Raw genomic sequence first — 56,540 nt, forward strand, 5'->3', positions numbered from 1 at the left:
CAAGCCCGAATTCAAGAAGGAGTGGGACATCCAGCAGAAGAAGCTCGCCCAGCGCATCGAGGAAGGCCAGCCCGCCGGCGACAACTACGTTCATTGCATTCCCGACGGCATGCCCGCGATGATGATGGGCATGTTTCCGATGGAAATCATGCAGCGGCCCGAGAAAATCAACATCACGCAGGAAGCGTTCAACCAGACCCGGCGGATCTACATGAACGAGAAACTGCCGAAGTGGGACGAAGTCGATCCCAGCTTCTTCGGCCGCTCGGTCGGGCACTGGGAAGGCAATACGCTGGTGGTCGAGACCACGGGCGTGAAGGACTACGTCACCTTCCGGTGGACCCCGCATTCCGAATCGATGAAGATTACCGAACGCATCAGTCTGCTGTCGCCGGATTTCCTGAAGGACGAGGTGACGGTCGAGGACGATCATCTCGAGAAGCCGTGGACCTGGGCCTGGACCTACCAGAAAATGCCCGACTACAAGATGCAGGAATACGTCTGCGAGGATAATCGCGAGTACATCGACGAGGATGGCAACCAGCGGCTGCGGGTCGAGGAGCAGTGAGCGTCGAAACGATTGCCTACCAAGACGGGGTTACCGCGCTTACTGGCCTCGTCTACCGACCGGTCGGGACGCCGCGCGCCGCGGTGGCGGTCTATCCGACCATCATGAACCAGGTCGGTGTGGTGCTCGACAAGGCGCAGGCACTGGCCGACGCGGGCTATCTCGCCATGGTCGCCGACTTTTACGGCAAACAGCCGGCCAGCTTCGAGCAATCGCGCGAGTTCGTCGGCGAAATCCGCGCCACGCCTGAGGACCTGCGCCGCCGCATCCGCATGGGCCTGAAAGCGCTGGTCTCCGTTCCCGGCGCAGAGGGCCTGCCGCTACTGGCGATTGGTTTCTGCCTTGGCGGGCGCGCGGTGCTCGAGCTGGCGCGCGAGGGCGCTCCGCTCGAGGCTGTGGCCAGCTTTCACGGCCTGCTCGACACCGAACTGCCGGCCGAACCAAGCAAGGTGACGGCACGCATCCTCGTTTGTCACGGAGACGACGATCCGATGGTGCCGCGCAGCCAGGTCATGGCCTTCTGGGAGGAAATGGATGCCGCCGGAGCGAATTGGCATTTCCATTCCTACAGCGGAGTCAAACACGGCTTTACCAACCCGGCCTCGCCGCCGGGCAACGACGCCGTGGGCTACGATGCCAGCGCCGATCGGCAGAGTTGGTCGGCTATGCTGGAACTGTTTGACGAGGTTCTGGGTAAGGGCTGAATGCCCGACCAAGATTTCTGCGTCCCGATTCGCGCCCTCGGACCCGCTGTCGCAGTACGCGGCGACCCCGACTACGACGCCATCCTGCCCCACCTGAGTTGGAACCAGCGGCTGGCGACGGCGCGTCGCCCCGCTGCCGTTGTGCCGGTCTCGACCGCGGAGGAGGTCTCCGCGGCCGTGCGGGCGGCGCGGCATTCCGGACGGCGGATTTCCCCCCGCGGTGGCGGCCACAACTATCAGGCTGCGGCGGTGCGCGACGATGTCGTTCTGCTCGACCTCACCGGGCTCGACCGGGTGGAGATCGACCGCAGCACGCGCCGGGCCCAGGTCGGCGCTGGTGTGCGCGGCGGGGACCTGCTCGAACGTCTCTCCGCGGAGGGTTTCGCCTTCCCGGTCGGACATTGCGCGGACGTGCCGCTCAGTGGCTACATCCTCAGCGGCGGGTTCGGGTGGAATTCGGGACGGTGGGGCCCGGCAAGCGCCAGCGTCGAGGCGGTCGATCTGGTATTGGCCGATGGCAGCATTGTCCGGGCGTCGCCGGGCGAACACCCCGACCTGTTCTGGGCGGCACGCGGCGCCGGCGCGGGCTTCTTCGCCGTCGTGACCGGATACGAGCTCCGGCTGCACGACCTTCCCCAAGCGACCCATTCGATCAACGCCGCCTGGAACGCGGACAGCGTGCCCGTGCTGGCCGATTGGTTGACCGAAGCGGTGCGTGCCGCGGCCGACGGTTCGGAGATCACGATCCTCGTCGGGCCGCACCATGCAACCGGCGAACCCGCCATCTCGCTTCACGCCGCGGCGACGGCCGACAGCGCGCGGCGTGCGCGAGAAATGATCGACCCTCTGGCCCATCCGCCCGCCACGGCGCTTCAGATCGACGCTGTCGCACGCGAGGATATCGCGTTCGCCGCCCTCACCAAGCTCTCCGCCATGCCCGGCGGCAAGCGTGTCGCAGCCGATCACGCGTGGTGCGACGGCGCCGTCGGCGACCTGCTGGTGGCGCTGCAACCGCTTGCCGGAGTTCCGACCAAGATGTCTTCCATCAACATCTTCGCGCTTGGCGGCAACGGCGCTTACGCCCTACCGCCCGACGCACACGGCAGCGCCCTCTCGCGCGGCGGCGCAACGGGGGTCGGTATCTACGCCCTGTGGGACGATCCTGACGACGACGCGCGTCTCCAGCAATGGGTCCGCGACGTCGATGTCGCACTCGCCGGCTTTCGCACCGGCCGGTACGTGGGGGAGGCTGATCTCACAGCTGCGCCGGGGCGGCGCGCCGAATGCTTCACCCCCGACGCCCTCGCCCGGCTCGACGAAGTGCGCGAGGCCTACGATCCGGAAGGGGTATTCGCGCGTTGGCCTTAAGGGCCTCTCCCACAAGCATGGGTGCGACGCTCGAATAGCTCGGTCAGCTACGGAGGAACTGCTCCGGTGTCAGCGCCATAAGCACTTCTGCACCCGCCTCGACCTTGCGCCTCAGCGCCCCGCACTGCGGCAACGCGCTTCCGGCGTAGTGCCGTGCGGTCGCCAGCTTGGCGGCCATGAAGGGATCGTCCGACCGATCGGCGGCGATCGCCGCCATGCGCAGCCACATCCAGCCTATCGCGACGATTCCTATGATCTGCAGGAAAGGGTAGGACCCGGCGCCCAGGGCATCGGGATCGCTTTGCGCCTCGTGCAGCAGGAAGTGCGCAACATCGCGCGCCTCGTGAACGCCCTCGCGCAGCGGACCCGAAATCCACCGCAGCTCCTCGTCGGCGTCCTCGCAGGCTCCCTCGACGAGTGCGAGAAAGGATTCGCAGACTTGCCCCCCGTCCCTGGCCAGCTTGCGCCCGACCAGGTCGAGCGCCTGCACGCCGTTGGCGCCTTCGTATATCGAACAGATCCGGGCATCGCGGACGATCTGCTCCATGCCCCATTCCTTGACGTAGCCGTGTCCTCCGAAGACTTGTTGCATCGTCACCGCGGTCTCGAACCCGCGGTCGCTGCCGAAGGCCTTGATCACCGGCGTGAGGAACGAGGCGAACGCGTCGGCCGCCTTGCGCGCGGCCTTATCCTCGAGCCCATGCGACAGGTCGATCTGCAGCGCGGTGAACGCCGCCAGAGCGCGGAAACCCTCGGTAAACGCGCGTGCATCCATCAGCATGCGCCGCACGTCGGGATGGACGATCAGCGGGTCGGCCGCCGCATCGGGATCGGTCCGCTCGCCCGCTGCCCGCCCCTGACGGCGGTCGAGCGCATAAGCCGCGGCCTTCTGGTACGCATTCTCGGCATGGGCGAGACCCTGGATGCCGACTCCGAGCCGCGCGGCGTTCATCATGATGAACATGCCGGCCAGCCCGAGGTTTTCCTCGCCGAGCAACCAGCCGGTCGCCTCGTCGAAGTCCATCACGCAGGTGGCACTGCCGCTCAGCCCCATCTTATGCTCGATCGCGCCGCACGAGAGCGTGTTGCGCTCCCCGTCGGGCAGGATCTTGGGTACGAGGAACAGCGAAATCCCGCGCGAGCCTGCCGGCGCATCGGGAACCCGGGCGAGCACGAGGTGGATGATGTTGTCCGTGAGGTCGTGCTCGCCGCCGGAAATGAAAATCTTCTGTCCGCTCAGAGCATAAGTGCCATTGCCTCGCGGGACCGCTTTGGTCCGCATGAGGCCCAAGTCGGTTCCGGCATGCGCCTCGGTCAGTGCCATGGTCGCCAACCATTCGCCGCTGACCATCTTCGGCAGGTACGCATCCTTGAGGTGGTCGGTTCCGGTCGCCTGCACCGTGCTGACCGCGCCGGGCAGGATGCCGGGGTACATCATGAATCCGGCACAGGCCGAATTGAGGTATTCTTCCAGCACCGCGAGCAGTGCGTGGGGCATGCCCTGCCCGCCGTACTCCTCAGGCTGGGCCAGCGTCACCCACCCTGCCGTGACGAGCTGCTCGTAAGCAGCGCGAAAGCCGCTCGGCGTGGTGACGGTGCCATCGTCGTGGCGGGTGCAGCCTTCCCGGTCGGCGACTGGATTGAGCGGGGCGACGACATCGGCGCAGAACCGCCCGGCCTCGGTGACTATGGCCTCGATCATGTCGCGGTCCAGCGCGGCAAGCTGCGGCAGTTGCTCATTGCCCGCCAGATCAAGCAGGTCATTCAGCACGAACAACGTGTCGCGCAGAGGCGGCTCCCACGGGGTCATAAGTCTTCTCCGACCGGCGTCAGCGAGTCGCCGTCGAGCACGCGGTAGAAGCAGCTCCGCGCGCCGGTATGGCAAGTGGGGCCGTCCGGCAGGGCCTTTATTACTAGGGCATCCTGATCGCAGTCGACGAGGATCTTCTTCACGCGCAGCACGTTGCCCGAAGTCTCGCCCTTGAGCCACAGCGTGCCGCGGCTGCGCGAATGAAAGTGCGCTAGGCCCGTCTCGCGGGTCTTCTCGATCGCCTCCGAATCCATGAACGCGAGCATCAGGATCTCGCCGGATTCGGCGTGCTGTACCACGGCGCTCAGCAGCCCTGCTGCGTCGAATTTCGGCATAAACGCCGTGCCGGTCTCAAGCTCGGAGATAAGTTGTCCTTTCACAAGGTTGCGCGCGACGCCGGTGGCAGTGCCCGCTTGTTGCACGATAACCACAGACGATGAGCAAAATCCACGCCCAGAAGCCAAGTGGCTTCCGCTGTCAACCTTTCGATGGAATGAACGGTACAGCGGTTCGGACGAGCCGCAAACCAGACCGGCAGCGCCGGAAACGCGCCAAGGTATGGGAGGGATCGGGACCGAAATCGGACCGATTTTGTGAGGGTTTGGATTGCGGCGTCCGGAATTGGGGGCGATGCCGACTTTCCAGCGATTTTCGTCACGCGAACGCCCGGGGGCAAACCCCGGGCGTTTTGCTATCCGGCGTGATCGAGCGCTTCGTCGAGCACTCGGGCGAAGCAGGCGATCACCACTTTCTCCGCCCCTGCGCGCTTGAGCACCGAGACACAGGCGTTGCTCGTCGCGCCGCTCGTCATGACGTCGTCGACCAGCAGAACCCGGCCGTTGCCGAGTGCGGCCGCGCGTTGTCGGTTGACCGCAATCGCCCCCGACAGCGCCCGGGCACGCGCCTTGCGGCCGAGACCGCCGAGCGTGGGAGTGGGCTTGCGCCGAACGAGCGCGTCTACCAGCAGCGTCGCCCCGGTCCGCTTGGCCAATTCCGCGGCGAGCAGCGCCGACTGATTGTACCCGCGGCGCCATAACCGTCCACGATGGAGCGGCACGGGGACCACGAGCCACTCGCCCTCGAGCGCAGGAAGTCGCGCGGCCATCAGCCCGGCGAGCAATTGTGCCAGGGCGATCCGGCGGCCGTGCTTGAAAGCGAGCACGAGCTTGCGCGAGGCGTCGTTGTAGAGCGTCCCGGCGGCAATCCCGTCGTGCCTGGGCGGATCGCCGAGGCAGGGAAGACAGATCGCGCCGGAGGACAGCCCGGCGCCGAACGGGCGCTGGCAGCTTGCGCAGCACGGTTCGCCCGGGATGACGAGCTCGCCCCAGCACTCGGCGCACAGACCGCCCTGCGCCGCCAGCCCCGCGCCGCACAGGGGACAGCGCGGCGGGTAGACGAGGTCGACGACCGGGGCGAGCGCGGCGCGTAGCATGACGTGCATGCTGCCTCCCTTCCGGGGCGGCGGCAAGCGGGCTTGCACCGGCGGCGCGCACGCGGCAGGGCCGCGCCATGTCGTCTGCCCCGCCGCGCATCTTCGCCCGCAGCCGCCGCCTCGCCGCGCAGCGCCGGCTCGAGGCGCGACAGCGCAACGAGGGCGCGGCGCGGTTCGTGATCGACGACATGATCGCCGACCTGCTCGAGCGCCTCGCCTTCGTCCGCCAGGAACCCGGCGAGGCGCTGGTGATCGGCGACTGGACCGGCGCGCTGACGCCCGAGCTGGTGGCGCAGGGCCACGAGGTCATGTGGTGCGGCATCGACGAGCTCGACGAAGAGCTCCCCTACCCCGGCGGCGGGTTCGACCTCATCGCCGGTCTCGGCACGCTCGGTACGGTCAACGACCTGCCCGGCGCGCTGATCCACCTGCGCAACGCCCTCGCCCCCGGCGGGCGGGTCATCGTCCAGTTCCTCGGCGCCGGGAGCCTGGCCAACCTGCGCGCGGCGATGCTGGCTGCCGACGGCGAGCGGCCGGCGGCGCGGATGCACCCGATGGTCGACGTACGCGCCGCCGCCCAACTCCTCCAGCGCGCCGCGTGGAGCGACCCCGTGGTCGATTCGCGCACTCTCAAGGTCTCCTACCGCTCGCTCGACAAGCTGGTCTCGGACCTGCGCGACCAGGGCCTTGGCTCGGTCCTCGCTTCGCCGGCTCCGCCGTTGACCCGCGCCGGGCTCGAGCGGGCACGCGAAGCCTTCCTCGCCGCTGCCCGGCCCGATGGCCGGGTGGTCGAGAACTTCGGGATCCTGACCCTCAGCGGGCGGCGATCCTTGCAGGGGACGTAACGCGCGCGTGCTTCGACAGGCTCAGCACGAACGGATGTCGTTATGGACGTTTTCCTACCTCCATTCGTCCTGAGCTTGTCGAAGGACAGTCACACCATCAGCCCCTGAGCGCCGCCTGCGCTGCCGCGAGCCGCGCAATCGGCACGCGGTAGGGGCTGGCGCTGACGTAATCGAGGCCGACCTTCTCGCAGAAGGCGATGCTCGCCGGATCGCCGCCGTGCTCGCCGCAGATGCCGAGCTTGAGCTCGGGCCGGGTCGCCCTGCCCCGCTCGGCGGCGATCTCGACCAGCTGCCCGACACCTTCGATATCGAGGCTGACGAACGGGTCGCGGGCGTAGATGCCCTTGTCGACGTAGACGGCGAGGAAATTGGCCGAATCGTCGCGGCTCACGCCGAGCGTGGTCTGGGTCAGGTCGTTGGTGCCGAACGAGAAGAACATCGCCTCTTCGGCAATCGCCCCAGCCATGAGCGCGGCGCGGGGAAGCTCGATCATCGTGCCGACGAGATAGTCGAGCGTGACGCCCTTTTCCTCGAATACCGTCCTGGCGGTCTCGTCGACTACCTGCTTGAGCAGCGCCAGTTCCTTGCGCGTGCCGACCAGCGGGATCATCACCTCGGGCACGACCGCTCCAAGACCTTCGACAGGCTCAGGACGAGCGGAACCCGATTCTTCATCCCCACCCCGCGCACCCTGAGCCTGTCGAAGGGTGACCTCGCAGGCCGCCTCGAAGATCGCCCGGGCCTGCATCTCGTAGATCTCCGGGTAGGTGATGCCGAGGCGGCAACCGCGGTGGCCGAGCATCGGGTTGAATTCGTGCAGCTCGGCCGCCCGGCGCTTGAGGTGGTCGACACCGATCCCGGCGGCGTCGGCGACTTCCTCGAACTCCTCGTCCGAATGCGGCAGGAACTCGTGCAGCGGCGGGTCGAGCAGGCGGATGGTGCACGGCAGGCCGGCCATGGTGGTGAAGATCTCGACGAAATCGCTGCGCTGTTCGGGCAGCAGCCGTTCGAGCGCCTTGCGCCGGCCGGCCTCGTCGTCGGCGAGAATCATCTGCCGCACCGCGCCGATCCGCGCCCCGTCGAAGAACATGTGCTCTGTGCGCGCGAGGCCGATGCCCTCGGCCCCGAAGCGGCGCGCCATGCGGCAGTCGGCCGGAGTCTCGGCGTTGGTGCGCACCTTCATGCGCCGGTACTTGTCGGCCCATTCCATCAGGGTGCCGAAGTCGCCGGCCAGCTCGGGCTGGATCGTCGGGACCTCGCCGGCCATGATCTCGCCGGTCGCGCCGTCGAGGGTAATGACGTCGCCTTCGGCAAATTCGCGGGCGCCGATCTTCAGGGTGCGCGCCTTGATGTCGATCGAGACGCCCGATGCGCCGGAGACGCACGGGCGGCCCATGCCGCGCGCGACGACCGCGGCGTGGCTGGTCATGCCGCCGCGCGCGGTCAGGATGCCCTGGGCGGCGTGCATACCGTGGATGTCCTCGGGGCTCGTCTCGACGCGGACCAGCACGACCTTGTCGCCGCGCCCGGACCAGCTTTCGGCCGTATCGGCATCGAGCACGATCTTGCCGCTCGCCGCACCCGGGCTGGCCGGCAGCCCCTTGCCGAGCACGTCGCGCGGCGCATCGGGATCGAGCGTCGGGTGGAGCAGCTGGTCGAGGGCCATCGGGTCGACCCGCAGGATGGCGGTGGTCTCGTCGATGAGCCCTTCATCCGCCATGTCGACCGCCATCTTGAGCGCCGCCTTGGCGGTGCGCTTGCCGGTGCGGGTCTGCAGCATCCACAGCTTGCCGCGCTCGACCGTGAACTCGATGTCCTGCATGTCCTTGTAGTGCTTTTCGAGCAGGTCGAAGACCGCGGCCAGCTCGGCATAAGCCTCGGGCATGGCCTCTTCCATCGACGGCGCGGAGGCCCCGGCGCGCTCGCGCGCGGCGCGGGTCAGGTACTGCGGGGTGCGAATGCCGGCGACGACGTCCTCGCCCTGGGCGTTGACCAGCCACTCCCCGTAATAGGCCTTCTCGCCGGTCGCCGGGTCGCGGGTGAACGCGACGCCGGTGGCGCTGGTCTCGCCCATGTTGCCGAACACCATGGCCTGGACGTTGACCGCGGTGCCCCAGTCGGCGGGGATGTCGTTGAGCCGGCGGTAGACCTTGGCGCGGTCCGAATCCCAGCTGTCGAACACCGCGCGGATCGCGCCCCAGAGCTGCTCGTGGACGTCCTGCGGGAAGTCGCGGCCGAGCTCGTCGGCAACGATCTGCTTGTACTGCGCGACCAGCGCCTGGAGATTTTCGGCGGTCAGTTCGGTGTCGTTGAAGTAGCCGTTGTCTTCCTTGACGATCTCGAGCGCTTCCTCGAACAGCCCATGGTCGAGGCCGAGGACGACGTCGGAGTACATCTGGATGAAGCGGCGGTAGCTGTCCCAGGCGAAGCGCTCGTCGCCGCTGGTAGCGGCCAGCCCGGCCACGGTCTCGTCGTTGAGGCCGAGGTTGAGCACGGTATCCATCATCCCCGGCATCGAAACCCGCGCGCCCGAGCGGACCGAGACGAGCAGCGGGTCGGAGGCCTCGCCGAACGTCTTGCCGGCGGTTCGTTCGACATGGACCAGGGCCTCGGTCACCGCCTCGCGCAACTCGGGGGAGAAATCGCCGCCATCGCGCAGGTAGCGGACGCACTCTTCGGCGGTGATGGTGAATCCGGGCGGCACCGGCAGGCCGATACCGGCCATCTCGGCGAGGTTGGCGCCCTTGCCCCCGGTGACCGTCTTGTCCCTCGCCCGCGCATCGTCGTGGGTGGCGCCGCCGCCGAAGGTGTAGACCGTCTTCATCGAAATTCCCTCTTGCGGCCCGGTTGACACAAATTACACCCTGTCACCCTGAGCCGGTCCATCCAAATACCTGATTTAGCTCGTTTTCCGCTCAAAATCCGCGGGTGACACATCCGCGGGAACGGGAGCGAAAATCAGCCTTCGATCCGCGCAAAGTCGGCCACGTTGTGCACTGCAGCACGAAAGCGTGCAAGCAGGTCGAGCCGGGCGCAGCGCTTGTTTTCTTCATCGGCATTCACCGTGACTTCCTCGAAGAACCGGTCGATCGGCGCACGCAGCGAAGCCAGTGCGGTCATCGCCGCCGCGAAATCCTCCGCCTCGATGGCAGCCTGTGCCCTGGGCTCGGCCGAATCGAGCGCGTCGATCAGCGACTGTTCCGCAGGTTCGGGCGTGTAGGAAAGTTTTTTCGCATGCCGCTCGCGCATCTTGGCATCGATCACCGCCTTCATGTCGGGATCGTCGACCAGCGCCAGCGGGTCCTCCTCGCCGGTGCGAGCGATCTCGCCCTCGGCGCCGTGCCAGTCCTCTTTCTTGAGGATGTTCGAGGCGCGCTTGTAGGCGGCGAGCAGATTGGCGCCGTCTTCGCTTTCCATGAAGAACTGCAGGGCGTTCACACGAGCAAGAAGCCGCACGAGGTCGTCTTCGTTCCCGAGCGCGAAGACGGCGTCGATCAGGTCGTGGCGGACGCCGGCTTCGCGCTGCTGGACTTTGAGGCGGTCTACAAGGAACGCGAAAACACCAGAGTATATGTTGTTTTTCTCATCAGAGATTCTCTCTGGGGCGATCTGCTCGATGATTTCGTAAAGCCCAGCCCTGATTCCATTTTTCTCAATCAGTCTTAAAATTGCAATGGCTGCTCGCCGGAGCGCGAAGGGATCTTTTGATCCTGTAGGAAACTCACCAATCTCGAAAAAGCTGACAAGCGTATCCAGTTTGTCCGCGAGGCTCACCGCCACCGTCACCGGGGCGGTGGGGACTTCGTCGCCCTGGCCGACCGGCTTGTAGTGATCGCGGATGGCGTCGGCGACTTCGTCGGGCAGGCCCTGGCTCCGCGCGTAGTAGCCGCCCATCAGGCCCTGCAGCTCGGGAAACTCGCCGACCATCTCGGTGACGAGATCGGCCTTGGCGAGGCGGGCGGCCTGTTCGGCCCAATCTGCAAGTCGAACGGGGTCGGCGAGCTTCGCCACATCCTCGTCATCCCCGCGAAGGCGGGGATCCAGCGCGGAGCCACCATTGTCGGAAACTGGATTCCCGCCTTCGCGGGAATGACGAAGGGAGGGCTTCACGATCCCTTCTTCAACCAGCCAGCGGGCCAGCTTGGCGACGCGCTCGACCTTGTCGGCGACGGTACCGAGCTTCTCGTGGAAGGTGATGCGTTCGAGCTTCTTCGCCTGTTCGGCCAGCGGCACCTTGCGGTCCTGCTCCCAGAAGAAGCGCGCATCGCTGAGCCGCGCGGCGAGGACCTTGCGGTTGCCGTCGACGATCGCGACGCCGCCGTCCTCGGCGGCGATGTTGGCGGTGCAGACGAAGGCGTTGGCGAGGCGCGCATCCTCCCCGGATCGGGGAGGAACTTCGCACACGAAGTACTTCTGATTGACCCGCGCGGTGAGCTGGATGACCTCGGGCGGGACGTCGAGGAAGGCCTCGTCGAAGCGGCCGAGCAGTGGCACCGGCCATTCGGTGAGGCCGGCGTTCTCGATCACCAGCCCCTCGTCCTCGACCAGCGCAAGGCCGGCGTCGGCGGCGGCTTTCGCGGCGGCGGAGCGGATCAGGTCCTGCCGTTCCTCGTGGTCGACGATCACGTGGCAGGCGCGCAGCTTCTCGGCATAGTCGCCGGCCGAGCCGATGGTGATCGGCCCGTCACGGTGGAAGCGGTGGCCCATCGTGGCGAACCCGCTGGCCACGCCGCCGACTTCGCACGCCACCAGCTCTTCATCCAGAATGGCAACAATGCCCGACAAGGGCCTGACCCAGCGCAGACTTTCGGTCGAGATCGACGCCTCGCCCCAGCGCATCGACTTGGGCCAGGGGAAGGCGCGGACGATGGCGGGGATGGCTTCGGCGAGCACGTCGCGCACCGTCCGGCCCGGCTTTTCGATCACCGCGAAGTAGGTATTGCGGCCCTTGACGTCGCGCACTTCGAGCTGGTCGCGGGCGACGCCGGCCTTGCGGCAGAAGCCGTCGATCGCCGCGTCGGGCGCATCTTCGGGCGGGCCCTTGGCTTCCTCGCTGACCGCTTCGGTGGCTTGCGGAAGATCGCGGGCGATCAGGGCGAGGCGGCGCGGGGTCGACCACACGGTGATCTCGCCCGGTGTTACGCCCGCGGCTTCCATCTCGGCGCGGAACAGCTTTTCGAGATCGGCGCGCGCGCCGGCCTGCATCCGCGCGGGGATTTCCTCGCAGCGCAATTCGAGGAGGAAATCAGCCATTCTGGCGTCCTCCCCTCGTCATCCCCGCGGCGGCGGGGAACCAGGGCGAGGTTGCGCCATGGCCAGACTGGATTCCCGCCTGCGCGGGAATGACGAAGGTTGAAGTCATGACGCCGACCACTCCGGGTATTCCGCGGCCCAGCGGTCCTTCTCCTTGGCCATGTAGGCTTCGCAACTGCCGCGCGCGAGGTCGCGGACGCGGCCCATGTAGCTGGCGCGCTCCTGCACGCTGATCACGCCGCGCGCCTGCAGCAGGTTGAACACGTGGCTGGCCTCGACCGCCTGCTCGTAGGCGGCGATCGGCACGTCGTGGGCGAGCGCGTTGCGGCATTCGGCCTCGGCCTTGTTGAACAGGTCGAACAGCGCGTCGGTGTCGGCGACCTCGAAGTTCCACTTCGACATCTGCTTCTCGTTTTCGAGGAACACCTGCCCGTAGGTGTAGCCGCGGCCGTCGAAGTCGAGGTCGTAGACACTGTCGACGCCCTGGATGTACATTGCGAGGCGCTCGAGCCCGTAGGTCAGCTCGCCGGCGACCGGGCGGCAGTCGAACCCGCCCATCTGCTGGAAATAGGTGAACTGGGTCACCTCCATTCCATCGCACCAGACTTCCCAGCCCAGCCCCCAAGCGCCCAGCGTGGGGCTTTCCCAGTCGTCTTCGACGAAGCGGATATCGTGCTTCAGGGGATCGATGCCGATCACCTCGAGGCTCTTGAGATAGAGTTCCTGCAGGTCGGGCGGGCTCGGCTTGAGGATCACCTGGTACTGGTAATAGTGCTGCAGCCGGTTGGGGTTTTCGCCGTAGCGCCCGTCGGTCGGGCGGCGGCTCGGCTGGACGAAGGCGGCGTTCCACGGCTCGGGCCCGAGCGCGCGCAGCGTGGTGGCGGTGTGAAACGTGCCCGCGCCCATGCGCATGTCGTAGGGCTGCAGGATCAGGCAGCCGCGCTCGCTCCAGTAGGCGTGGAGCGCGAGGATCATGTCCTGGAAGCTCAGGGCGGCGGGTCGCGTCATGGCGCGGCGCTTTGCAGCACGACCCCGGCAGCGTCAATGCCGCGCGGGGGAAGCAAGCAGGACTGTCTTTATGTAAGGTGATATTGACATAGTCAGCGACTCGCGACATATAGTCATGTATACCTGACACAACGTCAGTGAGTCGTGACGGAGTTTCTCATGTCCCAAGCCAACAAGCACGGCTTTCCCCTGCGCCGGATGACCACTACAACCGCCGACGTGATGATGGCCTCGTGGATCGCCATCGGTGCGGCGATCCTGCTCCATTCCGGATTCCGGGCGGAGACGACGATCGTACCCTCGGCCAATCCGTGGTTCGAGTGGACCGCAATCGCGCTGGGCGCTGCGCTCCTCGCCTGGTTGCTCGCCTCTCGCAGCCGCCTCGACCGGCGCTGTTCGGAAGACTATCTCTACCAGTTGCTCGCCACAGGGGCGATGGTCGGCATGTTCACCATGCTGCTTGCCAGTGTCCCCTGGGCGCTCGATTTCATCCGCGACGCCGTCGGCCTGCGTGACCTGCGCGGCAACGACATGCTCGCGATAGGCCTGCTGGGCTGGGGTGTCGGCTACTTCACCTTCCGTATCCGGGGGCTCAAGTGAGGAACCGCCTCAAGGTCCTGCGCGCCGAGCGCGACTGGTCGCAGGCCGACCTCGGCGAACGCGTCGGCCTCTCGCGGCAGGCGATCAACGCAATCGAGCGCGACAAATACGACCCATCCCTCCCCGTCGCGATCCGCATCGCCCGGCTGTTCGAGTCGACCGTCGAAGAGATATTCCTGATCGACGAAGGCGCTTGCTGAAGCGACCGCGCTGCTGGCACAATCAGACACTCAGGGGAGACCGTCATGAAACGCATCGCCGCACTTGCCGCCTCGCTGGCGCTCGCCGCCGCGCCCGTCGCCGTTCTCGCGCAGGAGGCCGAGGCGCCCGCCGTCATCGTCACCGACTGGGGCGCGCAGCTGCTGCCGGTGCCTGGCTGGACGCATGAGGAGCGCGATGGGATGCTGATCTTCACCGCGCCGGAGGGCGATGCCACCTTCGCTCTCGTCGGGGTGGACGATCCCAAGGATGCGCGCGACGCGATAGCGCAGGCCTGGGCGAAGTTCGACCCGAGCTTCGACCGGCCGATCTACCTGCTGCAGGAGCCGCCGCCGCGCGAGGGATGGGACTATATCGGGGCCGCCGCCTACGAGACCTCGCCCGCCGAGCAACTGGTCCTCCAGGCCTCGGCCGCGCGCAAGGGCGATCGCTGGAACGTCGTCTTGCTGCGCGGCGCCGTCGCGACGGTGGCCAAGCGCGCCGCCCAGCTGAACCAGAGCGCAGCGAGCATCAGACCGGCCGACTTCCAGAAAGAAACCTTCGCCGGCAAGCCGGCCAATGCCCTCACGTCGGCACGTATCGCCGAGCTGACCGGCTTCCTCGAGGAGGCGATGCAGCAGCTCGAGGTGCCCGGCGCCGGCCTCGCGCTAATTCAGGACGACCGCATCGTCTGGGAAGGCGGGCTCGGGGTCCGCGCCGTGGGGTCCGACGCGCCGGTCGACAAGGACACCAGTTTCATGATCGCCAGCAACACCAAAGGCATGGCGACTCTGCTGCTGGCGACGCTGGTCGACGAGGGCAGGCTGAAGTGGGACCAGAAGGTGACCGAAGTCTATCCCGCGTTCCGGCTCGGCAGCCAGGAGACGACCGACAAGGTGCTCATCGAGCACCTGATCTGCGCCTGCACCGGCCTGCCGCGCAAGGACATGCAGTTCGTCTTCAACACCGGTGCGACGACCCCAGCGAGCGACACCTTCGCCCAGCTAGCCGCGACCCAGCCGACCAGCGGCTTTGGCGAGGTGTTCCAGTACAACAACCTGATGGCGAGCGCCGCGGGCTACATCGGCGGGCACATCCTCTATCCGCAGATGGAGCTCGGCGCGGCGTTCGACCGGGCGATGGAAGAGCGCATCTTCGAGCCGCTCGGCATGGATCACACCACATTCGACTATGCCGAAGCGATGGCCGCCAACTGGGCGCAACCCTACGCGCGCGGCTTCGGCGGCCCCATCAAGCCGGTGCCGATCGAGTGGGACTATATGGTCCGGCCCTATCGCCCGGCGGGCGGCGCGTGGTCGACTGCGCACGACATGGCGCTCTACACGCTCAACGAACTGCGCGAGGGGAAGAAAGCCGACGGATCGACCTTCGTCTCCGCCGCCAACCTGCTCAAGCGCCGCGCGCACAGCGTCCCGATCGGCGAGGACGCCTGGTACGGCATGGGGCTGATGGAGAACGCCTCGAAGGGCAAGTCGATCTTCGACCACGGCGGCAGCCTGCTCGGCTACAAGAGCGATTTCTGGTTCATCCCGGAAGACGGCGTCGGCGCGGTGCTGCTGACCAATTCCGACACCGGGCAGACACTGCTCGGCCTGTTCCAGCGCAAGCTTCTCGAAGTGCTCTACGACGGCAAGGCCGAGGCGGCGGAGACCCTCGCCGCGGCGGTGAAGCTGGGCGAGGCGGCGCGCGCCAAGGCGTTCGCCAATATCGAAGAGAACGGCGACCCGGAAGTCTTGGCGCGGCTTGCGCCGCGCTACGAGAATCCCGAATTGGGGCCGCTGCTGATCACGCGCGAAGACGGCAAAGCCTGGGCCACCTTCACCAGCGGCAAGTCGAGCATCGGCACGCGACACAACGATGACGGCACGGACTCGATCGTGCTGACCACCCCGGGCCTGCTCGGCAGCGCCTTCGTCATCGGCGAGAAGGACGGCAAGCGCATTCTGCGCGTGCTCGATGCGCAGCACGAGTACGATTTCGTCGAGAGCGCGAGCTGACCACCTGCGGCAAAACAGTCGCGGAGCGGAGCGAACCGCGACACACCCTCTACCCGAACGGCGATACGTGCTCTAGATAGGACGAAATCGACAGGGATCGCCTCCGCACCGATGTTTTCGCTTCGCAAACTCGCCGCGACTGTGCTCGCCACCGGCCTCGCGCTGGCCCTGCCCGGCTGCGCGACGAACCTCTATGCGCCCGACCCGCACTATGTCGCCCCGGCGATGTGGAAGGTGGCCGACAAGGACACCACGATCTACCTGTTCGGCACCGTCCACGCGCTGAGCAAGGACACCGCGTGGTACGGCGGGCCGATCGAGCAGGCTTATCGGTCATCGGACGAGCTGGTCACCGAGATCAAGCTCGGGGATTCTGCCGGCGACGCCGCGGCGATCCTCAAGCGTGCGGAATTGCCCGCCGGCGAGAGCCTGCGCGACCTGATGACGCCGGACAACCGCGCGCAGTACGAGGAGGCGCTGGTCTCGCTCGGCCTGCCCGTCGATGCGATGGACAAGTACGAACCGTGGTACGCCGCCATGACCCTGTCGCTGCTGCCGGTGATGCAGAAAGGTTTCGACCCGCAGAGCGGGGCCGAGACGGAACTGGCGGAAAAGGCCGAGGGCAAGAAGCTCGAAGCGCTCGAAAACGTCAACGACCAGATCGACATCTTCGACAAGCTGCCGGTGGATGCGCAGCTGACCTTCCTCGACCAGACGGTCGAATCCACCGGCCAGGCGGCCGACCAGCTCAAGGTGATGGTCGACAAGTGGCTGAAGGGCGATGCCCGCGGCCTGGCCCGGGTGATGAACGAGGAGCTCGACGACCCGGTGCTCTACGACCGCCTGCTGACCCGGCGCAACGCCCACTGGGCGGACTGGATCAGTCGGCGCATGGAGCAGCCCGGGACGGTCTTCGTCGCGGTCGGCGCCGGGCACCTCGCGGGCAAGGGCAGCGTGCAGGACATGCTGCAGAAGCGCGGAATCCGGGTTACGCGGGTCCGCAAGTGATACGCCGGTGGCTGCTCGCGCTGGCCGCGACCGCACTGCTCACCGGTTGCGGCGAACCCGAGCATGACTGGCCCGAGGCCAAGCCCGCGATGTGGGAGGTGACCGGCCCCAAGGGGCACCGCGGCTGGCTGTTCGGCACGATGCACACGCTGCCCGAGGACGTGGTCTGGCGCACGCCCGCGTTCGACAAGGCGCTCGGCAATGCCGGGGTCCTGGTCGTCGAAATCGCCGATCTTGCCGACACCGCCCGCTCCGCCGGCGTCTTCGCGCGCCTTTCGCGCAGCGCGGGGCTGCCGGTCCTGTCGCAGCGTGTCGCGCCGAAAGATCGCGCCGAGCTCGCGAACTTCCTCGACCGCGCCGACGTCGAGGACGACGACTTCTCCGACATGGAAACCTGGGCCGCCGCGCTGGTCATCGCGAATCGCGCGCGATCTTCGGGTGCGACGCAAAGTCCCGATCGCGAGCTCATCGCCGCGGCCCCGCGGGTCGTCGGACTCGAGACCTACGAGCTGCAATACGGCGCCTTCGACACCCTCCCCCCTGCCGAACAGGCCGACCTGCTGGTCGCGCTGGCCCACGATTCGAGCGGCCAGGACCAACAGGTCAAGCATTGGCTGAAGGGCGATCTTCCCGCGCTCGAACGCGACAGCGCAGCGATTCTCGGCGACCCGGAACTGCGGCTGGCGCTGCAGGTCTACCGCAACAAGCGCTGGACGCCCGCCATTGCCGCGAAAATCGCCAGCGGCGAGAAGCCGTTTGTCGCGGTCGGCACCGCGCACCTTTTCGGCAAGGACTCGGTGCCGTCTCTGCTCGAACAGGCTGGCTACGAGGTCCGGCGCATCCAGTAGGGAAGGCCTTGCGTCCCCGCTCCCTTTCGCCTAGGGGCGCGCCTTCCGCTATGGTCATCCCTGGAGGCGTGGCGGCAAACCCAATGCAATTCGAAAGGTATTTGCGATGAGCGAAGCTCTGACCCTGCCGGCCGAAGCGCGCGAACGGGCTGGCAAGGGAGCCTCCCGTGAACTGCGCCGAAATGGCCGTGTCCCCGCCGTGATCTATGGCGGCAAGGAAGAACCCACCCCGATTCATATCGAGGCGAAGGAACTGGTCCGGCAACTCGGCACCGGCCACTTCATGAATTCCATCGTGATGATCGACATCGGCGGCAAGATGGTGCGCACCCTGCCCAAGGACGTTGCTCTGCACCCGGTTAACGACCGCCCGATTCATGCCGACTTCCTGCGCCTGGCGAAGGACGCCAAGATCCAGGTCGCCGTGCCGGTGATATTCATCAACGAAGAAGCCAGCCCCGGCCTCAAGAAGGGCGGCGTGCTCAACGTCGTGCGGCACGAGCTCGAGCTGGTCTGCGACTCCGACAAGATTCCCGACGAGATCTCGCTCGACGTGACCGGCCTCGAGGTGGGCGATTCGATCCACATTTCGAACGTCACCCTGCCCGCCGGCGCGGAAAGCGCGATCACCGATCGCGACTTCACCATCGCCACGCTCGTCGCCCCGTCGGCGATGAAGCGAGCCGAAGGCGAAGCGGCCGAGGGCGAAGAAGTGCCCGCCGGTGCGCCGGCCGCGACCGAACAGGGTCCGGACGACGACGCGGCCGACGAACAGGAAGCCAAGAGCGAGTAATCGCGTTCTTGCCGAATACAGAAACGCCGGTCCCGCGAGGGGCCGGCGTTTTCATTTGCGCGCGGCTTGGATAAGGGGCGCCCATGCAACTCTGGGCAGGTCTTGGAAATCCCGGTCCGCAGCATGCGATGCAGCGGCACAATGTCGGCTTCATGGCGCTCGACGTCATCGCCGACATGCACGGCTTCGCCCCCGTGCAGAAGAAATTCCAGGGCTGGCTTCAGGAAGGGCGCATCGGCGGCGAGAAGATCCTGCTGCTCAAACCCGCAACCTTCATGAACCAGAGCGGCCGCTCGGTCGGCGAGGCGCTGCGATTCTACAAGCTGGGCGTCGAGGCGCTCACGGTGTTCCACGACGAGCTCGACCTCGCCCCATTCAAGGTCAAGGTCCGCACCGGCGGCGGACTCGCCGGGCACAACGGCCTGCGCAGCATCGACCAGCATGTCGGCCCCGATTTCCGCCGCGTACGCCTCGGCATCGGCCATCCCGGCCACAAGGACCGGGTCCACGGCTATGTTCTGGGCAACTACGCCAAGGCCGAGATGGACGGCCTGGCCGACATGCTCGGTGCAGTTTCCGCCGAGGCGGAGTGGCTCGCCAAAGGGGACGATGCGCGGTTCATGAGCGATGTGGCGCTGCGGCAGCGAGGCTGAGCGGCGGCGTAGCGGCGGGAATGCTGCGCTTGCGAAGGATGGCATTCGCCTCTAGCGCGGGTCACTAAATCGGACTCGCGCCATGCGGGTGGCTCGGCCGGGCGCCTATCCCCCGGACAATCGATGGCAAGTCGCCGCCCACCGCGCCTCAGGCTGCCGGTCCTGCGACCTGTCATATGTTGCGATAGACTTTCCATGAACCCCACTTCCCAGTTCCGGCGGCACTGGCTGTCGAACCCCCGGAGCGACGTGCTTGCCGGTCTCGTCGTCGCGCTTGCGCTCATCCCCGAGGCGATCGGCTTCGCATTGATCGCCGGGGTCGACCCGAGCGTCGGGCTCTATGCCTCCTTCTCGATCGCCACGATCATCGCCTTCACCGGCGGGCGCCCGGCGATGATCTCTGCCGCGACGGCGGCCGTTGCCGTCGTGGTCGTCCCTCTGGTGCGCGATTACGGGGTCGAATACCTGTTCGCCGCGACCCTGTTGATGGGTGTGTTCCAGGTCGTCGCCGCAATCCTGCGTCTCGATCTGCTGATGCGCTTCGTTTCGCGGTCGGTCGTGACCGGCTTCGTCAATGCGCTCGCGATCTTGATCTTCATGGCGCAACTGCCGCAGCTGATCGGCGTGACGCCGGTTACCTACGCGCTGGTCGCCGGCGGCCTGGCCATCATCTACCTCTTGCCCCGCCTGACGACGGCCATCCCCTCGCCGCTCGTCGCCATCATCGTGCTCTCGATTGTCTCGATCGGACTCGAGCTCGACGTCCATACCGTGGGGCAGATGGGCGAATTGCCATCCACCCTTCCCACGTTCGCCTGGCCCGAGGTGCCGCTGACATGGCAGACCTTGCGCATCATCGCTCCCTACTCGCTGACAATGGCGGCGGTCGGCCTGCTGGAATCGCTGCTCACCGCGCAGATCGTCGACGACCTGACCGACAGCGGCAGCGACAAAAAGCGCGAGGTCGGCGGACAGGGCGTCGCGAATTTCGTCACCGGCCTGCTCGGCGGCATGGGCGGCTGCGCGATGATCGGCCAGTCGGTGATCAACGTGAAGTCGGGCGGCCGAACGCGGCTCTCGACGCTGGTGGCGGGTGTCGCCCTGCTGATCCTGTGCGTGGTGCTCGGGCCCTGGGTCGCGCGCGTGCCGATGCCGGCACTCGTTGCCGTCATGATCATGGTCTCGATCGGCACCTTCGCCTGGGGCTCGATCCGCAACATCCGGCATCATCCCTGGCCCTCCACGGTCGTCATGCTGGCAACCGTGTTCGTCGTCGTGTGGACGCACGACCTGGCGCAGGGCGTGCTGGTCGGCGTGCTGCTTTCGGGCATCTTCTTCGCCTACAAGGTGCGGCGCCTGATGGACGTCACCACGAGCCTGTCGGAAGACGGACGGACGCGGACCTATCGCGTCGTCGGACAGGTGTTCTTCGCCTCGGTCGACCGCGTCGAGCGCGAGATCCGCTATGACGACGACGCGCCGCTGGTCGTCATCGACCTGACCCACGCGCACTTCTGGGACATCTCGGCCACCGGCATCCTCGACAAGATCGTCGCCCGGCTCGACCGGAGCGGCAAGGCGGTCAGCGTGATCGGCCTCAACGAGGCGAGCGCGACGATGGTCGACCGCTTCGGCGAGTTCGAGCAGCCGTTCACCACGCTGGGCACGGTCGGCCACTGATCCGACGCAATCTGGCAATCGCCGGCGCGAAGGGGCATGAGGCCGGGATGACGAGGCTCAGGCAAGCGGATGCGGCAGACGCGCCGGCGCTGGTCGCGCTGTGGGAAGCCTGCGGCCTGACGCGGCCGTGGAACGATGCCGCCGCCGATCTCGCCCGCGCGCTCGGGTTCGACGGCAGCACCGTTTTCGTGGTCGAGATGGACAGCCAGATCGTCGCCAGCGCGATGACCGGCTACGACGGGCACCGCGGCTGGGTGTATTACCTCGCCGTTGCCCCGGGGCACCGAAAGCAAGGCCTCGCTCGCCGGCTGCTGACGGCATGCGAGGCGTGGCTGGCCGCGCTGGGATGCCCGAAAGTCGAACTCATGGTGCGGGACGGCAATCCCGACGCGGCTGCTTACGAGAAGCTCGGCTGGGACCCGCAGCCCGTACGCGTCTTCGCCCGGTGGCTGGGGGGACAGGGTACCTGATCGGTTGCCGCCGCGGGGGACGCGGTCAATCTCCCTCGCCCGCCTTCGATGCCGGCAGATGCGCCTGGATGTAGGCGGCGACGGCCCAAATCTTGTCCGCGGAAAGCGTGTCCTTGAACGCCGGCATCGCGGTGCCGAACTGGCTCCCGCCCTCGGCGACGGTCCAGTAGATGAACGGGTCCCACCGGGCCATCGGCATGTCCGACAGCCACGCCAGGTTGCCGGGCGGCGGCGAGAGGCCGCGGCCGGCCTCACCGTCGCCATAGCCTTTCTCGCCATGGCAGGACTGGCAGTTGGCGGCATAGACCGCCGCGCCGCGATCGACCGTCGCCTGCGATCGGGGCAGCGGGTTGGTCATCGAGGCGTAGGGTTCGGGGATGCCCCACATCATCGCAACGTGATGCCGCGGCATCGGGCCGGCGCCGTCCCACCCGGGGCCCATATGCCACATCTGACCTCCACCCCAGCGCCCCCAACCCATGTGGCCACCCGCCGCGCGCGCGACGCCGTCGGGCTGTTGCGAACGCGTCGGCTGCGAGCACGCCATCGTGCCGAGAACCAGCGCGGGAACGAAGGCGGTGATGGTCCTGAGGATTTTCATGGGGCCCTCCATGCGAAGTATCTGCCACAGGCCAAATCTATCACGAACGAGCCCGTTCACCCAAGCGCCCGCGCCTATCGGCAGTCCAAAGCGCCACCCGACCTAGCAATTGCTCCGCTCAGGGCCTATCGGGCCGGCACAAGTTCATCTCCGGAGTAATTCATGGGTTTCCGTTGCGGGATCGTCGGGCTGCCGAACGTCGGCAAGTCGACGCTGTTCAATGCGCTTACCGAGACGCAGGCGGCGCAGGCGGCGAACTATCCGTTCTGCACCATCGAGCCGAACGTCGGCCAGGTCGCCGTGCCCGACGAGCGGCTCGACCGGATCGCGGCGATCGGCAAGTCGGCCAAGATCGTGCCGACCCAGCTCGCCTTCGTCGACATCGCCGGACTGGTGAAGGGCGCGAGCAAGGGCGAAGGTTTGGGTAACCAGTTCCTCGGCAACATCCGCGAGGTCGACGCGATCGTCCACGTGCTGCGCTGTTTCGAGGACGACGACATCCAGCATGTCGCCAACAAGGTCGACCCGATCGCCGATGCCGAGGTGGTCGAGACCGAACTGATGCTGGCCGACCTCGAAAGCCTCGAAAAGCGCGTTCCCGCAGCGCAGAAGCGCGCCACCTCGGGCAATGACAAAGAGGCCAAGCTGATGGTCAGCGTGCTCGGCCAGGCGCTCGAACTGCTGCGCGAAGGCAAGCCGGCGCGGCTGACCGAGCCGAAGGACATCGAGGAAGAGCGGGTCTTCGCCCAGGCGCAGCTGCTCACGGCCAAGCCGGTGCTCTACGTCTGCAACGTTGCCGAAGAAGACGCGGCGAACGGCAACGAGATGACGGCCAAGGTGTTCGAAAAGGCGGCCGCAGAGGGCGCCGAAGCGGTCGTCGTGTCCGCGGCCATCGAGAGCGAACTCGTCGCCATGCCGCTCGAGGAGCGGGCCGAGTACCTTGCCGACCTGGGGCTGAGCGAAAGCGGCCTCAGCCGGGTCATCAAGGCCGGCTACAAGCTGCTGGGCCTCAAGACGTTCTTCACCGTCGGGCCCAAGGAAGCGCGCGCCTGGACCTTCCCCGCCGGGGCCAAGGCGCCGCAGGCCGCGGGCGAGATCCATACCGATTTCGAACGCGGCTTCATCCGCGCCGAGACCATCGCCTACGACGACTTCGTCGCGCTGGGCGGCGAAAGCGCCGCGCGCGAAGCCGGCAAGCTGCGCCAGGAGGGCAAGGAATACCTCGTCCAGGACGGCGACGTGATGCTGTTCAAGTTCAACGTCTGACGCAGGCACGAAAACGGCGCGGGAACCGAAGTCCCCGCGCCGCCCGTGTCACTGACCGTCCGGCTCAGGCGCCGGCCGATTTCTTCGTCGCGGCGTAGGTCATCCACATCTGCGCGACGGGCGCGCTGCCGCCGGCGACCTGGCCCAGCGTGGCGGTGCCTTCGTCGTACTTGCCCTGCAGGACCTGGGCCATGCCAAGCCGCAGCAGCGCCTGCTGACGGTCGTTCACGCCCTTGTCGAGCGCCGTCTTGAACATGTCCTCGGCCGCAGCGTAATCGCCGAACGAGAGGAACGCGTTGGCGTTGCCCAGCGCGGTCTTGCCGGTTGCCGCAGAGCGGGCTTCGCCCACCGACGCGGGCACGTCCTTGCGATCGCCCGCGGCGCGCGGTTCGGCCTCGGCCAGGTTATCCTTGTAGAAGGCGTCGTCGGCCTGGAAGACGCCGGCCTGCTTGCCTTCCCCGAGCACCGAGACGACTTCCGCCGGAAGGCCGCTCTGGGATGCAGTCGTCACGTATTCCTTGAACTCGTAGGGTTCTTTCATCGAACCGGTCGCCCGCATCAGCCGCAGGAGGTCGAGCGAGGCTTGCGGATCGAGCTGACCGACCTGCTGGACCGTCTGCAAGGCGATCTGCCAGTTCTTCGGGGTGGCGTCGTTGGCCACCAGGCGCTTGGCATATTCGTACACCGCATCGGTCATCTTGGCGTCGAGCGCGACCTTCAGACCGCGCAGGATCCAAGATTCGTCGTTCTTCTGTCCGGCCGCAGTGCGCTTGTCGAGCAAGCCGGACAGGTAGGTCAGGCCCTGCGGTACCTCGTTGTTGTTGAAGTAGGTGTCGGCGAGCAGGACGTCGGGCAGCCCATCGGTGTAGCCCGCGTCGACCGAGGCCTGGTAGTACTGCCGCGCCTTGACCCAATCCTTGTCGGCAACCGCAAAGCGGGCGAGATAGTAGTTGTAGAGACCGAGCTGCTCGGCCGGCGCCTTGCCGCTGGCAAGGATCATCTCGAGGCCCTGCTTCTGGACTCCGGTATCCTTGAGCTTGCCGCCCAGCGCGACCAGCGAGTTGCCCATCACATAGCGGTCCTGATCGGTCTCGACCGTCGCCGAGACGGCCGGGATCATCGCCTTCGCGGCGGCAAAGTCGCCGGTTTCGGCGTTCACGATCGCGGCATAGGGTTCGTAAGCTTCGGCGAAGGCCTTCGAGTTCTTATCCTCGTTCGACTTCTCCTTGTCCTTCTTGGCCTTGGCATAGGCCGGCGCGCTCAGCGCGGCGCCGCCGAGCACGCCGCCCGCGGCGAGGGCAAGCGCCAGCGTCAAGGGCGAGGCGAGGCGTCGGCGAAGGGCATGACTGGACTTGCGAACCATGGGTATTCTCTCCTGTCGGAAACGGGGGCCTGGCGGCCGGAACGTTGCGCGCGCTTGCCTCTGCCGAGGTGCGCCGAAATTTGCAAACCGGTTATCGGCCGGGGACGGTGAATAGCGATTGAATGAGCGGTTTTCGCGGTGCAATCTTGCGCTCCGCCGAAATTGGGCGGCAAGTGTGGAAAAAGCGCCGCCGAGCGCCCATCTAGGGGGCTGCAAGCTGGCTATGACCTGCCCCATCCCGTAGGGTTCGCGGCGAGCCGAAACCGACAACAGAACAGGCATTTTTCGCAGGTGAGCGACGACACTGACCTTATCGATCCCGCAGGTGAAGGCGGGGGATACGAGCGCATCGACATCGTCGATGAGATGAAGACCTCGTACCTCGATTACGCGATGAGCGTGATTGTCAGCCGCGCGCTGCCCGACGTGCGCGACGGGCTCAAGCCGGTTCATCGCCGCATTCTCTACGCGGCGCAGGAGGGCGGCTACGTCGCCGGGCGCCCCTACCGCAAGTCGGCCAACATCGTCGGCGACGTGATGGGCAAGTACCACCCGCACGGCGACAGCGCGATCTACGATGCTCTGGCCCGCATGGTCCAGCCGTGGTCGATGCGCGTTCCGCTGATCGACGGCCAGGGCAACTTCGGCTCGATGGACCCCGATCCGCCGGCGGCCATGCGCTATACCGAGAGCCGCCTCGCCCGGGTCGCCAACGCCCTGCTCGACGATCTCGACAAGGATACGGTCGATTTCGTCCCGAACTACGACGAGTCCCGCCAGGAACCCTCGGTCCTGCCGGCGCGCTTCCCCAATCTGCTGGTCAACGGCGCCGGCGGCATCGCGGTGGGCATGGCGACCAACATCCCGCCGCACAATCTCGGCGAAGTGATCGACGGCTGCTTCGCTTACATGGACAACCCGGGCATCAGTTCGGAAGAGCTCATCGAGTACATCCCCGGTCCCGATTTCCCGACCGCCCCGCTCATTCTCGGCAGCGCCGGCGCGCGCTCGGCCTACACCACCGGCCGCGGCTCGATCATCATGCGCGCGCGCCACGAGATCGAAACTGGGCGCAACGACCGTCAGTCGATCGTCTTCACCTCGATCCCCTACCAAGTCGGCAAGGCCGCGCTGGTCGAGAAGATCGCCGAGGCGGCCAAGGAAAAGCGGATCGAGGGCATTTCCGACATCCGCGACGAATCCAACCGCCGCGGCGTGCGGGTGGTCATAGACCTGAAGCGCGACGCGACCGCCGAGGTGGTGCTCAACCAGCTCTGGCGGCACTCCCCTGCACAGTCCAACTTCCCGGCGAACATGCTGGCGATCCGCGGCGGCCGGCCCGAGACGCTCAACCTGCGCGATTTCATCCAGGCCTTCATACAGTTCCGCGAGCAGGTCATCACCCGCCGCACCAAGTTCGAGCTCAACAAGGCGCGCGACAGGGCCCACGTTCTGCTTGGTCTGGTCGTGGCGGTGTCGAACCTCGACGAGGTCGTGGCGATGATCCGCACCGCCCCGAACCCTGCCGAAGCCCGCAACCGCCTGCTGGCCAAGGAATGGCCCATCGGCGACATCGTCCAGTACATCCGGCTGGTCGAAGCGATCGAACCCGATGCCGATCAGGAAGGCGGCACCTATCGCCTGTCGGACCGGCAGGTGAAGGCGATCCTCGACCTGCGGCTGCACCGGCTTACCGCGCTCGGCCGCGACGAAATCGGCGACGAACTCGAACAACTGTCGGTTGCAATTGCGGGATATCTCGAAATCCTCGCCGACCGGGTCAAACTCTACGCCGTCATGCGGCAGGAGCTCGAGGAGATCAAAGCCGCCTATGCCACCCCGCGCCTCAGCGAGATCGCACCGGCGTGGGACGGCCTCGACGACGAGGACCTGATCGAGCGCGACGAGATGGTCGTGACGGTGACCCTCGACGGCTACATCAAACGCACTCCGCTCTCGACCTTCCGCGCCCAGCACCGCGGCGGCAAGGGCCGCGCCGGCATGGCGACGAAGGAAGAGGACGCGGTGATGGAGATGTTCGTCACCTCGACGCACAACCCCGTCCTGTTCTTCTCGACCGCAGGCAAGGTCTATCGTCTCAAGGTCTGGAAGCTGCCCGAAGGCGGTCCGCAGACCCGCGGGCGGCCGATCGTTAACCTGCTGCCGCTCGACGACGGCGAGACCATCGCCACCGTCCTGCCGCTGCCCGAGGACGAGGACACTTGGGGTTCGCTCCACGTCGTCTTCGCCACCGCCAAGGGCAACGTGCGGCGCAACTCGATGGACCTGTTCACCAACGTTCCCAGCAACGGCAAGTTTGCCATGCGCTTCGAGGACGATAGCGACGACCGCCTGATCGGCGTGCGCCTGCTCGAAGAAGGCGACGACGTGCTGCTGGCGACCCGCCAGGGCAAGGCGATTCGATTCGACGGCGAGGACGTGCGCGCCTTCCAGAGCCGTACCAGCACCGGTGTGCGCGGAATGCGGCTCAAGGACGGGGACGAAGTCGTCTCAACCGGCATTCTCAAGGGCGGTGCATGGAGCCCCGACGAGCGCGACGCCTACTTGCGCGTGGCCCCGTGGAAGGCCGACGAAGATGCGGCGCCGCTTTCCGCCGAACACCAGGAAATGGCCGACAACGAGGAATTCATCCTCACCGTCTGTGCCAATGGCTACGGCAAGATGAGCTCGGCTTACGAGTACCGCCGCACCGGCCGCGGCGGCCAGGGCGTGACGAACATCGACAACATCGCCCGCAACGGCCCTGTCGTCGCCAGCTTCACCGCGACCAAGGACCATCAGTTGATGCTGGTGACCGACAAGGCCAAGCTGATCCGTATCTCGCTCGCGAGCTTGCGCGTCATCGGCCGCGGCTCGGCCGGGGTGCGCCTGTTCGATGTCGGCAAGGACGAGCACGTCGTCAGCGCGGTGCGCATCGACGAAGAAGAGGAACCGGAAAACCTGGCCGAAGAAATGGTGGTCGAAGAAATGGTTGCCCGCGAGAGCGGCGATGTGACCGGACCCGACAACCCGCCGGTGCGCGACGAGGGCCCTGACGACGGCGAAATCTGACGGGCTTGACCCTCACGCGGCGTGAGGGAGTATCTCACCGTCCTTGCGAAGGAAGGACGACGAGAAATGGCCCGGTATACCGTCAAGCAGCTTGCGCGCCTGTCCGGCGTGTCGGTGCGCACGCTGCATCATTATGACGAGATCGGGCTGCTCAAGCCGTCGTTCGTTGGCGCGAACCGCTATCGGTATTACGGCCGAGAGGAACTCGTCCGGCTGCAAGACGTGCTGTTCTACCGCGAACTCGGCGTCCCGCTGGCGGAAATCCCTCGCCTGATCGAGGGCGACGGCCGCGACCGGGTCGAGATCCTCACCGAGCATCGCACCCTTCTCGCCGACCGGGTAAAGCGCTCGCGCCAACTCCTCCGCACGATCGACCGCACCATCGCGGACATCACGGGAGAAGAGGCAATGACCGACAAGGACATGTTCGAGGGCTTCAACGGGGCCAAGCAGGCCGAGTACGAGAGGTGGCTGGTCGAACGTTATGGCGGCGACATGCGGAAGCGGATCGAGGCCAGCAAGGCGAAGCTCGCATCGCTCGACGAGGAGAACCTGGAAGCGCGACTGTCCGAAGGGCAATCAGCCTCGCGCGCTCTGGCCGAGGCTTTCAAGGCTGGGGCGAAGGCGGACGATCCGGCAAACGATCCCCTGCTCGCACGCCATCACGCATGGATCGCCACGATGTGGAATCGGTCGTGCTCCCCCGAAGCCTATGCGGGTCTGTCCGACCTCTATCTCGAAAACCCCGATTTCCGCGCAACATTCGAACGCGAAAGGGAAGGATTTGCCGAATGGCTCGCTGCAGCGATGAAGGCCTACGCGGCACGGCTGCAAGAGAGCTAGAGGCGCCGCCGCAGCCGGCCGAGCACGCCGATGCAGATAAGGAACTGCCCGGTGTAGTACAGCGGCCAGATCAGCCACTGCTGCCACTCCTGCCCCATGAGCGGCCCATATCCGGCGACAATCAGCGTGTCGGAGACGAGAAACAGGACAGCGCCAAGCCCGACGCGATAGCGCGAGAAGGCGCTGAGCCAGGCGCAGGCGGCCATGCCGCCGACCGCCAGGCCGTAGAGCGCAGCGGGCAGCGCCTCGGCGCGGTCGAACGGGAGCAGCCAGAAGATAACCGGAGTGAGCAGCACCATTGCTGCGGCAGCGACTTTCTGGGTCGCTGCGACATGATCGCGCGGGTGCCTGAGGTAGAGCCCGATGGCACCAAGGTGGTATCCGGCAAAGAGCAGGGCCCCGGCAATAGGATCGACCTCCATGGCTATGTCGCCGAGCGCGGCGACGATCATGATCGCGCCCATATGATAGGCGTCGCGGCCGCGGTGCCGCATGAAGGCATAGAGAGCGAGCAGGCCGACCCCCGCACCCTTGAGCGGGACGAGAAACAGCTCGGGCAGCGGCGACTGACGCATGACGAAGAACGCCAGCGCCGCGGCCATGCTGGCCAGCAGGATCGGACGCTTCTCGCTCAGAGCACGATTCGGCACGGATTTCCCTTTCCGGTTCGCTTGGGCTTGATGCGCGGCGCCTACAAGCACTAGGCGACTTAGCAATGTCTTACGATGTCCACATTATCGGCGGCGGTCTCGCCGGGAGCGAGGCGGCTTGGCAGCTCGCCCGGCGCGGCGCGCGGGTGAGGCTGTCGGAAATGCGCGGGGGCGGCGACATGACGCCGGCGCACCAGGGCAGCGGGCTGGCCGAACTGGTCTGTTCCAACTCCTTCCGCTCCGACGACGACGAAAAGAACGCCGTCGGCCTGCTGCACCACGAGATGCGGCGGCTCGATTCGCTGATCATGCGCGCCGGCGAAGCCGCCCGGGTGCCGGCCGGTTCGGCCATGGCAGTCGACCGCGAGGTCTTTTCCGCCGAAGTGGAGAAGGCGCTCGGCCAGCAATCGAACATCGAGATCGTCCGCGAGCGGATCGATGCCCTACCCTCCTCCGGACCGACGATCGTCGCCACCGGCCCGCTGACGGCGGCGGCGCTGGCGCAAAGCATCGTCGCCGCGACCGGACAGGACCGTCTCGCCTTCTTCGACGCCATCGCCCCGATCGTCCATTTCGACAGCATCGACATGGACAAATGCTGGATGCAATCGCGCTGGAACAAGGTCGATTCAGCGGGTGGAGAAGGCAAGGATTACATCAACTGCCCGATGACCCGGGAGCAATATCTCGCCTTCCACCAAGGCCTGCTCGACGGCGAGAAGGGCGAGTTCAAGGAGTGGGAAACCAGCACGCCCTATTTCGATGGCTGCATGCCGATCGAGGTCATGGCCGCGCGCGGTGTCGACACGCTGCGCTTTGGCCCGATGAAACCGGTCGGACTCGACAATCCGCATGACGCCACGCCCGAGTTTCCCCAGGGCCGCTGGCCGCATGCCGTGGTCCAGCTGCGGCAGGACAACAAGCTCGGCACGCTGTGGAACATGGTCGGCTTCCAGACCAAGCTCAAACATGCCGAGCAGGTGCGCCTGTTCCGGACGATCCCCGGCCTCGAGAACGCCGAGTTCGCCCGGCTCGGCGGGCTGCACCGCAACACCTTCCTCAATTCGCCGACGCTGCTCGACCGGCAATTGCGCCTGCGCGCGGCGCCGCACATCCGTTTCGCCGGGCAAATCACGGGCTGCGAAGGCTATGTCGAAAGCGCGGCGGTCGGCCTCCTCGCCGGCATCATGGCGGCCGACGACCTGGCGGGCATCCCGTGGACCGCCCCGCCGGCGACGAGCGCGATGGGCGCGCTGCTGGCGCACATCACCGGCGATGCCGAGGCCGACAGCTACCAGCCGATGAACGTCAACTTCGGCCTGTTCCCGCCGCTCCACGAAGTCGCCAAGAAGCAGCGCAAGGAAGCCTATACCGGCCGCGCCAAGGCCGACTTCGGCGCCTGGCTCGAGAGCATGCGCGTCCCCGCCTAGGCACGAGCTACCTGGTGCAGGAGCAGGTGTTCGTCGGACGCGGTTTGGGCCTGGGCGCGCTGGTGGCGAATTCGGCCGGGCTCAGCTTGTTGTCGCCGTTGGCATCCATCTCGGCGAAACGGTCGGAGGTCGCAACGGCCCATTCCTCGAACGTCAGCAGGTTGTTGCCGTCGACATCGAGCTTGCGAAAGCCGTCGGTTCGGCTCGACATCATCTCGTTACGCGTGATCACGCGGTCGCGGTTGCGGTCGTATCGGTAGAAGCGCTGTTCCTCGCGGGTCAGTTCGCTCGCCTCGGGCGGGGCCGGCCCTTCGAGCCCGGCAATGTCGGCGCTCGGCAGTCCGCTCGGCGTTATAAGCGGCGCGGGCAGCGGCGGCGGGGCACCGCGTTCGACTTCCGCCCGGCCCTGCGCCCAGACCAGCCCGATTGCGAAGAGAACCAGCACGCCGAGCGCGCCGAGCACCATCTTGTTCATTTCGCGTCCCTTTCCCGGGAGCGACAATAGCCTAGCGGCCGAACATGCCAACCCGCATCGCCAGCAGGGCGGCGCCGCGTCCTTCGAGCAGGGGCCGTCCGCCGTGGACAATGGCGCGGCGGCCGAGCGCGCCCAGGATCGCCAGCGGCCGCAGCGCGCGATGGGACGGCAGACGTGCGCCCCCGGTTGCGGCAACGCGGAGAACCGTTTCGCGCTCGGTAGGGTCGGTCAGATTGCCGGCGAGGTCGGCCAACGCCCAGCTACGTCCTGCGCTCGCCGCCAATGGATCGCTTGCCCCAAGCTCGCCGGCCAATGCAGCAAATGCCGCGGCGCGCCCGGCGGCAAAGCCCTCGACAGCGGCAACGTCTAGCGTTTCGGCAAGCAGCCCCTCCCAGCCGTCGACCAGAGGCAAGAGCGCATCCGGGGCGCGCCAGTGTGTCAGTTCGGCGAGCAAGGGATCGCCCTTAGGCCACGCGGCGCGAGGCTCGCCGAGACGATCGCGCCACCACGCAATCCGCACCTGCGCCAGCAGCGGCTCGTGCCCGCGGCGCACGAAGGCCGCAAGCCGCGCATCCAGCGCCAGCACCGCCAGGATGGGTTCGAGGGCGCCCGGCCTGGCATGGGCCAACGCGAGTCGCTGCGGCTCGGCCAATTCGTCGACAAGCGCGTGGTCCATGCGCGCTTTTCACGGCAGGCGCGCCGCCTCCTGTCAACCCAATGGCGCGGGGAAACCCGGATTCCGTGGTCAAGTTGCCGTTAACCGTCCCCTTTCACGGACTGGTGAGCATGATGGCCTAAAAGCATCCTGTTCGAACCCCGATTTCTATTTGTGGCAGGGCTCATGGCTAGCAAGACAGTCCGATTTCTCCGGCGGCTGCTGGGCGAAAAGACCGGCAATGCGGTGCTGCTCACGGCGCTGGGCATGCCGGTGCTGATCGGTGCCGCGGGGTACGCCATGGATATGGCCCAAATGTATGCGTGGAAACGCGAACTGCAGCAGGCGGTCGATCAGAGCGCCCTCGCCGGCGCCTGGACCCTCGCCTACGACAAGAACTCTCAGAACTACAAGACGCGGGCGAGACAGGAATATGTCGCCAACCTCGCGCTGACAGAGACGTTCGCGACTGCGGACTCCGATTCCATCGTCCAGCTCGGCAGCTATGGGGGCGGGACCAACAATTCGGTGATCGTCTCGGCCCGGGCGACCAAGGAATTGCCCTTCACCGGCTTCATCGTGGGCAAGGCGATGACGGTCTTCGCCAGCGCCCAGGCAACCTTCGCCGAAGGCGGCACCTACCAGGCATGCCTGATGGCGCTGAAAAAGGGCGAATCCGGCGTCTTCACCGTCGGCGGAAGCGCCTCGGTGAGCGCCGCATGCGGCCTGGGCGCGCTCTCGTGCGAGGACGATGCAATCAAGATCGACGTCGACAGCACCGATCCCAGCAAGAAGGGCGTCACGACCGACAGCATCGTAACGTGCGGCAGCGCAAGCGTACCGGCATACCTCGAGAGCAAGGTCACCGAAGGCGCGAAAAGCCTCTCCAACCCGTTCAAAGAACTGCCGACGCCGACGCCAACGGACAGCACTCACCGCACGATCGACTGCGCCCACGGCAAGAAGGCAACCAGCACGGCGATCTATCTGGAACCCGGCGTCTACGACGGCATGAACATGACCTGCAAGATCATCATGAAACCGGGCATCTACGTGGTCGACGGCGGCGTTTTGGACATGAGCGACCAGAAGGCCGACATCACCGGAACGGGTGTCATGTTCGTCCTCAAGAACGGCGCGCAGATCAAACTCGGCGGGCAAGGCAATGCCGGCAAGCTCGACCTTACCCCGATGGAAGCTGGGGATTTCGTGGGCACGCCCAACGAGGCTTACAAGAACCTTTATGGCGGCATGTTGGTCTACGAAGACAAGGGCGACCAGACCACCTCGGTTGCGCACACATTCAACGGCAATGCGAACGTGTCCGTGCGTGGCACCTTCTACCTTCCCAACGGCGATCTGACGATCAACGGCAATTCGAGCACGGCACCGCTGTGCTTCCAGCTTTGGGCGGCGAAGCTGAAAATCTCGGGCAACACCACGATCACCACCACCTGCACTTCGACCCAAACCAACTCCGCCGGATCTTCGGCCGGCGGCGTGAGGCTGGTGGCATGATCGCCCTGCGCAAAGTTTTCTCCCTGGGCCGCGACAACCGCGGCACCATGGCGATCGAAACCGCGTTGATCGCGCCCCTGCTCGCCACGCTGTCGCTTGGCGTATTCGAGGTCAGCAACATCATCTCGCGCGAGCAGCAACTGCAGAGCGCGGCGAGCGAAGCGGGCGAGATCATCCTCGCGGCAGCCGGCGGTTCGGGCATTACCTCGAGCGACCTGGAACAGATCATCGAGGCATCGCTCAACCTTCGTGACGATCAGCTGACCATTGCGGACAAGTACCGTTGCGGCACCGCCGCCACGCTTTCCGCCACCGTACCCACCTGCACCGGCCAGCAAGTCTACTCTTATGTCGAGTTGACCCTGACCGATACCTATTCGCCGGTCTGGACGCACTTCGGCGTGAGCTCGCCGATCAACTACACCGTCGTGCGCACGGTGCAGGTATCGTGACCACGCGATCCAGCTTCATTCACCGCCTGCTGCGCGACAGCCGCGCCGCCTCGGCGATCGAGTTCGCCCTGCTCGCGCCAGTCTTCTTCGCGCTCATGTTCGGCGTGGTCTCGGTCGGCATCTATATGCAGAACTACAACGCCATTCGATCGCTGGCGAGCGACGCCGCGCGCTTTGCAGCGGTCGAGTACCAGAAGAACAATCAGGTCTCGAACACGATGCTGGAAGCCAACATCGCCGCCATGGCCGTCGCTTCGCCTTACAATCTCAACGCCAATCTGCTCAGTGTGGCCGTCAACCCTGTCAACCCGAGCCGCGTGGACGGCGCACTCGAATTCGATCTCGACATTACCTATAACCTGCCGGACATCGTCGGCGGGACCTCGATCGACAACATCACGCTGAGCTACTCGCGGCCGCTGTTCGTCCTCAAATAGCATGCAGTTCCGCGGGTCGGCGGAATGTATGAACATATTAACCACTCCGCTTCAGCAGCCGCTTACGCGTCCCGTCGTATCGGCTTGGCATGACTCCGAATCGGCCATCTGCGGCGGCACGCTTCGCCGCATTCCTCGACGGCCTGTCTCGAGACACTGCGGGCAACACCCTCGCGATCATTGCGGCCGCGCTGATCCCCTTGCTGGCCATGGTCGGCGGCGGCGTCGACGTCAGCCGCGGCTACCTCGCGGAAAGCAGGCTGCAGCAGGCTTGCGACGCCGGGGTGCTGGCCGCTCGCAAGCGGATGGGATCGAACCTGGTCGCCGGGGTCATGAGTGCCGACTCGCTCAAGGCCGGCCAGGCCTTCTTCGACGTCAATTTCAGGGACGGGATGTACGGCACCCGGGACCGACGCTTCTCGATGAAGGTCGAGTCCGACTTTACCGTCGCGGGGACGGCAAGCGTGGTGGTGCCGACCACCATCATGAACATCTTCGGCTATACGGAAATGCCGCTGCGGGCGAGCTGCGGGGCCCAGCTCAACATGTCCAACACCGACATCATGATGGTGCTGGACGTGACGGGTTCAATGGGCACGACCAATATGGGCGACAGCAAGAGCCGCATCGAATCGCTGAAAGACGTCGTCCGCAGTTTCTACGCCCAGCTGGCGTCAGCCAACAAGGCGGGATCGCGGATCCGCTACGGCTTCGTCCCGTACTCGACCAACGTCAACGTCGGCGATCTGCTCGAACCAGACTGGATTGCAGACAAGTGGACCTACAACACCCGTGAGCCCATATCCTCCGGCGGCACCAAGCGCTGGAATTACGACAGCATCCTGACCGACGTGCGTTTCGCCAAGAAGGGCAAGACGAAGAAGTTCAAGATCGGCGGCACGTCGCTCACGCCTTCGAAAGTCGCAGTCGGTTGGGACGGGTGCGTCGAGGAGCGCAAGACGTACCAGATCACCGACTATGCCAATGTCGACCTGTCGAAAGCGATGGATCTCGACCTCGACCTGGTTCCGGACCCCGGCAAGCCGGACACTCAATGGAAGCCGATGCTGCGCGATCTCAGCTTCGTGCGCGGCATCGGCGCCGCGCCCAACGGGTTCAGCATTCCGGCGCTCGAGACTACCAGCGACTACGTCAACGCCGCGTGGTGGGGCTATAGCGCCTGCCCGCCGAAGGCCATGAAACTGGCTCCGTTGACCGCGGCTCAGCTCGACATCTTCCTGGCCACGCTCAAGCCGCAGGGCAACACCTACCACGACATCGGCATGATCTGGGGCGGCCGGCTGATCTCGCCGACCGGCCTGTTCGCCGCCGAAAACGCCGACGTCAACGGCGTGTCGACCAGCCGCAATCTTATCTTCCTGACGGACGGAGAGACGGCTCCGCTCGACATCAGCTACACCAGCTATGGCATCGAGCCGCTCGACCTGAGGCGCTGGGGACCCGGGTCGCCGCTGTCGCTGACAAAAACGGTAGAGAAGCGCTTCGGATTTGCCTGCGAAGAGGTGAAGAAGCGCAATATCACGGTGTGGGTGGTCGGTTTCGGCACGACGCTCAGCCCGACGATGACCGATTGCGCCGGTCCCGGGCACTACTTCGAAGCGGCCAACGCCATCGCGTTGCAGCAAACGTTCGACGACATCGCCCAGCGGATCGGCGACCTGAGGATAGCCAAGTGATCGCCGGCCCCGCGTCTCGATCGCTCGTTCGGGATGAACAGGGCGCGGCGATCGTCGAGTTCGCACTCGTCGCACCCGTGCTGATCATGATGCTGCTCGGCCTGTTCGATCTCGGCTACAATACCTACACCTCCGCGATCCTGCAGGGCGCCATCGCCAAGGCCGCGCGCAATTCATCGATCGAGGGGGCAAACCCATCCTTGCTGGATGCGGGCGTGACCAACGCCGTTCATGACATCGCGCCGAACGCCACGCTGACTTTCGACCGAAAGGCCTACGCCAACTTCTCCGACGTCTCTTCGCCAGAGGATTATTCCGACCTCAACGGCAACGGCGTATGCGACAACGGCGAACCGTTCGAGGACGTCAACGGCAACAAGTCGTGGGACCGCGACCGCGGCAAGAGCGGCGGCGGCGGCGCGCGCGATGCGGTGCTTTACACCGTCCGCGTATCGTATCCGCGAGCCTTCCCGATCGGCCGCTTCATCGGCCTGGCCGACACCCACCAGCTCGAAACCTCTACGGTTCTGCGCAATCAGCCGTGGGACCAGCAGGAAACCGCCACCACGGTGCGGAACTGCAAATGACGAGGCTGGGATCTCTCTTGCAGCGTCTCGCCCGCGACACCTCCGGCCTGGCGATGACCGAACTGGCGCTGGCCACGCCCTTGTTGCTGACTGCCGGGCTCTACGGAACCGAAGTTGCCTGGTTGGCGCTGACCCACCTCAAGATCAGCCAGACCGCAATGCAGATCGCCGACAATGCCTCGCGGATCGGCGACACCTCGATGCTCGAGAACCGGCGGATTTACGAGAGCGACATCGACGACGTGTTCGCCGGTGCCGGCATCGAGGCGGGCAAGTCCACCGATCTGTTCAACCGAGGGCGAGTGATCATCAGCAGCCTGGAGGTGGTGCCCGGTAGCCCGTCCAAGCAGCAGTATATCCACTGGCAACGCTGTCTCGGCACCAAGGACTGGAGCTCGACATTCGGCAACGAAGGAGCGGGTCTCTCCGACCCCACCTTCAAGGGTATGGGCCCCAGCGGCAGCGAGGTCACGGCGTACGACGAGGACGATGCGGTCATCTTCGTCGAGATAGCCTACGACTATCAGCCGCTGTTCGGCGACGTGTTCATCAAGGACAACCTGATCAACGTCTACGGCGCATTCAACGTCCGCGACAGCCGCGACCTGAGCAAGATTTACCAGCGCGACAACGCCTCGCCGGATCCGGTCGCCAGGTGCAACAAGTTCAGCAGTTCGCTTTAGCGCCCGGCGCGCTCAGTCCTTGTAGCAGACCTTGCGCGCCGCTTCCGCGATGCGCGAAGAGTCGATCAGTGCCAGCTTTTCAAGATTGGCCGCATAGGGCAGCGGAACGTCCTCGTTGCACACCCGCAAGACGGGTGCGTCGAGATGGTCGAAACCTTGCTCCATGCATACCGCGATGACCTCGGAAGAAATCGAGCAGGTCGGCCAACCTTCTTCCGCCACCACCAGGCGGTTGGTCTTCGCCAGGCTCTCGAGGATCGTCTGGGTGTCGAGCGGGCGCAGCGTGCGCAGATCGATGACCTCGGCGTCGATGCCCTCGTCGGCCAGCCCTTCGGCCGCTTCGAGCGCGAGACCGACGCCGATCGAATAGCTGACGATGGTGACGTCCGAGCCTTCGCGCACGATCCGTGCCTTGCCAATGGGCAGCACGTGATCGTCGAGTTGGGCAAGCTCGAACGAACGACCATAAAGCAATTCGTTTTCGAGGAATACGACCGGGTCTTCACACCGGATGGCAGCTTTGAGCAGGCCCTTGGCGTCCGACGCATCGTAGGGCGCGATGACGATCAGGCCGGGTACGCTGGCGTACCACGGGCCGTAGTTCTGGCTGTGCTGGGCGGCGACGCGGCTGGCCGCGCCATTGGGGCCGCGGAACACCACCGGGCAGCGCATCTGGCCGCCCGACATGTAGTTGGTCTTCGCGGCGGAATTGACGATGTGGTCGATCGCCTGCATCGCGAAGTTGAAGGTCATGAACTCGACAATCGGCCTGAGGCCGCCCATCGCCGCGCCGGTGCCGATGCCGGCAAAGCCGTATTCGGTGATCGGCGTGTCGATCACCCGGCGGTCGCCGAATTCCTCGAGCAGGCCCTGGGTCACCTTATAGGCGCCCTGGTATTCGGCGACTTCCTCGCCCATCACGAAGACGCGCTCGTCACGCCGCATCTCCTCGGCCATCGCATCGCGCAGCGCTTCGCGAACAGTGACCGTTATCATGTTGGTACCGGCGGGGATTTCCGGATCGTCGGCCCGCGGGCTCGATTGCGGCCGGGTGATCTCGGCCCGGTCCGGCGCACGCCCGACGTCCTTGCCCTCGCCGGGTACGTCCGCCGGGGCTGGCGTCGAAGCGGGCGCAGGCGCGGCGATATCGGAGGCGTCCTCCCCCTCGCCCGCGAGCACAGCGATCACGGTCCCGACCTTCACGCCCTCGCTGCCTTCCGGAACCAGGATCTTGCCCACGGTGCCTTCGTCGATAGATTCGAATTCCATCGTCGCCTTGTCGGTCTCGATTTCCGCCAGCACGTCGCCGGCCGAGACGGTGTCGCCTTCCTTGACCAGCCACTTGGCGAGCGTGCCTTCCTCCATCGTCGGGGAAAGCGCGGGCATCTTGAGCTCGATCGCCATCAGTAGCTCTCCACCAGCACGTCGGTGTAGAGTTCGGCCGGTTCCGGCTCAGGCGAATTTTCGGCAAATTCGGCCGCTTCGTTAACGCGGGCGCGGATCGCCTTGTCGATGTCCTTCAGCGCCTCTTCGGACACCTTGAGCCCCGCAAGGTCCGCCTTGACCCGCTCGATCGGATCGTTGTGTTCGCGCTGGTCCTGCACCTCCTCGCGGGTCCGGTATTTCGCCGGGTCGGACATCGAATGGCCGCGGTAACGATAGGTATTGAGTTCGAGCAGCACCGGGCCGCCGCCGGCACGCACGTGCTGGAAAGCGACTTCGGCCGCCTGGCGAACCTCGAGCACGTCCATGCCGTTGACCGCGATGCCGGGTATGCGGAACGCCGTGCCGCGGCGGTAGAAATGCGTCTCCGCGCTCGAGCGCTTGACCGAGGTGCCCATGGCGTACTGATTGTTCTCCACCACGAAGACGATCGGCAACTGCCACAGGCTGGCCATGTTGAACGTTTCGTAGACCTGGCCCTGGTTGGCGGCGCCGTCGCCGAAATAGGCCAGCGTGATGCCGCCATCGTCGTTGTACTTGTGGGCGAAGGCGAGTCCGGCCCCGAGCGGGACCTGCGCTCCCACGATGCCGTGGCCCCCGTAAAACGCGTGTTCGGTGCTGAACATGTGCATCGAGCCGCCCTTGCCGTGCGAGATGCCGGCCTGGCGGCCGGTGAGCTCGGCCATGATGACCTTGGGATCGATGCCGTAGGCAAGCATGTGGCCGTGGTCGCGGTAACCCGTAATGACGCTGTCCTTGCCCTCGGTCAGCGCCGACTGCAGGCCGACCGCGACGGCTTCCTGTCCGATGTAAAGATGGCAGAACCCGCCGATCAGGCCGAGACCGTAAAGCTGGCCGGCCTTCTCCTCGAACCGGCGGATGAGTAGCATCGTTTCGTAAAGCGAGAGCAGCTCATCCTTCTTTGCCTTGTAGCGCCGGTTGGCCTCGAAATCCTCCTGGAGGCTGTGCAGCGCAAAATTATCGTCGGCCTGAGCGTCCTTGGGGGAAGACTTTGCCGCCGCGGATTTCGGGCTGGCGGCGGGCTTGCTTGAGCGTGGGCTGGCGGCTTTAGCCAAGGTGGTTCGTCCTGTCCGTCTGTGGTGCCAGGCACCGTCTCGTGGGCAGGCCTATAGGCGCAGAGACGGGCGCGTTGCAACGCCTGCTAATCGTATCATTTGCGACGGAAACCCCGCCTCAGCGCTGGGGCAGGTCGAGGATATATTCGTCGGGATGGGCGACGTTGAGATCGCGCCGCAGAAGCTCGGTCGAAAGGTCGGGATCGACATGATTCGGATCGAGGAGCGCTACGAGGTTTTGGAGCCGCGCCTTTTCCTGCTTCAGCTCACTGATCTGTTGCTGCCGCTTCTCGAGCACCGAGACGTTCTCCCCCCAAGCGAGCACGCCATAGGGCCCCGCCAAGGCCATCCCGCCAAGCAGCAGCAGCCAGCAAAGCGCGCCGAGCTGGATCAGCTTTTCACGGGGCAGCGCAGATATCGGTCGGCGAGGGTTCATATCCCACAAGAATCACAGTTAACGCTGCGATTCAAGCGATTTCACCTGGAACCCTCGATCCTCTCGAACGTCGCGACGTTTTAGGCGCTTGTTCCATCTGGCCATATTCGTTACATTTGAAACCATGACCGATCTTTTCGACAATCCGCTCGGCCTCGACGGCTTCGAATTTCTAGAGTTTTCAGCGCCCGAAAAGGGCGTGCTGGAAGAATGCTTCGCAGGAATGGGCTTCACACTGGTGGCGCGTCACCGCAGCAAGGACGTGCAGCTCTGGCGCCAGGGCGCGATCAACTTCATCGCCAATTACGAACCCAAGAGTCCCGCGGCCTACTTCGCCGCCGAACATGGCCCTTCGGCTTGCGGCATGGGGTTCCGCGTTCGCGACGCCGGAAAGGCCTATGCCGAGGCACTGGCCCGCGGAGCGGAGCCGGCCAACGTCAACACCGGTCCGATGGAACTCAACATCCCCGCAATCCGCGGCATCGGTCATTCGCTGATCTATCTCATCGACCGGTACGAGGACGGCGAAAACGAGGCGCTGTCGATCTACGACATCGACTTCGTGTGGGAAAAAGGCGTCGACCGGCATCCCGAAGGCGCCGGCCTGCGGATCATCGACCACCTGACACACAACGTCTACGGCGGACGCATGTCGCATTGGGCCGCATTCTACGAGCGCATCTTCAATTTCCGCGAGATCCGCTATTTCGACATCAAGGGCGAATACACCGGCCTGACAAGCAAGGCGATGACTGCACCCGACGGCAAGATCCGAATTCCGCTCAACGAGGAAGGCCAGAAAGGCGGCGGGCAGATCGAGGAATACCTTCGCGAGTTCAACGGCGAAGGCATCCAGCACATCGCCATGAGCTGCGACAACCTCTACGAGGTATGGGATCGCTTGAAAGCCTGCGGCACACCGTTCGCCCCTGCCCCGCCCGACACCTACTACGAGATGCTTGAGGGCAGACTGCCAGGCCACGGCGAACCGGTCGAGGAACTGCGCAAGCGCGGCATCCTGCTCGACGGCTCGACCGAGGACGGCGACCCGCGCCTGCTGCTGCAAATCTTCAGCCAGACCATGATCGGCCCGGTGTTTTTCGAATTTATCCAGCGCAAGAAGGACGAGGGCTTCGGCGAGGGCAATTTCACCGCCCTGTTCAAGTCGATGGAGGCCGACCAGGTGCGCCGCGGCAAATTGCAGGCCCAGGACGAGGAATCCGCCGACTGAGCGCCCTTCCCTGCGTTCGGCGCGCCGCAAGCCACTTGCGCGAAAAGAGGCGAGCCGTCAGAAGCGCGACAACGAGAGGGAGTTCACTCGCATGACATCGGCGCTCCGCGCGACATTTCTGCTGGCCGGATCGGCGATGGCCGTGGCCGCCACGCCCGCTACCGCTCAGGTAAACAACGAAATAGTGCTCAATATCATGCGCGAGTGCGCCAAGATCGACGATCCGACGGCGCGCCTCGCCTGCTACGACAACAATATCCGCGCCGCCGGAGGCAATCCGAAATCGGTCCCTGGGCAGATGCCCTCTCCAAATGGCGGCGGTGCGGTGCTGGCGCCGCAAGGTGCGCCGGGGGGCTTCGGTGCCGACGACCTGCGGTCCCGCTCCTCCGCCCGTTTCGACCCGAACCGTAACGGTGCGCGGCAAATCACCACCACGGTGTCCGCCGTGCGCGAACGCCAGCCGCACGTTTACTTGGTCGAGCTCACCAATGGTGCACAGTGGCTGATGACAGAAAGCGGCGGAAGTTCATTCAGGCCGCCGCGTAAGGGCGATTCTATCGAGATCCAGCGCGGCGCGCTGGGCGGCTACCTAATGGTCGTCGGGTCGCAGCAAGCCGTCCGGGTCGAGCGCATCAAGTAGGTCTTCGCAAGCTGGGCTCGCTCAGTCGCAATCGAGTTCCTCGAGCGCGCGCTCGCGTTCGAGCTGGGCAACCGCGTTGCGCCTGAGCTTGTCGAATGTCGCCAAGAACCGGGTGCGCTCCTCGTCGCCGAGCGGCGCCATCAGAAAGCTGCTGCGCTCGACGCTGGTCTCCTGAATGAGATTATAGAGCCGTTGGCCTTCTGCCGTCGGATAGAACTTGCCGTGCCGCCGCCCGGGCCGGCCATCGCGTGCGATGAGACCGCGATCCATGAGGGCCTTGACCGTACGCCCGGCCTGGCTGTGATCGCGCTGCAACGCCGCGGTCAGCGTGGGCCAATCTATCGGCGCGGCCATCCCGATTTCATTGAGCACCCATGCTTCGAAGTTCGAGAGACCGGTACGGCGTTTGAACGCGAGCGCGCCGCTGCGGCTGAAATAGGCACTCAGCGTCAGCAGCGGCGACATGATGCGTGTGCGGTCGACCAGGATCGCCTCGTCCACGCGGCGCTGGGCGATCGTTACGTCGCCTTCGCCCTCGCCGCGGTCTGGCGTATTGGCGCGAGCGCGCTCCTGCTCGTAAAGAGCGACCGAGCGCTTGAGCAGCACTTCGATCGTAGCAAAGAAGCGCTCGAGTTCGTCGTCGGCGATATCGAATATGAGCTCGCGATTGCGCAAGTCGGCGAGGCGCAGCAGGCGGTCGGCCAAAGCCTCCCCCTTGCGGGTCAGCATAACCGGGGAGCGGATCTGCTCGCGCTCGACCATGCGCAATTCGAGCAGGCGTTTGACCGAGCGGCTGACCTGCGCCTTGTCGACGCCGACCGCAGACGACAGTTCGGCCGGCACCAGCGGTCCCTTGCTGCGCAGAAGGAACAGGATGCGCCGGTCGAGTTCGACCAGATCGACCTCGCGGGCATAGGACAGCTCGGCGCTCTCCCGCATCTTGTGCAAGACTTGCCACAGCTCGCTCTGGAAGATCAGCGGCGACCCGTCTCCCGAGGCGCCATGTCCTTGCACACTGGGCTCGAGGCTATTGAGGATCAGGTTCAGCTGGTCGAAGAATTCCTCGCCCGGCTCCCCCGCTGTCTCACCCTTGCGCCGCGCGCGAGCCAGCGCACCGAGGGTGAAGGTTTCTATCAGAGAGACTGCTTCCTCGGCCATCTGACCCAGGTCCGGCAAACGTTCGACGGCCTCCGCCGCCGACAACCCGCCATCGGACTTCCAGGTTGCGAGGGCATGGCTTCGCAACACCTGGCGCCAACCCGCGTCGGCGCCCCGCCCGCCATGAACGAAAACATCATCGCTGGGCCCGTTCGCCCGACGCGCTCTGGTCATATTGCGATCTTCTCCCGCCCTCCCGGCTTACCGAAGGTCTAGCAGCTTTTCCCGCCTTGAACAGGGAGCGGTATCAGCAACGCTCCGGACATTATCAACAGCCCCCAAAGGCGACAAAATGGGCAAGCGATGCAGGGGAGCAACACTCGCTGGGACGTCAAGGCCGCCACAGGCCTCAAACCCGCAGAAATCCGCGTCTTTCCGACACAAACCCAAAAATCTGCAGGCAACTTAATAGGACCCCGTGGCCGTCGAAACGGCAAAATGTTGCGCAAAAGCGGCAGAGTCGGGGCCCGGTGACAAGCGCCGAGGCTAGACACTATCAACGAGGCGGAATAATAACGGTCGAGACGGATCAGCTTCGATTCAGGAGCTGACCGTATGGGAGGGTATTTCGATGAGGCAAGCGCACAGATGCGCAACGGAGACTGCGCCCCGGCGCGTTTCGCCTTGCATGTACCCCCTTCAACGGTTGCGCGGTCGGCTGTCTGCCGGCCGGATTTTCACAGCAAGATTTCAGGAATCCAACCGCGGCTCGCGGGCCGTGGGCTATTTGTACGAAGGGAGCTCGAAGTGAGGAGTTTGCAGATCAACCGTAGCGCGGCTTTCAGGGCCGCTCTCATGGCCGGCGGCGCCGGCCTCGCGATCGCGGGAAGCCCGGCTCTGGCGCAAGCCGGTGGCCAGGTCGACACCAACGAACCGGTGCAGTGCACGCCGGGCGTCGACGCCGACTGCGCCCAGGTCACCGACGAGACGACCCAAGCTGCGGGCATCGTCGTTACCGGCTCGCGCATCGTGCGCCGCGACTATGAATCGAACAGCCCGCTTGTCACTGTCGATGAGTCGCTGCTGCAAAGTTCGACGACCTCGGCGATCGAGCAAAACCTCAACAAGCTGCCGCAGTTCGTCCCCTCCAAAACGCCGGTTGGCGCTAACGCAGGTGATATCCAGCCGACGGCAACCAATACCCCGGGTTCCGCGAACATTTCGTTGCGCGGTCTTGGCGCCAACCGCAACCTCGTACTAATCGACGGTCGGCGGGCGACACCGGGCAACGCAACGGGCGTGGTTGATATCAATACTATTCCATCCGCCGCGGTGGAGCGCGTCGAGATCATCACCGGCGGCGCCTCGGCGACCTACGGGGCCGATGCTATCGGCGGTGTGGCCAACTTCATCCTTAAGAAGAACTTCCAGGGCCTTGAGCTCGACGGTACTGCCGGTCTCAGCGAGCACGGTGGCGGCTTCGAATATCAGGTGTCCGGAATCATGGGCGCCGATTTCGACGACGGACGAGGCAACGTGTCGTTCGCCATGTCAACCAATAAGCGCGAAGCGATCTATCAACGGGATCTGCCGTGGTTCGTCGACCGTTGGGCAGACCCGAACGTTGGTGGCACCGGCTTCTTCCTGCCCCGGGCCGGCGTGTCGTCGAATGGCGTCAATCCGGACCAGATGATCAGCTACTTCCCCGGCGCAAACCTCAACGGTTCGACGTTGGTCCTCAAGCCAGGAGCCGACCCGACCCTTTCGAGCAGTTATAGCTGTACCTATCCCAACAACCCCAATCCGATTGACAGCGGCCTGTGCGTTCCCGCCAATTTCGGCTTCGGTTACTTCAACCTGTTCCAAAACACGGGCGCCTTCACGCTGTATGCCAACCCGGACGGAAGCGTCTTTACCGGTAGTGGATTTGCTCAGCGTGGGGGCGCCTCCCAAGCCCAGGGCGTAGACGGTTACACCTTGAAACAGACTGCCATCGGCACGGTCGCGGCCAATGACACCTATCTGTACGAGCAGCTGCCGCTCACTCGCTACAACTTCCTGGCTCGCGGCAATTATGAAATCAACGACTGGATCGGCGTGTTCGGACAGGCGATGTACACCCATGTGCATACGCATACTGTGCAGGAGCCGGGTCCGGTCGTTGGCGGATGGAGCGCAAGCATTCCCTACGGCTACGATGCCTACACGGGTGACTCCGCCCGCGGAATTCCTTCATCTCTCAACGCCGACGGTTCGACAAACGCGGCCTACCTTCCGGGCGGACAATACGGGTTGACCGCCTGCCCGACCACGGGGGGATGCCCGAAGTATGTCGTGTTCCCGCTGCCGGCCGACTTGCAGGCTCTTATGCTGGGTCGCGGGACAGGCACCAATTTCCTCGGAAATCTCCTGGCGAATTCCGAGTCCAATGTAGACTTGGCCTACCTGTTTGACGATCCGCGGGAAAACGACTCCGACGTCGACACCTACAACATCACTGCTGGACTGCAGGGCTCGATCCCCGACACCGACTGGACCTGGGAAGTGTTCGCCAACTTCGGTGAATCCTCGACCTACGCCATCCAGACCGGCGTCAAGTCGCTCAATCGCCTGCGTGCACTCATCACCTCGCCTAACTGGGGTCAGGGTTTCAGTGCGCAGAGCAACGACGCTGGCGACGGTTTCGGCGCAAACTTTGCGACCTGCACCAGCGGCTATAACTTCTTTGCAGATCCTTCCACGATCTCACAAGACTGCCGCGAAGCGATCCGTGCCGATCTGAAGAACCGGTCGAAGATCCAGCAGAACATCTGGGAAGCAAACATAACCGGCTCGCTGTTCGATCTTCCTGCCGGTCCGTTGCAGGCGGCGCTCGGTGCCAGCTATCGCGAAACCAATTACATCTATCAGAACGACACCCTCACTACTCAGGGCGTCTCGTTCCAGGACCAGGCGCTGGGCATCTACCCGAGCGGCGACACCAAAGGCGAAATCAACGTCAAGGAATTGTACGGCGAGCTTCTGGTCCCGGTTCTGCGCGATTCCTTCATTCGTTCGCTCGATCTTGAGTTGGGCGGCCGTATTTCGGACTACAACACCACTGGCACGAGCTATACCTACAAGCTTCTGGGTGACATGGCGGTGACCGATTGGCTTCGCGTCCGTGGCGGCTTCAACCGCGCCGAACGCGCGCCGAACATCGCCGAACTGTTTCTCTCCCCGCAACAGACCTTCGCGTTCAATGCGCTGGGTGACATCTGTTCGAAGCGGTCGAGCTACCGGATTTCGGCGGGTGCGGGTACACCCAACGAAGCGGACATCACGGCGGTCTGCGCCGCGAGGATGGACGCCACTGCTGGTGTCGGCTCTGGTTCGGCTTATTATGGCCAGCCTGTCGCCCAGATGCCCGCCCCCGGAGGCGGCTTCGCCTTCCCGACTCTCGTCGGAAATGCGAACCTGAGGCCTGAAGTGGCGGACACCTGGACTGCGGGGTTCGTTATCTCGTCCCCATTCACAAGCCCGGCGCTGAATCGGCTGCGGTTGTCGGTCGACTGGTTCAGCATCAAGATAAAGGATGCCATCGGCTTCTCGCCGGGTGCGGCCCTCCAGGTGTGCTTCGATCCGTTCTATAACCCGTTGGTTACAGGTGCGGCCGGAAGTTCTTCGCAGGCGGCCGCGGCTGCGGCAGCCGACGTGTGCAACGGTGTGAACTACCAAGCTTCGGCCACGCCGGGAGGCGCTCCAAATCTTGGCAACATCATCATGACTTACAACAACTCAGGTGCCATCGATATCGAAGGTATCGACGCGCAGCTCGATTGGGCGGTTCCGGTCGGACCGGGCACACTCAACCTGAACGTCGTTGGCAGCTATTTCATCCACTACAACGTGGCTGAACTGGCATCGAACCCGAACACGGACTACACGGGGACGTTCGGCACCACAGCCGCCGGACTGAGCGGCGCTGCCTTCGAATGGCAAACGCTGACCACCCTGGGTTACCGGGTTGGCGGTGCGAACCTGGCACTTCAATGGCAACATCGGCCTTCGGTCGAGGATTCCTCGGAAGCCTTGTTCCCCACACCGACGACCGGCGGTCCGTCCTACGACATGTTCAACTTGTCGGGCAGCTACGCCCTTACCGAAAACCTGACCGTCCGGTTCGGCGTAGATAATCTGTTCAATAAGAGGCCGCCTTACACGGGGATCGACACCTCTGCTAACACTGCTCTCGGCCAGCTTCCCGGTGGCAGCTTCTCGTCCCAGTATTATAATACGCTGGGTCGCAGGTATTCGTTGGGAGCGAACGTCAAGTTCTAATCCAGCACGAAACCTGCCACGAATTGGGGCCTCTCCTTCGGGAGGGGCCCCTTTTCTTTGTCTGGCCCGGACTTCGCTGGACATCGGCAATCCGGGCTGGCTAGCTCCAGTCTGCAGGCAATCCAGGGAGAAACATCGATGGCGCGCGTGATCAGGGTTCATGAAACGGGCGGTCCGCAAGTACTCAAGATCGACGACGTCGAGGTCGGCGCTCCCGGCCCCGGCGAAGTACGCATCAAGGTGCTCGCGGTTGGCCTGAACCGCTCCGAAGCGATGTATCGCGCCGGGCGCTACCCGACCAAGCCGCAGCTGCCGACGCTGATCGGATACGAGGGCGTCGGGGTTGTCGAAGCGGTCGGGTCCGGCGTGTCAGAATACAAGGAGGGCGACCGCGTGTGCGTCCTGCCGATGATCCAACAGGGCCAGTACGGCATCTGGGCGGAGCAGGCGATCGTGCCCGCGCGTATCCTCCTGCCGGCGCCCGATTTCCTGTCGGATGCCGAAGCGGCATCGATCTGGATGCAATACATGACCGCCTTTGCCATCATCGAGGTCGCCGATGTCGGCATCAACGACGGAGTCATCGTCCGCGCCGCGTCCTCGAGCGTCGGCATCGCAGCGATCCAGCTAGCCAACTGGGCTGGCGCCGTCTCGATTGCCGCCACCCGCACCCATGCGAAAGCGGAGGCGCTGCTGGGCCAAGGAGCCGCCCATGTCGTCGCCACCGAAGAAGAGGACCTGGTCGAACGGGTGATGGACATCACCGGCGGCGAAGGGGCCTATGTCGCCTTCGATCCGGTCGGCGGCCCTTATGTCGACACACTGGCGCAGGCGCTTCGCCCGCGCGGCATCCTGTTCATTTACGGCGGGCTGTCTGAGAGCCCGACGCCCTACCCCCACTGGCCGATGGCCTTCAAGGGCTGCTCGATGCGCGGCTGGGTGGCGAGCGAGATCTGGAACCATCCACACCGCTTCGATAAGGCGAAAGAGCGGATCGTCGCCGGACTCAGGGGCGGACAGCTCAAACCGGTCATCGCCAGGGAATTTTCCGGCCTGGAATCGCTCGTCGACGCCAACGCCTACCTCGAATCGAACCAGCAGATTGGCAAGGTCGTGGTGACCTTCTGACGATTACTTTGCGGGCGGCGGTTCGAGGCCTTGTTCCTTAAGAATCTGGCGCATGACCGCCTCGAGCCGGGCGATGTGATCTTCGATTTCGGCACGCGCCGGGCTGCCCTCGGGTGCGCGGCGCGCCGCCTCCCCCCACAACGCGCGGACATCCATCAGCTGACCGGCATTCGCCTGCGCGATCCCAACGAAAAACGGTACACCGGGGCTCTCCGGGGCCAAGGTCTCGGCCTTGCGATAGGCGAATTGGGCGGCCGGAGTCATCTGTCCGTCGGCATCCTCGACCAGAGCATTGCCGAGCGCCAGCCAGGCCTCGGCATCCTTTGGATTCTCGCGCACCGCTCCGCGCAGGATCGTCGCCGCGTCGGCCGGACGATCGCGTCGCGCCAAGGCGTCGGCGGTGATCAGGCGATTGCTCGAGCTGCGGAACTGCTCGGGCAAGACCGCGTGGCGCAGCTCGACCAAGGTTTCGCCGCTGCCCGTGGTGGCGACCCTCGCAGCCTTGGGCGCGCCCGGCTGTCCCGAGCTGCCTTGCAGGGCATAACCAACAAGCCCGAACGCCAGCGCTGCACCGACAGTGGCCCATGCCCCCTTAGGCAGACGAAAAGCGAAGACAATGCCGGCGAACGCGGCCAGCGCGAGGCCAATGGCAAGGACCCAGCTCATGTGCGCCTCCGGAAGCGGTGCCGCATCAGCAAGAGACCGATCGCCAACAGCAACAAGGGCACGGCAAACAGCGGCCAGGTCACGCTGTTCACTTCGGGCTTGTAGCTCACGTAATTGCCATAGCGGTCGATCAGCCACTGACGAATGTGCTCGGGCGATTCGCCCGCAGCGATCCGCGTGCGGATTTCATGGCGCATGTCGCCGGCCATCTGCGCATCGCTGTCGGCGATGGACTGACTCTGGCACTTGAGGCAGCGAATGGTTTCCATCAGCGCCTGGGCCTTGGCCTCGAGCTCCGGGTCGTCGAGCTGTTTATAGGCGTAAGGGGCCGGCGGCATGCGGTCTTGCGCCGTGATCGGCACAGCCCAGCTGGCGGCGAGCGCGAGCGCTAGGAGGACGAACAGCCGCTTCATGTGCCGGCCTCCCTCAACTTCGCCAGCAGGATGGGAATGTCTTCCTCGCGGATGTCGCCGATGTGCTGGTAGCGGATCACGCCCTTGCCATCGATGACGAAGGTTTCCGGCACGCCCGAACTGCCGATCGCGAACTGGATTTCGGACAGGTTGTCGGCGCCGATGCGGGCGAATGGGTTGCCGTTGCGCTGCAGGAACGCCGCCAGGTCCTCCGGAGTGTCGCGGATCGCGACCCCGACGATCGGCGCACCCGCGCGCTCGAGCTCGGCCAGCTGCGGCGCCTCCGCGGCGCAGGGCACGCACCAGCTTGCAAACACGTTCATCAGCTTGGGCGTGCCATCGGCGAGGTCCGCGCTCGACAGGCCCGGACGGTCCGGCGTGGCCGCCTGAAGTGCAAATTCGGGGACCGGCTTGCCGATCATCGTGCTTTCGACGAACTCGTCCTTGGGACGGGAGAGCTGCAGGGCGAACAGCGCCATGAGCGCTGCGAACAGCACGACGACGCCCCACAAGGTCCAGCGCACGGTCTTCACGGCGCCACCTCATGGCGCTGGGCGATCAGACGGCGGCGCTCGCGCTGGCGCAAGTCGCCGACGACGCGGCCGATCAGCGCCAGAAAGCCGCCCAGGGCGATCAGAACGCCGCCGAACCAGATCCAGGTGACGAACGGCTTCCACCACAGCCGGACCTGCCAGCGGCCGTCTTTCGCCTCCTTGCCGAGCACCGCGTAAAGCTGGCCGTTCCAGCGCGTGAGCAACGCGGATTCGGTGGTTTCCTGCGGCGGCGCCCAGAAGTTGCGGGCCTGCGGCGCGATATGGTGCCCCTCCCCGCCGTTGTAGTGCGCCGTCATCCGGCCTTCGAGCGCAGTCCAGTTGGGGCCGGCAACCGGCTCTACGCTGTCGAGAGTAACCTGCCAGGGTCCGACGGTGACGCTGTCGCCGACATTGGCGGCGGCTAGCTTCTCGATCGTCAGCGCGCTGTCGCAGGCCACTCCGAACAGCGCCACGGCGACGCCGAAGTGGGCGATGGCCATGCCCCAGATGGGCAGCGGAAGCCGGCGCAGAGAGCGGCCGCGCAGCGGCGCGAAGGCGGCCACGGCGACGGCAGCGGCAAGCGCCATGCCGAGCAGCGGCAGAATGGCGATGCGGGCGAGCACTGCGACGCCGAAGAGCACGACGAGCCCGACCGAAACGGCGAAGACCACCCGCCGCTGCACGCGGGAGAAGCTGTCGCGCCGCCAGCGCAGCAGGGGTCCGACCACCAGCACCAGCAACATCGGAAGAAAGAACACCGCGCTGACCGGGTTGAAGTATGGCGGACCGACCGAGACGCGCACGCCGAACGCTTCGGTGAGCAAGGGATAAAGCGTGCCGAGCAGCACGACCCCGAGAATCGCCGAAAGCGCGACGTTATTGACCACCAGCGCGCCCTCACGGCTGAGCGGCGAAAACCGCTCACCCTCGGCGATGGTGTTCGCCCGCGCCGCGAACAGCGCCAGCGCGCCGCCGATATAGATCGCCAGCAGCGCGAGGATGAACGTGCCGCGTTCCGGATCGACGGCGAAGGCGTGGACGCTCGTGAGGATGCCAGAGCGCACAAGGAACGTGCCGATCATGCTCATCGAGAAGGCGACGACGCCGAGCATCACGGTCCAGGTTCGCAGCGCGTCGCGAGCCGCCAACACGCTGGCCGAGTGGAGCAGCGCCGTGGCGGCGAGCCAAGGCATGAGGCTGGCGTTCTCGACCGGGTCCCAAAACCACCAGCCGCCCCAGCCGAGCTCGTAATAGGCCCAGTAGGATCCAGCGGTGATCCCCAGGGTCAGGAAAATCCATGCGCCGAGAACCCAGGGGCGCATGACCCGGGCGAATTCGGGAGTGACGTTGCGGGTGAGCAGCGCCCCGACCGCGAAGCTGAAGGCCACCGAAAGTCCGACGTAGCCGAGGTAGAGCGTGGGCGGGTGGAAGGCGAGCCCGATGTCCTGCAGGAGCGGGTTGAGGCCCGCCCCTTCGGCGGCCGGCGGATCGAGCCGCGTAAAGGGGTTGGAGGAGAACAGCAGGAAGGCATAGAAACCGAGCCCGACGAAAGCCTGCGCGCCGAGCGTCGCCAGCAGCGTGCGTTCCGGCAGGCGGCGTTCGATCAGCGCAATCAGCCCGCCGGACAGCGCCATGATCGCCACCCACATCAGCATCGAGCCTTCGTGATTGCCCCACGCCCCGGCGAGCTTGAAGATCATCGGCTTTTCGGAATGCGAGTTCTCGGCCACCAGAAGGACGGAGAGGTCGGTCCGGGCGAAAAGCCAGATCAGCATCAGGAAGGCGAGCGCGGTGAGCACCGCCTGCACTACCGCCGCGGGCCGCACGACGGCGGCCAGTTCCGGCGACGTCCCGCGCACGCCGGCAAAGGCGCCGACGAGCTGGAGCAGGGCCAGCGCGGCAGCCAGCCAGAGCGCGGCGAGGCCGAACTCCGCGATCATTCGTGCGCCTCTTGCACGACCTTGTGCTTCTGCGCTTCGGTCATGTCCTTGAGCTCGCGCGGGACGTAGTTCTCGTCATGCTTGGCGAGGAGGCTGTCGGCATGGAACACGCCGTCGGCGCCCATGCTGCCGTCGGCGGTCACGCCCGAGCCTTCGGTAAACAGGTCCGGTAGAATTCCCGAATAGGTCACAGGCACTTTCGCCTCGCCGTCGCCGACGATGAAATGCACCGTGACGCCATCGGGATCGGTTGTCAGCGACCCTTCCTCGACCATTCCGCCGAGGCGCATTGCGTGCCCGGCTTCGGGAGGGTTGGCGGCAACTTCGCTCGGCAGCATGTAGAAGCTCGCCTGGTTGCGCAGCGCCCAGGCGGCGAGAGCGCCCGCGCAGAGAATCGCCACAAGCGCGACAACGACCAGCACCAGCCTCTGGTGTTTGGGTTTCAGTCCCGAATTCATTTCCGGCGCGCCTCCTCGCGGCGTTTCTCAGCGCGTTTCATCGCCAGCCAGCTCCAACCCACGAGCAGGAGCGTGACGCCGACGCCGATGACGTAGGCGGCGATCACGAAGTGCCATTGGTCGAGCGATTCTCTCATGCGTCGATCGCCTTGCGCCGCAAGCGTGCCTCGGTCTGTATTTCGGCCAGCAGTGCGCGCATCCGGGCCAACACGACCCCCGCAAAGACCAGGGTGAAGCCGAGCATGGCAGCGAGCAGGCCCCACAGGAACGGCCCGGCCATTGCCGAGCCCCCGGTGGTGATGCTCGGCGCCTGGTGCAGGCTGTTCCACCAGATCACCGAATAGTGAATGATCGGGATGTTGACCGCCCCGATGAGGCCGAAGATCGCCGGGATGCGACTCGATCCACCCTCGCGGTCGACAGCGCCGGCCAACGCCATGTATCCGAAATAGAGAAACAGCAGCACCAACATCGAAGTCAGGCGCCCGTCCCACACCCACCACGTGCCCCATGCCGGTCGGCCCCAGATCGATCCGGTGACGAGGCACACGAACGTAAAGACCGCGCCCGGCGAGGCGCTGGCGCGGGCGGCCAGGGCCGCGAGCGGATGGCGCCAGACCAGCTCGGCCAGGCTGGAGACCGCAATGGCGCTCCACCCCGCCATGCCGAGCCAGGCGGTAGGCACATGTATGAAAAGGATGCGCACGGTCTCGCCCTGCAGCCGCTCGGCGGGAGCGAAGGCCAAGCCGTAAACCAGCGATGCGGCCACGACGACCAGCCCGGCCACGAGAAGGACGGGGGTCAGCGGGCGGGCAATGCGCAGGAAGCGGGCAGGATTGGCGAATGCATGCATCGAGTTGGTTGTCTCTCCTGAGACGCCACCGCGTTAGGATACCCGCACGCTCGGCTCAAGTAGCGAAGCGACAAGCCGGGCAAATATGCCGCGGACCGCGAATCGGCGGCGTGGAAGGGGGGCCCGGAATCGAAAAGAGGCTGGGCTGCTCGCGATCGGCCTCACCCGTGCCGCCCCATCACCTGATTGACATCGTCAACTTATGCGGTTGACAGTGTCAACTGCAAGAGTAGCTTCGCGCGAAAGACTTGGTCCCTCGCCGCTCGTCGAGCCGACGTTCAGGCGTCGCTCGCTGAGTTCAGAGGGACCGCATAACAAGCCGCCAAAGGCGGAGCACAGGGAGAGAGTATATGACGAAGCGTGTCCTTCGCGGTTCCAGTTTGAGCACCATGGCCCTCGCGGTCGGCCTCGCCGCCGCCCTGCCAGGCGTGGCGCAGGCGCAAGACAGCGGCGACGAACAGGCGAGCGATGCCAAGGCTGACGTCGCAAAGGAAATCATCGTCACCGGCTCGCGAGTCGGCAAATCCACCTTCGACGAAGCCAGCCCGGTCACCGTTCTCGGGCAGGAAGAAATCGACAACCTGAATCTCAACAACGTCGGCGAGGTCGTCGCCCAGCTCCCGTCGAATTCGAACTTCTTCGCCCCGAACAACGTCGGTCTCGGCAACTTCAACGTGGGCGCCCAGCTGGTCAACCTGCGCGGCCTCAACCCTTTCTTCGGCACCCGCACCCTGACCCTTGTCGACACCAAGCGCGTCGTGCCCACGACCACCGGCGGCGGCGTCGATATCACGCTGATGCCTTCGATGCTGGTGCAGCGGACCGAAACCGTCACGGGCGGCGCTTCCGCGCTGTACGGATCGGACGCCATTGCCGGCGTCGTCAATATCATTCTCGACACCAAGCTGGAGGGATTCAAGGGCCAGGCCGACTTCAGCCAGACCTGGCGCGGCGACGGCACCGACAAGCACGTGTCGGCCGCCTACGGCACGGGATTCGCAGATGACCGCGGCCACTTCGTGGTCGGCGTCGAATACGACAACCAGGATGCGATCGGCATCTGTTCGACCGAGCGCGACTGGTGCGGCGACAATTACAACTTGGTCACCAACAACGCCTATCTGACGAACGGCGATCCGCATTACATCATCAGCAACAACACCTTTCTGGCCGACACCAGCCTGACCGGCGTGCTCGTGCCGATACTGACTCCTTGCCACTCGCCCTTGGGCTGCCCGGGAGGAACGGAGTTCCAGGTCTCCGCGGACGGCACATCGCCGATCGCCTTTGATCCGGGGCAGTACTCCTACGCTTCAGGACGCGGCGCGCTGCGCGTCGGCGGCGACCAGTACGCCGTCGGTCCTTACGACTCGACGACCTTGCGGCCATCGGTCGAGCGGTGGACGGCGCTCGGACATGCCAGTTACGACTTGAGCGACGCGCTCACGGCATCGGTCGAAGTTTCCTACGCCAACACCAAGGGGCTGAACCCGGTCGCGAACGGCACGATCGGGCCGTCCATGAACCAGACCGTCGCCGGATCCTGGTCTGGTGCGCGTATCGCTCAGGACAACGCCTTCCTCACCCCGGCGCTCGCCGCGGCCATCGGCCCGAACGGAGCCACTTTCGGCCGCTCGATGGTCAACGTGGCACACGCAGACAACCATACCAACAACGAGACCTGGCGCACGGTCCTTGCGCTCGAGGGCGAGCTCAGCTCCGCCTGGGCGTGGGATGCGTACTACTCGCACGGCGAGAACAACAACGACCAGCACCTGACCCACAACGTGGTCGGCGCTTATCTGAATTATGCCCTCGACGCTGTGACCGACGGAACCGGCAATGTCGTCTGCGGCGTCGACATTCCCGGGCGGATCAATCCGCAGACCGGCAGGCCCTACACGGCGACCGACGTGACGAATGCCAATCTCGACGGTGCATGCGTTCCGCTGAATCTGTTCGGAATCGGCAACGCCGATCCGGCGGCGGTCGATTACGCGTTCCGGACGCTCGATGAATACAACAAGACTAAGCAGGACGTTGCGGCAGTCAACTTCCGCGGCGACCTGTTCGACGGCTGGGGCGCCGGCCCCATCAAGCTGGCCGTCGGCGCGGAATGGCGCAAGGAATCGGTCAAATCGACTCACGACCTCGCCAACGCGCCCTATTACAACTTCTTCACGCTCAGCTACGGGCTCGACTACGGCGGCAATACCCGCGTGATGGAAGGGTACGGCGAGTTGAACGTACCGGTCTTCGCCGACTCTGCGATCGGCAAGGCCTTGGTTCTCGACCTTGCCGCTCGCTATACCGATACCAAGGCCACCGGCACGCTCGGCGCCAATGCGGGGCTATCGAACACCCAGAACTTCTGGACCTGGCGCATCAACGGCGTGTGGGACGTGACCGACTGGTTCCGGCTTCGCGCAACCCGCTCGCGCGACGTGCGCGCGCCGCAGTTCCGCGAGCTGTTCCAGTCCTACGCCCCGCGCGTCGGTCCGCCGTTCGGCTACGTCGGACAGAACCCCTGGGCGGTGGACTATAACGCTGCCAACCCGGCGACGCCCGTTGCGCTCGGTGACTCGCTCGTCCTCACGACCGGCGGTAACGTGGGCCTGAAGCCCGAAACCGCGGACACCTGGACCGTCGGCGGGGTGCTTTCGCCCGGAGACGGCTTCCTCTCGGGCTTCCGCTTCTCGGCCGACTGGTACCAGATCAAGATCGATCACGCGATCGCCGGTCCTCCGTTTGGAGTCGGCGCGTCCAATATTGCCTCGCTATGCTATTCGGGCGTCCAGTCGTTCTGCGACCTGATCACCTTCGTCCAGCCGGGCGAGCCGGGCTACAATCCCGCGTTCCCCTACGACATGGCGACAGTCGACGGCACATCGCTGAATATCCAGGGCTTCACGACGCGCGGCATCGACTTCGAAGCGGGCTACTCAGCGCCGGTCGGCGACGGCTCGATCTCGATCCGGGCCCTCGCGTCGTATCTCTACGATCAGCTGTTCGCGACCGGCATCCCCGGGCGTGATGTGGTGAACTACGCCGGCCAGACCGGTCCGACCGGTGCGTTCGGCACGTTCAACACGTCGCCGAACTGGCAGGGCAATCTGATCATGACGGCGACCCAGGGCAAGTTCTCGGGCACGGTCCAGATTCGCTATGTCGGGGCGGGCCGGTTCGAAACCCTTACGCCCAGCAACGGCTATCCGGTCGACGTGATCGATCCGGGCTACGACAACACCGACGTCAACTCGATCAACAACAACCGGGTGGACTCGGCTACCTACGTCAATCTCTCCGCGTCCTACGACATC

The 56,540-nt window shown here is 65.4% G+C and carries 50 protein-coding genes and 1 other annotated feature (2 of these 51 only partly in view); of the genes, 28 read left to right on the forward strand and 22 right to left on the reverse strand.

The annotated features are described in order from the left end of the window. The 3 genes in view from Q7I88_RS11580 to Q7I88_RS11590 are tightly spaced (each overlapping or abutting the next) and all read left to right on the forward strand, a layout consistent with a single transcriptional unit that may run on beyond the window. Nucleotides 1-568, forward strand: the 3' portion of a protein-coding gene (locus Q7I88_RS11580) for a hypothetical protein (RefSeq protein WP_305096072.1). 176 nt of this gene lie to the left of the window's left edge; the window shows 568 of its 744 coding nt (coding positions 177-744); its start codon lies beyond the left edge, outside the window; it ends in the stop codon at nucleotides 566-568. Beyond that, nucleotides 565-1,272: a dienelactone hydrolase family protein gene (locus tag Q7I88_RS11585; RefSeq protein WP_305096073.1), complete on the forward strand. Its 708-nt coding sequence runs from the start codon at nucleotides 565-567 to the stop codon at nucleotides 1,270-1,272. Before Q7I88_RS11580 ends, Q7I88_RS11585 begins: the two co-directional genes overlap by 4 nt. Further along, nucleotides 1,273-2,640 (forward strand): FAD-binding oxidoreductase, encoded by a 1,368-nt coding sequence (locus tag Q7I88_RS11590; protein ID WP_305096074.1) that lies wholly within the window; start codon nucleotides 1,273-1,275, stop codon nucleotides 2,638-2,640. It abuts the gene before it with no gap. Nucleotides 2,641-2,683: 43 nt separating this feature from the next. Here the strand turns inward: Q7I88_RS11590 and Q7I88_RS11595 are convergent, their stop codons facing one another. The 3 genes from Q7I88_RS11595 to Q7I88_RS11605 form a co-directional block, all read right to left on the reverse strand. Then, nucleotides 2,684-4,450 (reverse strand): acyl-CoA dehydrogenase C-terminal domain-containing protein, encoded by a 1,767-nt coding sequence (locus Q7I88_RS11595; RefSeq protein ID WP_305096075.1) that lies wholly within the window; start codon nucleotides 4,448-4,450, stop codon nucleotides 2,684-2,686. Continuing rightward, nucleotides 4,447-4,785, reverse strand: coding sequence for a phosphoribosyl-AMP cyclohydrolase (hisI, locus tag Q7I88_RS11600; RefSeq protein ID WP_305098601.1), 339 nt, complete (start codon nucleotides 4,783-4,785; stop codon nucleotides 4,447-4,449). The genes Q7I88_RS11595 and hisI overlap by 4 nt, the downstream gene beginning before the upstream one ends. A gap of 356 nt (nucleotides 4,786-5,141) precedes the next feature. Beyond that, on the reverse strand, nucleotides 5,142-5,891 hold the full coding sequence (locus tag Q7I88_RS11605; RefSeq protein WP_305096076.1) for a ComF family protein: 750 nt from the start codon (nucleotides 5,889-5,891) through the stop codon (nucleotides 5,142-5,144). A gap of 68 nt (nucleotides 5,892-5,959) precedes the next feature. Between Q7I88_RS11605 and Q7I88_RS11610 the strand changes: the two genes are divergently transcribed. Further along, a complete protein-coding gene (locus Q7I88_RS11610; RefSeq protein WP_305096077.1) occupies nucleotides 5,960-6,727 on the forward strand; it encodes a methyltransferase domain-containing protein in 768 nt (255 codons plus the stop codon). A gap of 97 nt (nucleotides 6,728-6,824) precedes the next feature. On the opposite strand, the gene ppdK is transcribed toward Q7I88_RS11610, so the two are convergent. The 3 genes from ppdK to Q7I88_RS11625 all read right to left on the reverse strand — a co-directional run bounded on the left by ppdK (nucleotide 6,825) and on the right by Q7I88_RS11625 (nucleotide 12,988). Further along, nucleotides 6,825-9,551: a pyruvate, phosphate dikinase gene (gene ppdK, locus Q7I88_RS11615; protein ID WP_305096078.1), complete on the reverse strand. Its 2,727-nt coding sequence runs from the start codon at nucleotides 9,549-9,551 to the stop codon at nucleotides 6,825-6,827. A 134-nt stretch (nucleotides 9,552-9,685) separates the two neighbouring features. After that, nucleotides 9,686-11,980, reverse strand: a complete 2,295-nt coding sequence (gene glyS, locus Q7I88_RS11620) for a glycine--tRNA ligase subunit beta (RefSeq protein WP_305096079.1) — start codon at nucleotides 11,978-11,980, stop codon at nucleotides 9,686-9,688. A 105-nt stretch (nucleotides 11,981-12,085) separates the two neighbouring features. Then, complete coding sequence (locus Q7I88_RS11625) at nucleotides 12,086-12,988, reverse strand: glycine--tRNA ligase subunit alpha (protein WP_305096080.1); 903 nt, start codon at nucleotides 12,986-12,988, stop codon at nucleotides 12,086-12,088. Between the two features lie 159 nt (nucleotides 12,989-13,147). Between Q7I88_RS11625 and Q7I88_RS11630 the strand changes: the two genes are divergently transcribed. The 9 genes from Q7I88_RS11630 to Q7I88_RS11670 all read left to right on the forward strand — a co-directional run bounded on the left by Q7I88_RS11630 (nucleotide 13,148) and on the right by Q7I88_RS11670 (nucleotide 21,256). Beyond that, the gene (locus tag Q7I88_RS11630; RefSeq protein WP_305096081.1) at nucleotides 13,148-13,588 is read left to right on the forward strand and encodes a hypothetical protein; all 441 of its coding nucleotides are present in this window, start codon (nucleotides 13,148-13,150) and stop codon (nucleotides 13,586-13,588) included. Continuing rightward, nucleotides 13,585-13,788, forward strand: a complete 204-nt coding sequence (locus tag Q7I88_RS11635; RefSeq protein WP_305096082.1) for a helix-turn-helix transcriptional regulator — start codon at nucleotides 13,585-13,587, stop codon at nucleotides 13,786-13,788. Before Q7I88_RS11630 ends, Q7I88_RS11635 begins: the two co-directional genes overlap by 4 nt. 45 nt (nucleotides 13,789-13,833) lie before the next feature. Beyond that, a complete protein-coding gene (locus Q7I88_RS11640) occupies nucleotides 13,834-15,804 on the forward strand; it encodes a serine hydrolase domain-containing protein (RefSeq protein ID WP_305096083.1) in 1,971 nt (656 codons plus the stop codon). A 111-nt stretch (nucleotides 15,805-15,915) separates the two neighbouring features. After that, nucleotides 15,916-16,812 (forward strand): TraB/GumN family protein, encoded by an 897-nt coding sequence (locus tag Q7I88_RS11645; RefSeq protein WP_305096084.1) that lies wholly within the window; start codon nucleotides 15,916-15,918, stop codon nucleotides 16,810-16,812. Next, nucleotides 16,809-17,660, forward strand: coding sequence for a TraB/GumN family protein (locus tag Q7I88_RS11650; RefSeq protein WP_305096085.1), 852 nt, complete (start codon nucleotides 16,809-16,811; stop codon nucleotides 17,658-17,660). Before Q7I88_RS11645 ends, Q7I88_RS11650 begins: the two co-directional genes overlap by 4 nt. 106 nt (nucleotides 17,661-17,766) lie before the next feature. Continuing rightward, on the forward strand, nucleotides 17,767-18,453 hold the full coding sequence (locus tag Q7I88_RS11655; RefSeq protein WP_305096086.1) for a 50S ribosomal protein L25/general stress protein Ctc: 687 nt from the start codon (nucleotides 17,767-17,769) through the stop codon (nucleotides 18,451-18,453). 83 nt (nucleotides 18,454-18,536) lie between these two features. Beyond that, nucleotides 18,537-19,106, forward strand: a complete 570-nt coding sequence (gene pth / locus Q7I88_RS11660; protein ID WP_305096087.1) for an aminoacyl-tRNA hydrolase — start codon at nucleotides 18,537-18,539, stop codon at nucleotides 19,104-19,106. A gap of 68 nt (nucleotides 19,107-19,174) precedes the next feature. Next, nucleotides 19,175-19,228: a sequence feature (sul1 is cis-regulatory element that is thought to sense ions involved in sulfur or methionine metabolism; They are found in Alphaproteobacteria), on the forward strand. A gap of 73 nt (nucleotides 19,229-19,301) precedes the next feature. After that, complete coding sequence (locus Q7I88_RS11665; RefSeq protein WP_305096088.1) at nucleotides 19,302-20,786, forward strand: SulP family inorganic anion transporter; 1,485 nt, start codon at nucleotides 19,302-19,304, stop codon at nucleotides 20,784-20,786. 11 nt (nucleotides 20,787-20,797) lie between these two features. Then, nucleotides 20,798-21,256: a GNAT family acetyltransferase gene (locus Q7I88_RS11670; RefSeq protein WP_439648390.1), complete on the forward strand. Its 459-nt coding sequence runs from the start codon at nucleotides 20,798-20,800 to the stop codon at nucleotides 21,254-21,256. A gap of 25 nt (nucleotides 21,257-21,281) precedes the next feature. Here Q7I88_RS11670 and Q7I88_RS11675 read toward each other — a convergent pair whose 3' ends face one another. Next, the gene (locus Q7I88_RS11675) at nucleotides 21,282-21,857 is read right to left on the reverse strand and encodes a c-type cytochrome (RefSeq protein ID WP_305096090.1); all 576 of its coding nucleotides are present in this window, start codon (nucleotides 21,855-21,857) and stop codon (nucleotides 21,282-21,284) included. 162 nt (nucleotides 21,858-22,019) lie between these two features. Here Q7I88_RS11675 and ychF point away from each other — a divergent pair, with 162 nt between their 5' ends. Then, nucleotides 22,020-23,123, forward strand: coding sequence for a redox-regulated ATPase YchF (gene ychF, locus Q7I88_RS11680; RefSeq protein ID WP_305096091.1), 1,104 nt, complete (start codon nucleotides 22,020-22,022; stop codon nucleotides 23,121-23,123). A gap of 64 nt (nucleotides 23,124-23,187) precedes the next feature. On the opposite strand, the gene Q7I88_RS11685 is transcribed toward ychF, so the two are convergent. After that, complete coding sequence (locus tag Q7I88_RS11685; protein WP_305096092.1) at nucleotides 23,188-24,486, reverse strand: YfgM family protein; 1,299 nt, start codon at nucleotides 24,484-24,486, stop codon at nucleotides 23,188-23,190. Between the two features lie 291 nt (nucleotides 24,487-24,777). Here Q7I88_RS11685 and gyrA point away from each other — a divergent pair, with 291 nt between their 5' ends. Beyond that, entirely contained in the window at nucleotides 24,778-27,558 is a 2,781-nt protein-coding gene (gyrA, locus tag Q7I88_RS11690) for a DNA gyrase subunit A (RefSeq protein ID WP_305096093.1), read from the forward strand. A 66-nt stretch (nucleotides 27,559-27,624) separates the two neighbouring features. Continuing rightward, nucleotides 27,625-28,401: a MerR family transcriptional regulator gene (locus Q7I88_RS11695; protein ID WP_305096094.1), complete on the forward strand. Its 777-nt coding sequence runs from the start codon at nucleotides 27,625-27,627 to the stop codon at nucleotides 28,399-28,401. Here the strand turns inward: Q7I88_RS11695 and Q7I88_RS11700 are convergent. After that, entirely contained in the window at nucleotides 28,398-29,051 is a 654-nt protein-coding gene (locus tag Q7I88_RS11700) for a lysoplasmalogenase family protein (RefSeq protein ID WP_305096095.1), read from the reverse strand. The genes Q7I88_RS11695 and Q7I88_RS11700 overlap by 4 nt on opposite strands. A gap of 65 nt (nucleotides 29,052-29,116) precedes the next feature. Between Q7I88_RS11700 and trmFO the strand changes: the two genes are divergently transcribed. Then, nucleotides 29,117-30,481, forward strand: a complete 1,365-nt coding sequence (trmFO, locus tag Q7I88_RS11705; RefSeq protein WP_305096096.1) for a methylenetetrahydrofolate--tRNA-(uracil(54)-C(5))-methyltransferase (FADH(2)-oxidizing) TrmFO — start codon at nucleotides 29,117-29,119, stop codon at nucleotides 30,479-30,481. 7 nt (nucleotides 30,482-30,488) lie between these two features. On the opposite strand, the gene Q7I88_RS11710 is transcribed toward trmFO, so the two are convergent. Next, a complete protein-coding gene (locus Q7I88_RS11710) occupies nucleotides 30,489-30,956 on the reverse strand; it encodes an EF-hand domain-containing protein (protein ID WP_305096097.1) in 468 nt (155 codons plus the stop codon). A 31-nt stretch (nucleotides 30,957-30,987) separates the two neighbouring features. Next, complete coding sequence (locus Q7I88_RS11715; protein WP_305096098.1) at nucleotides 30,988-31,632, reverse strand: hypothetical protein; 645 nt, start codon at nucleotides 31,630-31,632, stop codon at nucleotides 30,988-30,990. A 165-nt stretch (nucleotides 31,633-31,797) separates the two neighbouring features. Here Q7I88_RS11715 and Q7I88_RS11720 point away from each other — a divergent pair, with 165 nt between their 5' ends. The 6 genes from Q7I88_RS11720 to Q7I88_RS11745 all read left to right on the forward strand — a co-directional run bounded on the left by Q7I88_RS11720 (nucleotide 31,798) and on the right by Q7I88_RS11745 (nucleotide 36,985). Continuing rightward, nucleotides 31,798-33,129 (forward strand): pilus assembly protein TadG-related protein, encoded by a 1,332-nt coding sequence (locus Q7I88_RS11720; RefSeq protein ID WP_305096099.1) that lies wholly within the window; start codon nucleotides 31,798-31,800, stop codon nucleotides 33,127-33,129. Continuing rightward, nucleotides 33,126-33,581, forward strand: a complete 456-nt coding sequence (locus Q7I88_RS11725; protein ID WP_305096100.1) for a TadE/TadG family type IV pilus assembly protein — start codon at nucleotides 33,126-33,128, stop codon at nucleotides 33,579-33,581. Before Q7I88_RS11720 ends, Q7I88_RS11725 begins: the two co-directional genes overlap by 4 nt. Continuing rightward, a complete protein-coding gene (locus tag Q7I88_RS11730) occupies nucleotides 33,578-34,018 on the forward strand; it encodes a TadE/TadG family type IV pilus assembly protein (protein WP_305096101.1) in 441 nt (146 codons plus the stop codon). Before Q7I88_RS11725 ends, Q7I88_RS11730 begins: the two co-directional genes overlap by 4 nt. Nucleotides 34,019-34,107: 89 nt before the next feature. Then, entirely contained in the window at nucleotides 34,108-35,715 is a 1,608-nt protein-coding gene (locus Q7I88_RS11735; protein WP_305096102.1) for a Tad domain-containing protein, read from the forward strand. Next, nucleotides 35,712-36,302 (forward strand): TadE/TadG family type IV pilus assembly protein, encoded by a 591-nt coding sequence (locus tag Q7I88_RS11740; RefSeq protein ID WP_305096103.1) that lies wholly within the window; start codon nucleotides 35,712-35,714, stop codon nucleotides 36,300-36,302. The genes Q7I88_RS11735 and Q7I88_RS11740 overlap by 4 nt, the downstream gene beginning before the upstream one ends. Continuing rightward, a complete protein-coding gene (locus tag Q7I88_RS11745) occupies nucleotides 36,299-36,985 on the forward strand; it encodes a hypothetical protein (protein WP_305096104.1) in 687 nt (228 codons plus the stop codon). Before Q7I88_RS11740 ends, Q7I88_RS11745 begins: the two co-directional genes overlap by 4 nt. Before the next feature lie 12 nt (nucleotides 36,986-36,997). On the opposite strand, the gene Q7I88_RS11750 is transcribed toward Q7I88_RS11745, so the two are convergent. The 3 genes from Q7I88_RS11750 to Q7I88_RS11760 form a co-directional block, all read right to left on the reverse strand. Continuing rightward, complete coding sequence (locus Q7I88_RS11750; RefSeq protein WP_305096105.1) at nucleotides 36,998-38,389, reverse strand: pyruvate dehydrogenase complex E1 component subunit beta; 1,392 nt, start codon at nucleotides 38,387-38,389, stop codon at nucleotides 36,998-37,000. Next, nucleotides 38,389-39,504, reverse strand: a complete 1,116-nt coding sequence (gene pdhA / locus Q7I88_RS11755; protein WP_305096106.1) for a pyruvate dehydrogenase (acetyl-transferring) E1 component subunit alpha — start codon at nucleotides 39,502-39,504, stop codon at nucleotides 38,389-38,391. The genes Q7I88_RS11750 and pdhA overlap by 1 nt, the downstream gene beginning before the upstream one ends. Nucleotides 39,505-39,622: 118 nt before the next feature. After that, nucleotides 39,623-39,940 (reverse strand): FtsB family cell division protein, encoded by a 318-nt coding sequence (locus tag Q7I88_RS11760; protein ID WP_305096107.1) that lies wholly within the window; start codon nucleotides 39,938-39,940, stop codon nucleotides 39,623-39,625. A 124-nt stretch (nucleotides 39,941-40,064) separates the two neighbouring features. Here Q7I88_RS11760 and hppD point away from each other — a divergent pair, with 124 nt between their 5' ends. Together hppD and Q7I88_RS11770 are read left to right on the forward strand one after the other, a co-directional pair. Then, nucleotides 40,065-41,171, forward strand: coding sequence for a 4-hydroxyphenylpyruvate dioxygenase (hppD, locus tag Q7I88_RS11765; protein ID WP_305096108.1), 1,107 nt, complete (start codon nucleotides 40,065-40,067; stop codon nucleotides 41,169-41,171). A gap of 91 nt (nucleotides 41,172-41,262) precedes the next feature. Then, nucleotides 41,263-41,811, forward strand: coding sequence for a hypothetical protein (locus Q7I88_RS11770; RefSeq protein ID WP_305096109.1), 549 nt, complete (start codon nucleotides 41,263-41,265; stop codon nucleotides 41,809-41,811). A 21-nt stretch (nucleotides 41,812-41,832) separates the two neighbouring features. Here Q7I88_RS11770 and Q7I88_RS11775 read toward each other — a convergent pair whose 3' ends face one another. Beyond that, a complete protein-coding gene (locus tag Q7I88_RS11775) occupies nucleotides 41,833-42,969 on the reverse strand; it encodes a MarR family transcriptional regulator (protein WP_305096110.1) in 1,137 nt (378 codons plus the stop codon). Between the two features lie 795 nt (nucleotides 42,970-43,764). Here Q7I88_RS11775 and Q7I88_RS11780 point away from each other — a divergent pair. Together Q7I88_RS11780 and Q7I88_RS11785 are read left to right on the forward strand one after the other, a co-directional pair. Next, nucleotides 43,765-47,229 (forward strand): TonB-dependent receptor domain-containing protein, encoded by a 3,465-nt coding sequence (locus Q7I88_RS11780; protein WP_305096111.1) that lies wholly within the window; start codon nucleotides 43,765-43,767, stop codon nucleotides 47,227-47,229. A 138-nt stretch (nucleotides 47,230-47,367) separates the two neighbouring features. Continuing rightward, complete coding sequence (locus tag Q7I88_RS11785; RefSeq protein ID WP_305096112.1) at nucleotides 47,368-48,357, forward strand: zinc-dependent alcohol dehydrogenase family protein; 990 nt, start codon at nucleotides 47,368-47,370, stop codon at nucleotides 48,355-48,357. A 3-nt stretch (nucleotides 48,358-48,360) separates the two neighbouring features. Here the strand turns inward: Q7I88_RS11785 and Q7I88_RS11790 are convergent, their stop codons facing one another. The 7 genes from Q7I88_RS11790 to ccmC are packed head-to-tail and all read right to left on the reverse strand — an operon-like array spanning nucleotide 48,361 to nucleotide 53,220. Further along, nucleotides 48,361-49,023: a tetratricopeptide repeat protein gene (locus Q7I88_RS11790; protein WP_305096113.1), complete on the reverse strand. Its 663-nt coding sequence runs from the start codon at nucleotides 49,021-49,023 to the stop codon at nucleotides 48,361-48,363. Beyond that, nucleotides 49,020-49,436 (reverse strand): cytochrome c-type biogenesis protein, encoded by a 417-nt coding sequence (locus tag Q7I88_RS11795; RefSeq protein ID WP_305096114.1) that lies wholly within the window; start codon nucleotides 49,434-49,436, stop codon nucleotides 49,020-49,022. The genes Q7I88_RS11790 and Q7I88_RS11795 overlap by 4 nt, the downstream gene beginning before the upstream one ends. Beyond that, entirely contained in the window at nucleotides 49,433-49,969 is a 537-nt protein-coding gene (locus tag Q7I88_RS11800; RefSeq protein WP_439648340.1) for a DsbE family thiol:disulfide interchange protein, read from the reverse strand. Before Q7I88_RS11800 ends, Q7I88_RS11795 begins: the two co-directional genes overlap by 4 nt. Further along, nucleotides 49,966-51,909, reverse strand: coding sequence for a heme lyase CcmF/NrfE family subunit (locus Q7I88_RS11805; RefSeq protein ID WP_305096115.1), 1,944 nt, complete (start codon nucleotides 51,907-51,909; stop codon nucleotides 49,966-49,968). Before Q7I88_RS11805 ends, Q7I88_RS11800 begins: the two co-directional genes overlap by 4 nt. Then, a complete protein-coding gene (gene ccmE, locus Q7I88_RS11810) occupies nucleotides 51,906-52,367 on the reverse strand; it encodes a cytochrome c maturation protein CcmE (protein WP_305096116.1) in 462 nt (153 codons plus the stop codon). Before ccmE ends, Q7I88_RS11805 begins: the two co-directional genes overlap by 4 nt. Beyond that, a complete protein-coding gene (locus Q7I88_RS11815) occupies nucleotides 52,364-52,504 on the reverse strand; it encodes a hypothetical protein (RefSeq protein WP_305096117.1) in 141 nt (46 codons plus the stop codon). Before Q7I88_RS11815 ends, ccmE begins: the two co-directional genes overlap by 4 nt. Beyond that, a complete protein-coding gene (gene ccmC / locus Q7I88_RS11820) occupies nucleotides 52,501-53,220 on the reverse strand; it encodes a heme ABC transporter permease CcmC (protein ID WP_305096118.1) in 720 nt (239 codons plus the stop codon). The genes Q7I88_RS11815 and ccmC overlap by 4 nt, the downstream gene beginning before the upstream one ends. Before the next feature lie 350 nt (nucleotides 53,221-53,570). Between ccmC and Q7I88_RS11825 the strand changes: the two genes are divergently transcribed. Then, on the forward strand, nucleotides 53,571-56,540 hold the 5' portion of the coding sequence (locus tag Q7I88_RS11825; protein ID WP_305096119.1) for a TonB-dependent receptor domain-containing protein. Its footprint extends 150 nt past the window's final position; 2,970 of the gene's 3,120 nt are visible here — the first part of the coding sequence; it begins with the start codon at nucleotides 53,571-53,573; the stop codon falls past the right edge of the window.

Origin of the sequence: Croceibacterium aestuarii (assembly GCF_030657335.1) — a bacterium.
Classification (GTDB): domain Bacteria; phylum Pseudomonadota; class Alphaproteobacteria; order Sphingomonadales; family Sphingomonadaceae; genus Croceibacterium_B; species Croceibacterium_B aestuarii.

What these genes read in the sequence shown, in the direction of transcription:
- Q7I88_RS11590 (WP_305096074.1), top strand. Translation starts at nt 1,273, where the DNA reads ATGCCCGACCAAGATTTCTGCGTCCCGATTCGCGCCCTCGGACCCGCT.
- Q7I88_RS11595 (WP_305096075.1), bottom strand. Translation starts at nt 4,450, where the DNA reads ATGACCCCGTGGGAGCCGCCTCTGCGCGACACGTTGTTCGTGCTGAAT.
- hisI (WP_305098601.1), bottom strand. Translation starts at nt 4,785, where the DNA reads ATGCCGAAATTCGACGCAGCAGGGCTGCTGAGCGCCGTGGTACAGCAC.
- Q7I88_RS11605 (WP_305096076.1), bottom strand. Translation starts at nt 5,891, where the DNA reads ATGCACGTCATGCTACGCGCCGCGCTCGCCCCGGTCGTCGACCTCGTC.
- Q7I88_RS11610 (WP_305096077.1), top strand. Translation starts at nt 5,960, where the DNA reads ATGTCGTCTGCCCCGCCGCGCATCTTCGCCCGCAGCCGCCGCCTCGCC.
- ppdK (WP_305096078.1), bottom strand. Translation starts at nt 9,551, where the DNA reads ATGAAGACGGTCTACACCTTCGGCGGCGGCGCCACCCACGACGATGCG.
- glyS (WP_305096079.1), bottom strand. Translation starts at nt 11,980, where the DNA reads ATGGCTGATTTCCTCCTCGAATTGCGCTGCGAGGAAATCCCCGCGCGG.
- Q7I88_RS11625 (WP_305096080.1), bottom strand. Translation starts at nt 12,988, where the DNA reads ATGACGCGACCCGCCGCCCTGAGCTTCCAGGACATGATCCTCGCGCTC.
- Q7I88_RS11630 (WP_305096081.1), top strand. Translation starts at nt 13,148, where the DNA reads ATGTCCCAAGCCAACAAGCACGGCTTTCCCCTGCGCCGGATGACCACT.
- Q7I88_RS11640 (WP_305096083.1), top strand. Translation starts at nt 13,834, where the DNA reads ATGAAACGCATCGCCGCACTTGCCGCCTCGCTGGCGCTCGCCGCCGCG.
- Q7I88_RS11645 (WP_305096084.1), top strand. Translation starts at nt 15,916, where the DNA reads ATGTTTTCGCTTCGCAAACTCGCCGCGACTGTGCTCGCCACCGGCCTC.
- Q7I88_RS11655 (WP_305096086.1), top strand. Translation starts at nt 17,767, where the DNA reads ATGAGCGAAGCTCTGACCCTGCCGGCCGAAGCGCGCGAACGGGCTGGC.
- pth (WP_305096087.1), top strand. Translation starts at nt 18,537, where the DNA reads ATGCAACTCTGGGCAGGTCTTGGAAATCCCGGTCCGCAGCATGCGATG.
- Q7I88_RS11665 (WP_305096088.1), top strand. Translation starts at nt 19,302, where the DNA reads ATGAACCCCACTTCCCAGTTCCGGCGGCACTGGCTGTCGAACCCCCGG.
- Q7I88_RS11675 (WP_305096090.1), bottom strand. Translation starts at nt 21,857, where the DNA reads ATGAAAATCCTCAGGACCATCACCGCCTTCGTTCCCGCGCTGGTTCTC.
- ychF (WP_305096091.1), top strand. Translation starts at nt 22,020, where the DNA reads ATGGGTTTCCGTTGCGGGATCGTCGGGCTGCCGAACGTCGGCAAGTCG.
- Q7I88_RS11685 (WP_305096092.1), bottom strand. Translation starts at nt 24,486, where the DNA reads ATGGTTCGCAAGTCCAGTCATGCCCTTCGCCGACGCCTCGCCTCGCCC.
- Q7I88_RS11695 (WP_305096094.1), top strand. Translation starts at nt 27,625, where the DNA reads ATGGCCCGGTATACCGTCAAGCAGCTTGCGCGCCTGTCCGGCGTGTCG.
- trmFO (WP_305096096.1), top strand. Translation starts at nt 29,117, where the DNA reads ATGTCTTACGATGTCCACATTATCGGCGGCGGTCTCGCCGGGAGCGAG.
- Q7I88_RS11710 (WP_305096097.1), bottom strand. Translation starts at nt 30,956, where the DNA reads ATGAACAAGATGGTGCTCGGCGCGCTCGGCGTGCTGGTTCTCTTCGCA.
- Q7I88_RS11715 (WP_305096098.1), bottom strand. Translation starts at nt 31,632, where the DNA reads ATGGACCACGCGCTTGTCGACGAATTGGCCGAGCCGCAGCGACTCGCG.
- Q7I88_RS11720 (WP_305096099.1), top strand. Translation starts at nt 31,798, where the DNA reads ATGGCTAGCAAGACAGTCCGATTTCTCCGGCGGCTGCTGGGCGAAAAG.
- Q7I88_RS11725 (WP_305096100.1), top strand. Translation starts at nt 33,126, where the DNA reads ATGATCGCCCTGCGCAAAGTTTTCTCCCTGGGCCGCGACAACCGCGGC.
- Q7I88_RS11735 (WP_305096102.1), top strand. Translation starts at nt 34,108, where the DNA reads ATGACTCCGAATCGGCCATCTGCGGCGGCACGCTTCGCCGCATTCCTC.
- Q7I88_RS11745 (WP_305096104.1), top strand. Translation starts at nt 36,299, where the DNA reads ATGACGAGGCTGGGATCTCTCTTGCAGCGTCTCGCCCGCGACACCTCC.
- Q7I88_RS11750 (WP_305096105.1), bottom strand. Translation starts at nt 38,389, where the DNA reads ATGGCGATCGAGCTCAAGATGCCCGCGCTTTCCCCGACGATGGAGGAA.
- Q7I88_RS11760 (WP_305096107.1), bottom strand. Translation starts at nt 39,940, where the DNA reads ATGAACCCTCGCCGACCGATATCTGCGCTGCCCCGTGAAAAGCTGATC.
- hppD (WP_305096108.1), top strand. Translation starts at nt 40,065, where the DNA reads ATGACCGATCTTTTCGACAATCCGCTCGGCCTCGACGGCTTCGAATTT.
- Q7I88_RS11770 (WP_305096109.1), top strand. Translation starts at nt 41,263, where the DNA reads ATGACATCGGCGCTCCGCGCGACATTTCTGCTGGCCGGATCGGCGATG.
- Q7I88_RS11775 (WP_305096110.1), bottom strand. Translation starts at nt 42,969, where the DNA reads ATGGCCGAGGAAGCAGTCTCTCTGATAGAAACCTTCACCCTCGGTGCG.
- Q7I88_RS11780 (WP_305096111.1), top strand. Translation starts at nt 43,765, where the DNA reads ATGGCCGGCGGCGCCGGCCTCGCGATCGCGGGAAGCCCGGCTCTGGCG.
- Q7I88_RS11785 (WP_305096112.1), top strand. Translation starts at nt 47,368, where the DNA reads ATGGCGCGCGTGATCAGGGTTCATGAAACGGGCGGTCCGCAAGTACTC.
- Q7I88_RS11790 (WP_305096113.1), bottom strand. Translation starts at nt 49,023, where the DNA reads ATGAGCTGGGTCCTTGCCATTGGCCTCGCGCTGGCCGCGTTCGCCGGC.
- Q7I88_RS11795 (WP_305096114.1), bottom strand. Translation starts at nt 49,436, where the DNA reads ATGAAGCGGCTGTTCGTCCTCCTAGCGCTCGCGCTCGCCGCCAGCTGG.
- Q7I88_RS11805 (WP_305096115.1), bottom strand. Translation starts at nt 51,909, where the DNA reads ATGATCGCGGAGTTCGGCCTCGCCGCGCTCTGGCTGGCTGCCGCGCTG.
- ccmE (WP_305096116.1), bottom strand. Translation starts at nt 52,367, where the DNA reads ATGAATTCGGGACTGAAACCCAAACACCAGAGGCTGGTGCTGGTCGTT.
- Q7I88_RS11815 (WP_305096117.1), bottom strand. Translation starts at nt 52,504, where the DNA reads ATGAGAGAATCGCTCGACCAATGGCACTTCGTGATCGCCGCCTACGTC.
- ccmC (WP_305096118.1), bottom strand. Translation starts at nt 53,220, where the DNA reads ATGCATGCATTCGCCAATCCTGCCCGCTTCCTGCGCATTGCCCGCCCG.